Genomic DNA, 55,374 nt, shown 5'->3' with positions numbered 1-55,374 from the left:
CTTGCGGGAGAGGGCATCACCGCTGATAGATACAAACTCATTTGGGTGAGGGGTATCTCTCCGTGCACTCATCCGCATCTATATGCGCGGAGAGATACCCCTCATCCGGCGCTTCGCGCCACCTTCTCCCGCAAGGGGAGAAGGAAGAGGAGCCATCGGCAGCTTCTCGAGCTCTAGCCAAACCGACGCGGCCGCAGTCCGGCATGAAACCAGGTGATCATGGAATAGATGTCATAGACGGGCAGTCCAACTTCGGCCTGCAAAGCTGCCGCATAGGGCGGCATGTTGGTGCATTCCAGCACGATCGCGCCGACATCCGGGTTCCTGGCGACCAGCTCCTTGCCGGCCTCGACCACGTCACGTTCGGCTTGCGCGATGTCCATGTCGTCCTTCTCGGCCTTGATCAGGACGCGGAAGAATTCCTTGCCGCGCTCGGTGCCGACCAGCGGCGTATCGAGCGGCACGCCGGCACCTGCGAGATGGGCCGGCGTCAAGGTCGAACCGGATACCGTGACGAGGCCGACGCGCTTGCCCGGCGGCAAGGTCGCCTGCACCCACGGCACCTGCATCAGTGACGAGGTCGCGACGGGAACGCCGACCGCGGCTGCGATCTCTTTCTGGAACAGCGAGAGGAAGCCGCAATTGGTGGTGATGGCTTCGGCCCCGAGCCGCACCAGATCCTTTGCCGCATCGATGAAATCCGGGAGCAGACCGGCGGCGCCCTTCAACACCACCTTCTCCGGCGAGGCACCGCTCACCACGCGGTAGAGCACGGGAAATGGCCAGGTGGTGCCGTTGCCCATGTCGCCGGGAATGCGGGGAAAGCGCGCCTCCAGCATCAGGATGCCGAGCGGCGCTCCATAGATGGCCTTGCCGCCGCGGGCGATTCGGGAGGACGAGTTGGCTGGAGCGGTCATGATGCGGTCTCAGAGAAAACGATCGGGCGAAAACGGCGCGAGCGGAATTTCCGGCGACTTGCCGCTCAGAAGCTGGGCGACGAGACGACCAGTGCGCGCCGAGCCGACCAGGCCGATATGGCCGTGGCCGAAGGCATAGACGATGTCGCGCGAGGCCCGCGCGTAACCGATGCAGGGACGTCCGTCCGGCATGCTCGGCCGATGGCCGAACCAGGTCTTGATACGCGAAGCCGGAATGTCCGTCGGCAGTTTTGGGAACATGCTGAAGAGGTTGTTGCGCAAAATCTCGGCGCGCTTCCAGTTCGGCTCGGCCTCGAGGCCTGCGATCTCGACCGTGCCAGCGGCGCGCAAACCCTTGTCGGTCCAATTCACCACCATCTTCGCATCCGAGGCCATCATCGAGCTGCGCGGGCCCGTTTCCGGATTCTCGATCATGACGTGATAGCCGCGCTCGGTCTCCAGCGGCAGCGGATCGCCGACGGACGCCGTGAGCCGCTTTGAATGCGCACCGGCGGCAATCACCGCGGCATCGCACGCAATCTCGCCGGTCTCCGTGACGACGGCGACTAACTTGCCGTCGTTGAGTCTGAGGCCTGTCGCCTTGTTCCGCACAAGCTTGGCGCCGCTTGCCAGCGCATGTTGCGCGAGGGCCGCGACATAGGCTCCGGGGTCGCGGCAGCGCCCGGCCTCTTCCACCACCACGCCGAAAGTGTAGCGCGGATGCAAATCGGGCTCGCGCTGACGCATCTCGTCGGCCGAAAGCTCCAGCCATTCGACACCAACGCGTTTGCGCACGCGCCAGCCGAGATCATTGTCGAAATTGCCGCGCGACGGGAAGACATGCATCACGCCGTTACGCTCGATCAATTCAGGAACGCCCGCCTCCTCCGCGAGCTTCTTGTGCAGCAGTGGCGCGTCCTTCAGAAGGTCGCGTAGCGCAAATGCCGTCGTCTCGACCCGCGCCTCGGTCCAGCCCGAGAGCAGATATTTGATCAACCAGGGCAGCACCTTCGGCAGATAAGACCAGCGGATCGCGAGCGGTCCAAGCGGATCCATCAGATAGAAGGGCACCTTCTTCCAGACGCCGGGCTCGGCCGGCGGGATCACCGAATGCGAGGAGAGCCAGCCGGCATTACCGTAGCTCGCCGCCTGTTCGCCACCGGGCTCGCCCGGATCGATTAGCGTGACGCGATGGCCCTCGCGTAGCGCTTCGATGGCGCTGATCACGCCGACCGCGCCAGCACCGATGATGGCGACGTGGCGGCCCTCCGACATCGCTTAGGCCTTCACCGCAGGGGCAAAGTCCTTGCCGACCGACATCGCCCGCGGATCGATGATGCAGTGGAGGATCGACGGCTTGCCCGAGGCGAGCGCACGCTCGAACGCCGGCGCGAACTCTTCCGTGCGCTCGACGCGCTCGCCGTGGCCGCCGAACGCTTTCGCGTACATCGCGAAATCCGGGTTCTTGAGCTGGGTGCCGACCACGCGACCGGGATAGTCGCGCTCCTGGTGCATGCGAATGGTACCGTATTGCGCATTGTCGACGACGATAACGACGAGGGCTGCATCGTACTGCACGGCGGTCGCGAATTCCTGCCCGTTCATCAGGAAGCAGCCGTCGCCGGCGAACGCGATAACGGTGCGATCCGGATATTGCCGTTTCGCGAGCACCGCCGCCGGCACGCCATAGCCCATCGAGCCCGAGGTCGGCGCGAGCTGCGAGGCAAAGCTGTGGAAGCGATGATGGCGATGAATCCAGCCGGCGTAGTTGCCGGCACCGTTGCAGACGATGGCGTCCTTGGGCAGGCGATCGCGCAGCCAGGTCATGACTTGGCCATACTGGAACGTGCCCGGCAGCTCGCGCGCCTTGTCGGTCCAGGCGAGATAATCGGAATGCGCCTTGGCGGCCTCGCCCTTCCAGGCGACTGCGCCGGCGGACTTCAGCGTCTCGACCGCGGCCGCGAACGCGGCGGGCGTGGCTTGTATCGCGAGTGCCGGCTGATAGACGCGGCCGAGCTCTTCCGAACCCGGATGCACGTGGATCAGCTTCTGCTGCGGAGTCGGAATATCGAATAGCGTGTAGGACGAGGACGGCATCTCCGACATACGGCCGCCGATCAACAGAATGACGTCGGCGCCGTCGATGCGCGCCTTCAGGCCCGGGCTCGGGCCGATGCCGAGATCGCCGGCATAGTGCGAGTGATCGGCGTCGATCAGCGACGCGCGGCGGAACGAGGTCGCGACCGGCAGGTCGAACCGCTCGGCAAAGCGCGCGATGCTCCTGGTCGCCTCATCGGTCCAGCGCGAGCCGCCGAGAATGACGAGCGGCGCCTTGGCGCTGGCAAGCATGGCGCCAACGCGCTCGATATCGGCAGGCGCCGGCCAGCTCACCGCCGGCTCGATCCGCATGGCGTCCGCAACGGCAGCAGTCTCGGTCAGCATGTTCTCGGGCAACGAGATCACGACGGGACCGGGACGGCCCTGCATGGCGACGCGGAAGGCGCGCGCGACCAGTTCCGGAATCCGGTCGGGACGATCAATCTCGACCGCCCATTTCGCCATGGTGCCGAACACCGCCTTGTAGTCGAGCTCCTGGAACGCCTCGCGCTCGCGCATGCCGGTGTCGACCTGACCGACGAACAGGATCATCGGCGTGGAATCCTGCATCGCGATGTGGACGCCATGGCTGGCATTGGTGGCGCCGGGGCCGCGGGTGACGAAGCAGATTCCGGGGCGGCCGGTGAGCTTGCCATACGCCTCCGCCATCATTGCGGCCCCCCCTTCGGCGCGGCAGATCATGACGTCGATCGGGCTGTCGTGCAGCGCGTCGAGCGCCGCAAGGTAGCTCTCGCCCGGCACGCAGGTGACACGCTCGACGCCTTGCGCGACGAGCTGATCGATCAGGATCTGGCCCCCGGTGCGGGTGTTGCGAATGGTCATGACGGCTCCCTCAAGGCTTTGGCGATGCGTTTCGCAGCTTCGCGAAAAATTTTGTTCCGGGCTGGCGTAGGACAGCCGGAAACAAGGTGCAAGGCCGAAACCGCTGCCCGGCATTACGGCCTCGTCATGCCTCTCCGGCAAATAGCGGCGGCAGCCATGCCTCTCTCGGACGTCGACCGGGGAGCAGGCCCCCTTGCCATCATGCCCCTTTGCGCTGCCGCGCGCTCGCCAGCAGCACCAGCATGAACGAGGCCGCCGTCATCAGTGTCGAGATCGCGGCGATGGTCGGGTCGATCTCGTCGCGGAGCGCGGTGAACATGCGCTTGGTCAGCGGCTGATACTGGCCGCCGGAGATGAACAGCGCGACGATGGTCTCGTCCATCGCCGAGATGAAGGCGAAGATGCCGCCTGCAACCACGCTGGACTGGATCTGCGGCAAGGTCACCGCGAAGAAGCTGCGCAGGCGGTTCATGCCGAGGCTACGCGCCACCATTTCCTGCGCCGGATCGAAGCTTTGCAGGCCCGCCAGCACCGAGATGATGACGTATGGCAGGCCCAACATGACGTTTGCCAGCACCAGGCCCGGCAGTGTCGCGACCAAGCCGACTTTGGCATAGAGGAAGAAGATGCCCACCGCGGTGATGATGATGGGCACGACCAGCGGCAACAGCAGCATCATGTGGATCAGCCGCATGATGCGCAGCTTCGACTGGTTGATGGCGTAGGCGGCGGCGACGCCGAGCGGCGTCGCGATAACAACGGTCAGCAGCGCGACCGTCAGCGTCACCCGCGTCGCCTGCATCCAGGCCGTGCTGGAGAAATACTGCTGATACCAGCGCAGCGAGAACGACGGCGGCGGAAAGGTCAGAAAGCGCGCGCTGGAGAAGGAGATCGGCGCGATGATCAGCACCGGCAGGATCAGGTAGACCAGCACCAGCGCGCTGATCATATAGAGTGCGATCCGGGCGGGCGACAATCGCATCATTTCTGCCCCAATATGCGATCGAGCGAGATGAAGCGGCTGACGGCGAAAAAGATCGCGAGCACGCTGACGAGCAGCACGACGGCGACCGCGCTCGCAGCGCCGAACTGGTTGTAGAGCTCGACGTTGCGGCTCACCAGCATCGACACCATCACCGTGCGGCCGCCGCCGAGCAGTTCCGGCGTGATGTAGAAGCCGAGACAGAGCACGAACACCATGGTGCAGCCCGCGAGCACGCCCGGCAACGACAGCGGCAGAAAGACGCGGACGAAAGTGAGCGACGGGCTCGCCCCCAGGCTGGCGCCCGCCTGCATCAGATCGGACGGGATCTTCTGCATGGTGGCGTAGAGCGGCAGCACCATGAACGGCAACAGGATGTGTACCGTCGCAACCACCGTGCCGAAGGTGTTGTGCACCAGAGCAAGCGGTTCGCCTGTCACGTCGAGATAACGCAGCAACTGGTTGATCACGCCGGTGCGCTGGAGCAGCGCCAGCCAGGCATAGGCCCGCACCAGCACGCTGGTCCAGAATGGCAGCACGACCAGCGACAGGATGAGGATGCTCCACCCTTTCGGCACCGAATTGGCGAGATATGCCACGGGATAGCCAAGCAGCAGCGCGATTCCCGTGACCGCGAGGCTGATCTCGAAGGTCAGCGCAAAGCTTCGCCAGTAGATGTCTTCGGTAAAGACGCGGCGATAATTCTCCAGCGTGAAGCCGTTGTGGTAGATCGACTGCCAGGCGAGCCAGCCGACCGGCAGCACGATCAGAGCCAAGATCACCAGCAGCGCCGGCGACACCAATGCCAGCATCAGCGCATGCTCGCGGCGCTGATGCTTTTGCGATGGATCTGGCACGGATATCGTCAACGCAGCCTCGCTTCGCTTACTTCTGCATGAACGACGCCCAACGCTTCTCGGCGGCTTCGCCCGCCGGCGAGGACCACCAGGCGTAGGACATCAGCGCCTGCTTGGCCGCATTGGCCGGCTCGCTCGGCAATTGCGCGGCGCGCTCGGGCTTGATCACGTTGGCCTCGAACGCCTTTGGATTTCCCGGACCGTAGTCGATATGCAGCGGCAGATTGGCCTGGTGCACGGGATCGACGGCCTCGTTGAGAAACTTGACGGCCGTCTCGAGATTCGGCGCGCCCTTGAGGATGCAGAGCGAGGTGCTTTGCAAAACGCCCTGGTTGTAGGTGAAGGCGACCTTGGCGCCCTCCTTGGCGACCGCGCTGACGCGGCCGTTCCAGGCCATCTCCATGTCGACCTCGCCGTCATTGAGAAGCTGCGCCGACTGGGCGCCGGAGGTCCACCACACCGTGATATTCGGCTTGATTTCTTCCAGCTTCTTGAAGGCGCGGTCGACGTCGAGCGGATAGAGCTTGTCGGGCGCGACGCCGTCGGCCATCAGCGCCGCCTCGAGCGTCGCGAACGGGTGGTTGCGCAGTGCGCGACGGCCGTGAAATTTCTTCACGTCCCAGAAGTCGGCCCAGCTGTTCGGCGCCTCTTTCGGGAATGTCTTCTGGCTGTAGGACAGAACGCTGGAATAGAACTCGTAGGACACCGAGTACGGACTACGATAGCCCTCCGGCATCGCCGCGCCGTTCGGAATCTTCGAGAAGTCGAGCTTCTCGATCAGCCCCTGCTCGCCGCCACGCAGGCAGTTGCCGGTCGGAGTATCCACGACATCCCAGATCGGCTTGCCGCTGCCGACTTGCGTCTTGATCGCGGGCCAGGCGTCGGGAATGGAGTCCTGGTTGACGGTGATGCCGAGCTTCTTGGCGGAGGGATCGAGGATCGCCACCGTCTGCGCCTGCTGGTAGGCCCCGCCCTGCGAGACGAAGGTGATCTGTTCGGCGGCGGCGATGCCGGTTGTTGCAAACAATCCGAGCGATCCGCCCAACAAAGCGTAGCCAAATCGAAAATCTCGTTTCGTCGTCATCCTCGCCTCCTCTGTCACCAATTAAATTCACTGACCGATCGCATCGAGAAACTGGTACCAGCCGGCGACCATGCGCACGGCGGGCTCGCGCAACGGATAGAACGGGATAGCTTTCAATCGCCGCGCGTCGAGCAGTCCGACCTCTGGCGTCTCGCCGCGCACGAAGGCGGCGAGATAGCGGCCCATCAGGCTCGACATCGCCACGCCCGCGCCGTTGTAGCCCATCGAGAACAGCGTGCGGTCGTCGATGCGGCCGATATGCGGCACCGAGTCCAGCGTCATCGCGACCAGGCCCGACCATTTGTAGGCAAGCGGGATATCGGCAAGGTCGGGGAAGATACCCACCATCGCCTTGCGCAGCGCATCGAACGCGGCTGCGGAGTCCTGCTTGCCGAAGGCACCGCGGCCACCGAAGATCACGCGATTGTCGACCATCCGGAACCAGCGCATCATGCGCTTGGTCTCGGTGTAGGTGCGGCCCGCCGGCATCAGCTTGCCCGCCAGATTGCGCGGCAGCTTTTCGGTCGCGATCATGGCGCTGCGGAACGGGATCAGCGTGCGCTGCATGTTCGCGGTCGCGCCGGTGAGGTCGGAGTAGCTGTTGGTGGCGATGATCGCCTGCTTTGCCCGCACCGCGCCTTGCGGCGTTTCGGCGACGATGCCGCCGTTCTCGTGCCGGAGGCTTACGACCGGCGATTCCTGGTAAATCGGCACGCCGCGGCGCGCCACGCCTCCGGCGAGGCCGCGCAGATAGTTCAGCGGATGGATGCCGCCGGAGCCGGGATTGAGCACGCCGCCGACGAAAATGTCGGAGCCGGTCTCGTCGCGCACCTGCCCCTTGTCGAGGATGCGGACCTCGGCACTCCCCATCTCGCGCGTCATCCAGTTGGCTTCGTCTATCGCGGCCCGGAGCGTCGTCTCGTTGTGCGCCGCCTTGACCTGGCCGGAGCGCGTCAGATTTGCGCTGGTGATGTCATATTCGGCGACGAGCTCCTCGACGATGTCGATCGATTCATGCGCGATCTCGTACATGCGCTGCGCCACGGCGCGGCCGTGCACAGCGTCGATGTCGCGGAACGAGAGGCGGAATTTTGCGGTGATCACGCCGCCATTGCGGCCACTCGCGCCCCAGCCCGGGCGGTTGGCCTCGAGCACGATCGGCGACAAACCGCTTTTGGCGATGTGGTGTGCCGCCGACAGGCCGGTATAGCCCGCCCCGATGATCACCACATCCGCCTGCTGCTCGCCCGACAGGACCGGAAACTCGCGCGCCGGCTCCGCCGTGGCGGCCCACAGCGAATTGGCCGATGGCAGCGCGTTCCAGTCCCGTGTCATGCCGCCGCTCATGCCCTACGCCGCCGGTCCGATGGCCGCATCGGCAAGCGCTTTCAATGTCGGGAAATGGAAATCTGGCTTGGTCAGCGTCTCCACGGCCGGTGTACCGCCAAAGCCGGCCATGCCCTGACGGCGCTCGATCCAGCACACCTTGTAGCCGAGTTTCCGCGCGATCCCGATGTCGTGATACTGGCTCTGCGCGACGTGCAGGATATCGGACTGCTTGTAGCCGAAAGCGGACTGGCGGCCCTTGTTGTAGGCGAAGAACTCCGGATCTGGTTTCGCAACGCCAGTCTCGTCGGCGCACACGGTATCGTCGAAGGGATTGCCGAGCGCATGCGCGTAACAGGAGAGCGCGACGCGGTCGGCGTTGGTCATGGCGACCAGCCGAAATTTGGTGCGCAGGCGCTTCAAGGCCTCGACCGAGTCCGGGAACGGTCCCCAGCGCAGCACCGCGAGCTGGAAAACGTCGCAGGAGGCGTCATCGGCCTGCAGCCCGAGCTCCTTGGCGAGATAGCGATAGACATGGAACATCACCTCGCTCGAACGCTCATGGTGCTTGTCGCGGCCACGCTTATAGGATTCGAAGATCTTGTCGTCGCTGAGCTCGGCCGGCGATTTGCCCGAGATCCTGCGCACCGCGGAGAGCACGCCGGTCTCGAAATCGATCAAGGTGCCGACGACGTCGAAGGTGAGAACCTTGAAATTGCTGAACGAGGCTGCTGACGACATTTTTGGCTTCTTCTCTCGGTTGGACAAGACTTAGGTTCAGTCCCTCACCCTGGGCACGATGATGGTGTCCTCGGGATGAAGGGTCACGGTGAGACTGCCGCCGAGCGGCGGGATGCGGCTGTAGGCTTCGTGGTGGCTCGCCTGGCGCAGGCTGAGCACGATGCCATCGGCGAGCGCGAGGAAGATGCGCAGGCTCTCGCCCTGATAGACGATGTCGGTGACCGTTCCGGTGAGCCGATTGCAGGCGGTGTCCTGCGCGCCGTCGTCGATCAGCAGCTTTTCGCTGTGCACGGCGAGCATCAGCGAGTCTCCGTCAGGAATGGCGCGGGCGCTGCGCAGAAGGACATTGCCGAGTGCAACGCCGGAGGCATCGATGCGCCGCACCGGCAGCATCGTAGCTTCGCCAATGAAACTCGCGACGAAGGAATCAACGGGATGATCGTGCAGCCGCTCGGGCGCGTCGATCTGGATCAGCCTGCCGTCCTTCATCACGGCGACGCGGTCGCTCATGGTCAGCGCTTCGCGCTGATCGTGGGTGACGTAGATGATGGTGGCGCCGATGCGCCTGTGCAGCGTGCGCAGCTCGATCTGCATGGATTCGCGCAGCTGCTTGTCGAGCGCGGACAGCGGTTCGTCCATCAGGACCAGCCGCGGCTCGAAGATCATGGCGCGTGCGAGCGCCACGCGCTGGCGCTGGCCGCCGGAGAGTTGCGCGATGCCGCGCTCTTCGTAGCGGGCAAGGCCGACCATCGAAAGTGCCGCGCGTACCTTGTCCGGCCAGGCCGCCTTCGGCAGCCGTCGCGCGCGCAAGGGAAAGGCGACGTTCTCCCCGACGCTCATATGCGGGAACAGCGCGTAGTTCTGGAACACGACGCCGATGTCGCGCTTGTGCGGCGGCATCCAGGTGACGTCACGACCGCCGAACAGGATCGTTCCGCTCGATGGCAGGATGAAGCCGCCGAGGATGCCGAGCAACGTGGTCTTGCCGGAGCCGGAGGGGCCGAGCAGCGAGACGAATTCGCCGGCGGCGACATTGAGGGACACGTCGTCGAGAGCGCGAACGGCGCCATAGGCCTTGCTCGCGGATCTGATCTCGACGCTTTCCGCTCGTTTGTCCAACGATCGACCTCGCCATGTCCCTACAATGGCGTGCCTCACTGCGCGCCATAAGCCTGCTTTATAGACAGGAAATTTGAGTACTTACGGTGGAAGCGTGCACCGCACCACCTCTTCGCTCGCAAGCCCTGTCTTTAGGCTGTGATAGCGATGACACCAGACTTGGCAAAACTCGGCAATTGCCAAATTCTCACCTGGCTCATAACATGGTGTTATGCCCGAGCTGCGCCGGATGCTGCCCTCAAGTAACGCCCTGTTCGTCTTCGACGCAGCGGCGCGCAATGGCAGCTTCACGGCGGCTGCCGCAGAACTGAACGTCACCCAGCCTGCGGTGAGCCGGATGCTGGGCCAGTTCGAGGACCATCTCGGCGTGCGCCTGTTCGACCGCAAGGCGGGACGCGCGGTGCTCACCGAGGAAGGCGAACTCTTGTATCGCCGCGTGCTCGAAGGCTTTCGCAGCATTGAGAGCGGGTTGGTCGAGATCGAGCGACGCCGCAAGGGCACCGAGACGGTGACGCTGTCGGTCTCCTCCGCCTTCACAACGCATTGGCTGATGCCGCGGATCGACAAGCTGCAGCGGCAATTCCCGCAGGTCGATTTGCGCTTTCAACTGATCTCCGGCGCGCTGCGCGGACCGGTGGAAAATGTCGATCTCGGCATGCGCTTCCGCGATCGCGAGGAGCCGTCATCCGGCGGCACGCTGGTAATGAAGGAGGTCATGCTGCCGATGTGCAGCCCAGCCTATCTCGGCGAAACCGATCCCGCCGAGGGCAACACCATAATTCGGCTCGCCGAGACGCCGGGCGACTGGGCCGCGGATTACGCATCGCTTCTCACCGGGCGCCGCGGCGCGGCCAAGGCGCTGAGCTTCACGGACTATGCCGTCGTGATGCAGGCCGCCCTGCTCGGCCAGGGCATCGCGCTCGGTTGGCTGACGGTCGCCTCGCACTGGCTGTTGACCGGCGCGCTGGTGCCGGCCTCCGACACGCTCACCACCACACGCCGCATCTGCGAATTCCTGCCACCGCGCAACCGGCCGATGCGCCCCATCGCCGCCGAGATCCGCGACTGGATCATCGCGCAGATGCAAGGCGAGATTGCCGCGATCGACCGGCTCTATCCGAAGCTCGGCGCGATGGCCGCGTGCTACTGATGCTCGATCGCGCGGATTGCGCCGCGCAGCTCGGCGAGACCGCGGAGGCGGCCAATCGCGGTGTAGCCGGGATTGGTGCGCTTGGTGGCGGCGAGATCGTCCAGCATGCGGTGGCCGTGGTCGGGACGAAAGACGATTTGCTTGTCGGGCGAACGTCGCGCGTTCTCCTTCAGCAGCGCCTTCAGCACCGCGACCATGTCGACGTCACCGTCGAGATGATCGGACTCGTAGAAGGATAGGCCATCCCCCTCGCGCTTGGTCGCGCGCAGATGCGCAAAGGCAATACGCGGACCGAAGCGTTCGGCCATCGCGGGAAGATCGTTCTCGGCGCGCACGCCGAGCGACCCCGTGCACAGGCAGATACCATTCGCCTTTGACGGCACGGCATCGAACAACGCCTGATAGTCATCGGCGCTGGACGCGACGCGCGGCAGGCCGAACAACGGGCGCGGCGGGTCGTCCGGATGCAGTGTCAATGAGACCCCGAGCCGCTCGGCGACGGGTGTGACGCGGCCCAAAAACTCGGCGAGATGCTGCCGCAGGATTTTTGGCGTGACGTCGCGATAGGTTTCGAGCCGGTCGCGGAATTGCGGGATGGTCATGGGCTCGGTGGTCGAGCCCGGCAGCGCGCTGGCGATCACCATGACGAGGTAATCGATATCGGCCTGGCTCATCTGGTCGAACAGCTTTTTCGCGCGAGCCTGCTGCTCCGGCGAATACTCGGCGGTCGCGGCCGGCCGCTTCAGGATGTGCAGCTCGAACGCAGCAAAGCGATCCTGGTCGAAGCGCATGGCACGGGCGCCGTTCGGCAACTCCCATTCGAGATCGGTGCGGCACCAATCCACGACCGGCATGAAGTTGTAGCAGATGATCTTGATGCCGGAAGCGGCGACCGCCTCCATGCTGGCGATCCAGGTCTCGATCGAGCGCGTTGCCTTAGCCCCGAGACGCTTGACGTCGTCGGGGATCGGAATCGATTCCACCACCGACCAGGTCAGCTGCGAGCGGCCGGGCTGGCCGTTCTCGATGAAGTTCTTGCGCTCCTCGACAGCCTTGCGTGTCCAGGCTTCGCCAATCGGCACCTGATGCAGTGCCGAGACGATATCGCTCGCCCCGGCCTGCCTGACATCATCCAGCGACACGGGATCATCGGGCCCGTACCAGCGCCATCCCTCGAGCATCATAAGAATTCTCCCCGGATCAGTTCGCGGTCAGCACGACCTTGACGCTCTGCGAGCGGTCGAGGGCCAGCCGCAGCGCGTCCGGCGCGGTGGACAGCGGCCGCTCGGCGGTGACCAGAGACAGCACGTCGACGCTGCCGTCCGCAATCAGCTCCACCGCCGTCATGAACTCGAGCCCGAAGCGGAATGAGCCGCGCAGGTCGATCTCCTTGGCCATCACCGCATTGGCCGGTACCGGAATCTGGCCACCCGGCAAATTGCCGATCTGCACCACCACGCCGCCGCGCCTGACGATACCGATCGCACTGGCAAGGCCTGCAGCCGTGCCCGAGACTTCGAAAGCGACATCGTAGGGGCGCGACGCGGCCTGCGCCTTCAGGCCTTCCTCGCCGGCTGCGACATTCTCGACGTGTGAGGCGCCGAGCCGGGTCGCAAAGGCCAGCGGCGCCGGCGCGATGTCGGCCACTGTGATGTCTGTCATGCCGGCGCGGCGCGCGGCAAGCATGGTCAGAAGCCCGATCGGACCGGCACCGAAAATGATGCCGCGCTTGCCTTCGATGTTGCCGGCACGCGCCACCGCGTGCAGGCAGACCGCGAGCGGCTCCGCCAGCGCCGCGGCCTGATAGGACACATGATCGGGGATCTTCACGCACTGCGCCGGGATTGCGTCGAAGTAATTGGCAAAGCCTCCCTGCATGTGCGGCGTCTTCGAGGCCGAGCCCATGAAGTAGATATTTTCGCAGAGGTTTTGCCGGCCTTGGCGGCAGGCGACGCAGTGGCCGCACCAGCGCGACGGGTTGACGGCGACACGGTCGCCGACCTTCAGGTTCGCTGCGGAGCCCGCGATCTCCACGACCCCGCCGGAGATCTCGTGGCCGAGCACCAGCGGCGACTTCACCACGAAATCGCCGGTCCGGGCATGACGGAAATAATGCATGTCCGAGCCGCAGATGCCGCCGGCGCCGAAGCGGATGCGCACCATGCCTTCCGCGAGCTTGTCGAGCGGATGCTCGACCATGCGCAGATCTTCGGGGCCAAACAGGGTTGCGGCGAGAGCAGTTGAGGTCATTTGGAAAGTCCCATGTATTTCGGCAGCCAGAGGGTCAGTTCGGGAATGTAGGTGATCGCGAGCAGCGCGAGCATCAGCGGCACCAGCCAGGGCAGGATCGCCACCGTCGTGCGCTCGACCGAGAGCTTTGCGACGCGCGCGAGCACGAACAGCACCATGCCGAGCGGCGGATGCAACAGGCCGATCATCAGGTTCAGCGTCATGATCAGACCGAAATGGATCGGGTCGATGCCGAGCTTGAGCACGATCGGCAACAGGATCGGCACCAGAATGGTGATCGCCGCCGTGGTGTCGATAAAGCAGCCGACGAACAGGATCAGGACGTTGGCGAGCGCCAGGAACACCCATTTGTTGTGGGTGATGCTGAGCATCCAGTCCGACAGCATCTGGGCTGCCTGCGACACCGTGAGCAGCCAGGCGAAGATCGAGGCGGCCGTGACGATGAACAGAACCGACGCCGTGGTCTCGATGGTGTCGAAGGTCGCCTTCGCCACCGTCTTCATTGTCATGGTGCGGTAGCGCACGAGGCCGAGAAAGAGCGACCAGATCACGGCGGCGACCGCCGCTTCCGTCGGCGTGAACCAGCCGAGCGTCATGCCGCCGATCAGGATGACCGGCGCCATCAGCGCCATCACCGCGGAGAAGTCGAAGTACCAGTCCATCGCGAGCAGCACGACCAGACCAATCCCAACTGCCCAATTGGTGGAGAGACCGGCGACCGTCAGAAGCCAGACAGCCATCGGGAAGCTCAGTACGACGAGGATCTCGAGCCCCGCCGACCCCAATTGCGGCCAGGAGAACGGCGTATCGTTGCCCCATTTGTTCTTGTGCGCGAAATAGGTGACGGTAGCCATCATGAGCAGCGTCAGCACGACGCCTGGAATGACACCCCCCAGAAACAGCGCGCCGATCGAGACATTGGCCATCATGCCGTAGATCACGAAAGGCAGCGACGGCGGGATGATCGGCCCGAGCGTCGCCGACGCCGCGGTGACACCGACGGAGAATTCCGTCGAGTAGCCGTGGTCCTTCATCGCCTTAATCTCGATGGTGCCGAGACCGGCGGCATCCGCGATAGCGGTGCCGGACATGCCGGAGAAGATCACCGAGCCGATGATGTTGACATGGCCAAGGCCGCCCCGCATCCAGCCGACCAGCGCGACGGCGAACTTGTAGATGCGCCCGGTGACGCCGGCGATGTTCATGAGATTGCCGGCCAGGATGAAGAACGGCACGGCGAGCAGCGGAAAGCTCTCGACGCCGGCGATCATGCGCTGTGCCAGCGTGACGTCGGGAGTCACGCCGCTGACCAGGATGTAGAGCAGCGACGACGCCGCCATGGCAATCGCCACGGGTACGCCGAGCAGCATCAGGACGAGAAAGCCTCCAAGCAACAGCAACATGGGATTACCCTTCAAAACCGTCGTAGGCGCCGGGACGTTCGAGGATCGAATAGCCCTGTCGCAAATGTTGCACGGCCACCTGCAGAGAGCGCACGAACATCAGCACGAAGCCGAGCAGCACCGCGTAGTAGACGTAGTCCTTGGGAAGATTGATCGTGGTCATGGATTCGTCGCCGATGATCTGGATGTAGACCCAGACCAGCTTGATGGCGTAGCCGAAGAAGGCGATCCGGATCAGGTCGATCACCGTCGACAACGCCCGCGCCACGAGGTGCGGCAGATAGCGATAGAGCAGGTCAACCTGAATGTGCCGCGACAGCCGCACGCACATCGAGGAGCCGATGAAGACCACGCCGATCAGGCAGTAGGTCGCGATCTCCTCGGTCCAGGCGTAGCTGTCGTTGAGCACGTAGCGGGTAAAGAACTGGAGGAAGACGGCGAGCGCCATTACCCAGAAGATCGCCAGCGCGACCCAGTCCTCGAAAGCGTAGATGCCGAGATCGACCTTGGGTGCCGCCTCCTCCTCGAAGGTGTGGGCGATCTCGTCCGCGGTGATCTGCCGGTGCGTTTCGGCGGTGGACATGGGTGTGCTCCTCAAACTGATCACGTCGTTCCGGGATGGTGCGCTAGCACCAGACCCGGAACCTTCGAGATTCTCAGGTGCGCGATTGCGCACCGTAGTTCGGTCCTGCGGACCGCCCCGGGATGACGATACGTCGTTACTTCACCGCCTGAATGCGTTCCCAGTCGGCCTTGCGATAGCCAAACGTCTCGAACGCGACGTTCTTCAGCACGGTGTCGCGGAACTCGTTCTTGTCGACCTCGGTCACGGTCAGGCCCTTCTCCTTGAAGAAGGCGACCAGCTTGGCCTCGTTCTGCTTGATCTCCGCGGTCGCCTTGGCGGCGGCCTCCTGCGCGACGTCGGTGAAGATCTTCTTGTCCTCGTCGCTGAGCTTCTTCCAGAGCGCGCCGGCCACTACCGTGTTGAGATGGTCGACGATGTGGCCGGTCAGCACGATGTGCTTCTGCACCTCGTAGAACTTCTTGGCCTCGATCGTGGTCAGCGGGTTCTCCTGAGCCTCGACGGTGCCGTTCTGGAGCGCGAGATAGACTTCGGCGAACGCGATCGGCGCGGTGTTGGCGCCGCAGGCGCGCGGCATCGCCAGATAGGCGGGAACGTCGGGCACGCGCATCTTCAGGCCCTTGAGGTCGGCACAGGTCTTGATCGGCTTGTTCGACGAAGTCTGGCGCACCCCGTAATAGGTCACCGCGACGATGTGGTGGCCGCTCTTGTCCTCATAACCCTTGGTAAGCTCCTTGAAGATGTCGCTCTTGGTGTAGGCGAGCAGATGATCGGCATCGCGGAAGGTGTAGGGATAATAGGTAACGCCGATCGGCGGAAAGCTCTTCGCGGCGAAGCTTGAGCCGGAGATGATGATGTCGACCGAGCCGAGCGAGAGGCCCTGGTTAATGTCGGCTTCCTTGCCGAGCTGCGACGCCGGATAGACGTCGATCGCATAGCGCCCGTTGGTGCGCTTGCCGATCTCCTGCGCGGCCCAGACCGACGCGGTGTGGAAGGGCTCCGAGGTCTCGTAGACGTGGGCCCATTTCAGCTTGGTCTGCGCCATGCCGGCGCCAGTCGTAGCAATCATCGCCGCGGCCGAGACCGCCACCACCATTGTCATCTTTTTCAACACTGACTTTTCCTCCATTTTTCAAGTCTACTTCTTGTTCGCCCGCCTGAAGTGGACGCGGGCCGCCCAATCTCATCGCCGCCGCGCGCTGCCGCTTTTGGCCCGCTTCTTCAGCGCTCGCTCCGGTTTTGCCGGCGTTACCGGCGAGCCTGCCGATCGGCCGCGTGCCGAAGACGATCCTGCCGCGGTCTCGGCGCCAAAATTCTGCGCAAAGCGCTCCTGGGATCGTGCGAGATGATCGCGCATCGCATCGCGCGCGGCCTCGGGATCATGCGCCGTGATCGCGTCGCGCACCGCGCGATGCTCGTCGAGCGCAGTGCGCCACGTGCCCGGGCTCTCGAAATAATGCGCAAGCTGCGCGAAATAGGGATTGAGGCGCTGGTCGAACAACTCGCCGACCACGCGCACCAGAACGGCATTGCCGAGGCTTCCGGCGATCGCGACGTGGAAGGCGCGGTCATGGACCATCGAGGCTTCGCCGGGGTGTTCTACATTCTCCATCGCGACAAGGGACGCATCGATGCGGGCAACGTCGTCCTTCGTCGCCACGCGCGCGGCTTCTTCGGCAATGGCGCTTTCCAGGAACTCGCGGGCGCGCAGCAGCTCGAACGGGCCCTCGATGACGGAAGCAGGCGCGATCGCGGCAACGGCCGCGGGCTCGATCACATAAATGCCGGAGCCGACGCGGATACGGAGGCGGCCCTCGACTTCAAGCGCGATCAGGGCTTCACGCACCGTCGGCCTGGAAATCTTGAGTTGCTCGGCGAGCTCGCGTTCGGTCGGCAAGCGGCTGCCGACCGCGTACTCGCCGCTGTCGATCAGGTTTCGCAATTGATCGGCGACCTGGCGATAAAGCCGTCTCGCCTCCACAGCTTCCAGCGGCACGCTGGTCCTCCCGAAAAGGGTCACGCCGGCAGCTCTCGCTGCAGGCAGCCCGCCAATTTTGGAAAATTGGTCTTACCAATTGACCGCAGCATTGACCGAGGACGGGCGCCATGTCAAGCAGCGGCCAAACAAGGGGAGAGACGACCATGCGCCTTGATCCAACGCGCCTTGGCCGCGCCAATCTCGACCGGCTGCCACCACGTATCCGCCGCCCGGCCTACGATCGTTCGCGCGTCACGCCCGGCATCGTGCATCTCGGCCTTGGCGCGTTTCATCGCGCCCACCAGGCCGTCGTCATCGACGATTGCCTTGCGGCCGGCGCCACCTCGTGGGGCATCGTCGGCGCCAGCCTGCGCAGCCCTGACACACGCGACGCCCTCGCCCCGCAGGATCATCTCTATACGGTCGCCGTCCGTGCCGCCGAAGGCACCGAGCACCGCATCATCGGTTCGCTGCTCGACAGCGTGGTCGCGCGCGAGAGCCCGGCACGATTGGTCGAGCGAATGGCCGATCCCGCCATTCGCATCGTCTCCCTCACCGTCACCGAGAAAGGCTATTGCCACACGCCGCAGACCGGCGATCTCGACGAGCGGCATCCTGATGTCGTGCACGACCTCAACAATTTCGACGCACCGCGCTCGGCACCCGGCTTCATCATTGCAGCGCTGGCGCGCCGGCGGGCCCTGGGCGCCCCGCCCTTCACTGTGCTGAGCTGCGACAACCTCGCCGCCAATGGCCACACCGTGCAGCGGATCGTGACGCAATTCGCCGCGCTGCGCTCGAAGGATCTCGGCAAGTGGATCGCGGATACCGCGGCCTTCCCCTCGACCATGGTCGACCGCATAGTGCCGGAGACGACGGATGGTGACCGCGATGCGGTTTCATCGGCGCTCGGTTTGCGCGACGCATGGCCCGTCATGACCGAGCCGTTCACGCAATGGGTGGTCGAGGACCGTTTCACGGCAGGCCGGCCCGATCTTGCCGCTGCCGGCGTCGAGCTCGTCAACGACGTCAAGCCGTTCGAGCTGATGAAGCTGCGGCTGCTCAACGCCAGCCATTCGGCGCTGGCCTATCTCGGCTATCTCGCCGGCTACGAGACTATCGCCGACACCATGCAGGATCCGCATTTCGCACGCCTCGCCGCGCAGGTGATGGAAGAGGCCGCGGTGACGCTGACGATGCCCGGGGGCACCGATCTCGCCGCCTATCGCGCCTCGCTGCTCAAGCGCTTCGCCAATCCGGCACTGCGTCACCGCACCTGGCAGATCGCGATGGATGGCTCGCAAAAGCTACCGCAGCGCCTGCTCGGCGCGATCCAGGATCGTCTCGCCAGGAACCTGCCGATCGCGACGCATGCGCTCGCGGTGGCCGGCTGGATGCGCTACGTCACCGGCCGCGACGAGAAGGACCGCACCATCGACGTGCGTGATCCGCTCGCCGCCGAGTTCGCTGGCTTGGCGCGCGAGGCAGGTCCCGTCGCCGAACGATTGGCGCCCGCGCTGCTCGGCGTCGGAAAAGTGTTCGGGCCGCTGGGCGCGGAGCCGCGCCTGCGCGAGGCCGTGACCGTGGCGCTCGGCCGACTCTATAAGGATGGCGCGCGGCGTGCGGTGGAGACGCTTGTCTCAGCGTGACCACAAAACGGGCAGCAATGCTGCATTGCGGTCCAGATCGAACGGAAAGTCGACGGAAGTCGCGCTTGATTTTTCCCTGTCATTGCCCCACCCGAGAGGCATGGCAAAGGACAACAAGGTGATCGCCGCGAACGCAGCGTTCTACGCCGCCTTTTCGACCGGCGATTTCGACGAAATGGAGCGGATGTGGGCGGACGATGACACCATTTCCTGCATTCATCCCGGCTGGCCGGCCATCATCGGCCGGGCCACGGTGATCGGAAGCTGGCGCGACATCCTGCAGAGTCCGGAACGCCCGCAGATCGTCTGCGCGGAACCGCAGGCCATTGTCGATGGCGATAGCGCGCGCGTGCTCTGCATCGAGATCGTCGACGGCACGGCATTGGCCGCTGCCAACCATTTTCGGCGCGTCGGGGACGACTGGCGCCTGGTGCACCACCAGTCGAGTCCGATCGCGCAAATTGTCGAGCAAGCTGAGGACGATAGAGCGAGCCACCGCGTCCATTGAGGGCGCCCGGCCCGCAAGCACATTCTACTGTGCATGGGGTTGTTTTTCAGTTTTTTGTTCTGGCGCCTCACCCGAGCCCGGACAGATCATCCAGCACGACCCGCGCCTGGCTAAAATCGTCGTCCCGGAAGAACATGCTTCTGGTGATGAGCACGGGAATGTTCGCCCTTGAGGCTGCGATCAGGCCGTTGGCGGAATCCTCGATCGCGACGCAGTCGGACGCGTTGAGCTTCAGCCGCGCCAGGATTTCGAAATAGACGTCCGGCGCAGGCTTTTTATGCCGCACGTCATCCCCCGCGACGATCGCATCAAAATCCGCGGCCCAGCGCTTTCCGAAGGCTTGCGACAGCAGTGCATCGATATTGCCGTGCGACGTGGTCGTCGCGATCGCGAGCCGCTGGCCGCGCGCCTTGGCAGCAGCAAGCAGATCCGTCACCCCGGGCCGTAAGGGGCAGCAGCCGGTCTCGACCAGTTCGGCATAACGCGCAGTCTTAATGCGATGGAGTTCCGCGATGTCCACGTCCGACAATGGCGCCGCGATCGGCAGCCTTTCGTGGTGGGCGCGGATCCGTTCCTTGCCGCCGGTGACCCGCAGCAGGTCCTTGTAGACGGCCCGGTCCCACTTCCAGTCGAGGCCGTGGCGGGCGAAGGCATGGTTGAAAGCCTGCCGATGCAGCTCTTCTGTCTCGGCCAAGGTGCCGTCGACATCGAAGATCAGCGCGGCGGCGCGGCGGACCAGCTCAACCGCGTCAGACAGCATGATGGCGGGCGCTTCTGCCTGCATGTTCGATGCGTTCCTCCCGATGAGCGAGCATCGCCTGCACAGGCGGGCGGAACAAATCGCAATATCTTTTGCCGAACCCAAAAATCTCTTATGAGCGGAGGAGCGCTGCGGCGCGAACGGGAACTTCGACCTGCAAGGAAGACGTATGCGGCTCTTTATCCTTGGCCTCGGCTACAGTGCCCGGCACTTCGTCCGCCTATTCGGTGGCCGCTTCTCGCATATCGCCGGCACGGTGCGCGATCCCGTGCAGCGGGGCGATCTCGCCGGCATCGAGGTGCACGCCTTCTCCGGCGGCAGTCCGGCACGCGAGACGGTCGAACGTATCAGCGACGCCGACGTCCTTCTCATCTCGATCCCGCCCGGCAGCGCCGGCGATCCTGCCATCGCGACCTTCTCGGACGTGCTGGCAGCGGACCGCCACCTCAGGATCATCTATCTCTCCACCATCGGCGTATACGGTGACCATGCCGGCGGCTGGGTCGACGAGAGCACGCCGCCGAAGGCCGACCTCGACCGCACGCGCATGCGGCTCGCGGCGGAACAGGCATGGACGGACACGACCGGTGGCGATGCCGCGATCCTGCGGCTTGCGGGTATCTATGGCCCCGGCCGTAACGCGCTGGTGACGCTGCGCGCTGGAACGGTCCGGCGCATCATCAAGCCGGGACAGGTGTTCAACCGCATCCACGTCGACGACATCGCGAACGCGATCATAGCCGCGGTTCGTCACCCGAGCGGCGGCATCTGGAACGTCTGCGACGACGAGCCCGCACCACCGCAGGATGTGATTGCGTACGCGGCGAAGCTGATGAATGTTGCACCGCCGCCCGAAGAGGCGTTCGAGACCGCCGAGATGTCGGCGATGGCCCGCAGCTTCTATGCCAGCAGCGCTCGTGTTTCCAACGCGAAAATGAAGCGCGAGCTCGGCGTCACGCTTGCGTATCCGACCTACCGCCACGCCCTGGATACGTTGTGGCACGCGGGAGAGGGACGATAGCGTTCCGGCATTCCCGGCGTCCCAGACATGCCCTGCTCGCGCTTGACTTCGCTCCGGTACGGTCGTGATCTAACCACCGAGCGGGCCACTGCAAAACGAGCCCGCGCTTGGGAGGATCCAATGAAGACGATCGCCATGGTCGCGGCGGCTGCCGTCATCACACTCGGTGCAGCGCGCGCCGCGCCGCTGCCCGAAGCCAGCCCAGACGAGGCCGGCTTCTCGAAACAAGGCCTTGCACGGCTCGACAATTTCTTCGCGCGTGAGATCGCCGCCAAGCGCGTGCCCGGCGCCGTCGTGGCGGTGGCGCGGGACGGCAAGCTCGTGCACTACAAGGCCTATGGCATGCTCGATCCGGACAAGGGCACGCCGATGCCTGTTGACGCGATCTTCGCATTGGCCTCGATGACCAAGCCGATGGCGGCGGTCGCGGGCCTGACGTTGTTGGAACAGGGCAAGCTGCCGCTTCAGGCCAAGCTGTCCGACTACTATCCCGGCTTTGCCGACATGAAAGTCGGCCTTCAGCAGGGCGACGGTTCTTTGAAACTCGAACCGCAGGCGTCACCGATCTTCATTCACGACCTGTACCGCCATACGTCCGGATTGATGTATGGCGGCCGCCCGGCCTCATCGAGCCCGGTGGCGCGGCAATATCCCGACGGTGTCGCACCGGCGATCGAGGGCGACACCCAGGCCTTCATCGATCGGATGACAAAGCTGCCGCTGGCGCATCAGCCCTCGACGGAGTTCGAATACGGCTTCTCGATCGACGTGCTCGGCGCCGTCGTCGAGAAGGTGAGCGAGCAGAAGCTCGGCGACTATCTCGCCGCCAATGTCTGGCAGCCACTCGGCATGAAGGACGCGACCTTCCATCCGACCGACGCACAGCGCCCTCGCCTCGCCCGCCCGTTCGCCAACGATCCGCTGACCGGAAAGCCGCAACCCATCAAGCTTTTGGACACGCCGACAAAATTCGACTGCGGCGGCGCCTGCTCGTTCGCCACCGTCGGCGACTACATCCGCTTCGGACAGATGCTGCTAAACGGCGGCGAGCTCGATGGCCAGCGCATCCTCGGCCCCAAGACCGTGCATCACATGACGACCAATCATCTCGGCCCCGAGATCAAGAACAACGTGGCGAACATCGAACCGCATCGCGCCGGCTTCGGCTTTGGCCTCGCAGTAGCGGTCCGCACCAGCGAAGGATTGTCGTCGGTCCCCGGCAATCCCGGCGAGTTCACCTGGAACGGCGCCTACGGGACGCAGTTCTTCTGCGATCCCAAGGAGCGTCTTGTCGTTGTGGTCGGAACGGCGGCGCCGGGCGAGCTACGCAAATATTATCGCGAACAGGTCCAGGACATCGTCTATGGCGCGATGGTGAAGTGAGGTCGACGCCTTGAAATAGAAAGGGCGGCCACTCGGGCCGCCCTTTTAAAATCAGCGTCAGCTCAACACGCCATACTTCTTGAACCAGGCCTGGGCCTGCTTCCAGGCATCTTCTGCGGCGTCCTTGCGGTAGCTGCCGCGGTAGTCGGCATGGAAGCCGTGCGGCGCTTCCGGATAGATCTTGAACCCGGCCGGCTTCTTGTTTTGCTCGAGCGCGGCTTTCATCTGCTCGACCTGAGTGACGGGAATGCCGGTATCGGCGCCGCCATAGAGGCCGAGCACCGGTGCCTTCATCTCGGGCGCGAGCTGCATCGGGCTCTTCGGCCACAGCGGATTGGCGGGATCGACGACGGTGCCGTAGAATGCAACACCAGCCTTGAGGCCGCCGCTTTGAGCGGCATACTCCCAGACGGTGCGTCCGCCGCGGCAGAAGCCGACGATGCCGAGCTTCGCGGTGTCGCCGCCTTGCGATCCCGCCCACGCCACCGTCGCATCGAGATCGGACAGCAGCTCCGCGTCCGGCTTGGCATTGACGATCGGCAGCAGGTCCTTGATCTCGGAGATCTTGGTCAAATCGACGCCCTTGCGAAAGTAATAGTCCGGCGCGATCGCGAAGGCGCCGAGCTTGGCGAGGCGCCGCGTCACGTCCTTGATGTATTCGTGCAGGCCGAAAATCTCCATCGCCACGATGATCACCGGCGCCTTGGTGTTGCCGGCGGGGCGGGCGAAATATGCAGGCATCTCCTCGGAGCCGACTTTGATCTTGACGTCGCTGATCTGGAGGCCGCCGGTATCAGTGGTGATCGCCTCGGCGCGCACGGGCCCTGCCGCAAGCGTGTAGCCGGCCGCGACCGCCGCGGTCGCGCTCATGAATCCGCGGCGCGAGACCGGGGCGACCTTGGTCAGCCCGACGACGTCGGATGTCATGGTGGTTTCGATACTCATCGGTTCGTCCTTCCTGATGCGCGCCTGATCCTTCAGGCGGCGCATTCGCCAATAATTGCCGGCGAAACGCAAATCACCAGCCTGCGAGCGCACCGCTTTCAGGCCTTGTTTTCAGGTCTTGATCTGATGCTGTTTCACTGGCGAAGCCTTGCGCCATACGCGCCGCGATCACGATGACGGGCGCTGCAAGGCCGATCGATTGATAGGACGGTGTGAGCGCGATGGTCAGGATCGATAGCCCCATGAGTGCGAAGCTCAGCAGCATGGCAGGCCAATCCGGTCGGAATAGATCCCGAGCACGATTCCGCCGATCGGCCGCGTCACGAAGCCGGCGCCGAAGGTCGCCAGCGACGGCATCGGGCTGCCGTACTCGCTTCCCGTCGGGAAGAGGTATGGCCGATCTGGATGGCGAAGATGCTGTAGGTGGTGAAGTCGTAGAATTCGAGCATGTTGCCGACGGTGGCGGCCAATGCTGCGCGCTTGACGCTGAACGGCTTCACTTGCTCGATCACGGACGACACACTGGCATTTCCGGCTCGATCCTATTTCGATTTAACCGCTTGGCCGCCTTGCGGCGCAACATCCATTAACCGAAAATAGCGGTTCGCTCGTCCCCATTTGCGCTGCCACGAGTTGCGGCCCATCGGCCTGCTCGCGCAATCCAAAGCGGTTCACGCAACAAATGGGCTCCGCGATGGTCGCAGCGACACATTATGTTGCACGCACATCCCGCGCTAGCGGAATTTGCGCGTACACCGCGTCCATTTGACTGAAATTTTCAGAAGAGTTGAGCCGGGCGATTTACTCGAACTTTCTTCGTGACGCTCTAGTTCCACGGCCGAAGGTTCCGCCTCTCTCAGGGAGCTTCATTATCAGCCGCCCGGATTGCGCTACCAAAGCTCAATTGAATTAAGATTTACCGACCTGGAATCGAAATGAACTTGGCTCGCGAATCGATTGAACTGCTGGAACAGGTCGCCCGTATCCTGTGGTTCGAAGGCGCCAAGCACGGCTTGCGCGATCGCGAGTGGATGGCGCTGCGTTTCCTTTTTCGCGCCAACCGGTTTTCCCGGACGCCGTCGGCGCTCGCGAGTTACATCGGCACCACGCGTGGCACCGCCTCGTTCATCATCGGGGAGCTGGAGCGGCTCGGATATCTCGAGCGAAAGCGCTCGGCCCAGGACAAGCGGTCGGTGATGCTGAGCGTGACACAACAGGGCAGGAAGTTCCTGGTGCGCGACCCCGTCAATGTCCTCGTCGAGTCCATCGCCGTGCTCGAGGACGAGGCGAAAGTCAGCTTCCGCGACGCGCTCCGCCACGTGCTGGATCAGTCGGACGCAGCCGAACAGCGGCACCATACCGACGTCTGCAAGCGATGCATCTTCCTCCGCGAAGATCGCACCACCACGGACAGCAGGACGACGGCCGAGTTCAGCTGCCGCCTGTTTCGGGCGCCGATCGCGGAGGCGGAGGTCGATCTGCTATGTACCAGCTTCGAGCATCACCGCAAATAGAAGGCGGCCCTCGATCAGGGCGTTGCCTTGCGTGACGAATAGATGACGCCCCCGCTGGACTCGACCACCAGACGTCCGTTCTCGTTTCTGATCTCCTCGATGCGGCCAAGGCCGGGCACCTGCTGTCCCAGCACCGCCTCGATGACGCCGTTCGGGCCTTGCAGGATCGCAATCCCTTCGTAGGCCTGGCGGACCGACCAGCCCTTGACCGTCTTGCGCGGCGCCGAAATGCGCTCGGCCGGAGCTACCGATCCCGTGATCTCGGGCGTAGCGGCCGAGGCCATCATTGGCTGTGAAGCCACGGGCGCCGGAGCCTGGGCCTGCGCCTGGGCAAGCTTGTCGAGCTTCACCGTAGAGGACGAGCTCACCCGTTCGATGCGATCCAGATTTTCGCCAAAACGGCCAAAACGGTCATTGGTCGCCTTGCTCGATTGATCGACCGCGGTGCGCAGACCGTCGAGATTATCGGACACGCCCGACACCTGCCTGCGCAGTTGCGCCACCGTCTCGCGCAGATTCCTGATCTCAGTATTGGCGGCGACGTTGCTCTGGGCGGGCTGCGTGGTGAGATAGGCGATCACGCCGGTGCAGGCGCAGACGACCAGGACCGCAGCGACCGCCAATGTCGCGAGCGGCACGACCCATGTCGGACGCGGCGGCGGCGGCTTGGCCACGATCACGGCCGGCTTGATCACGGTGGGCGTAGGCTTGGGGATTGCCATCTTGTCGAGGCGCGCCTTGGCGCGAATACGCTTCAGGCCCTCGAGCGCCTCTTTCGCCAGAGTTTCATCGCTAGCTGCTGCCGACGCAGGCTTGGTATTCGCAGCAGGCTTGGTATTTGCAGTAGGCTTAGTATTTGCAAAAGGCTGGGTATTTGCAAAAGGCTTGGCGGTCGGCGCCGCATTGTCCCTGGGATCGCGCGCATCTGTAGCCGGCTTCGCCGTTACGGAAGCATCGGCGGTTGCGTTGGGACGAGCTTGTCCATCGGACAACATGCGAGAATGCTCCGTTCAGTTCGATCTGTCGAACGGTGACGTTATTTGCCGAAGCTTGCCTGAAACGTGCGGATCGAAAACTTTTCATCACGCGCGATGCGACGTCACATGAGTCAAAAGCGTCATGCACGTGGCGAGAGTGCGACTCGAAAGACACACCCTTGCCAAGATTTCGCCAAGCTGGAGTCGCCTCGCCATACATGAGTCGAATTGTCGCACGTGGAAACACGATGACGAGAGTCAATCCGGGGTTGAAAATCCCTCAATATGCATGATGCGCAGCATTACCCAAAATAGCTGTAATCATACGGGGATGCGGAACTTTAGAACCGCCAGGGTGCAAAACTAGTTCGAATTCCAAATCAACTGATGCGATTGAATATACAAAGAAACAACTCGAACTGAATCAACAGCATCAAGCACGTGTAGCAAACGCTTAGTTGCGCACGCTTGATCGGAAATCGGCAATTGTTACGGTCCTACTCAAGTGATTCTCGCCAGTTGGCGAGGAGATCGACACAGTGCAGTAGCGTTCGGATGCAATGAGCAACTTGGCGCAACTGTTCTAGGTCGCTTTCTCAATCCGCTCCGCGAGGTGATCCGCAAGACACCCGCCGAGCCTCACGCAGTAAGCGTTCAGTATCGAGTCGAAGTAGCAGGCCTGCGAGACGCAGGCACTGAATGCGTAGGGCTGCCCGCGAATATCGAAACCATAATAACGGTTCGCGGGAAGGAATATCGTCAAACAGCACAGTTGCCGAGCCGGGCATCACAACAACCAACCGGCCGTAACAAGTGCGAAACAGGGGCGACAAACTGATGTATATTATCGTTGATGATCGCGAGAGCGTCACGAACAGCTATGTCGGAGGGCTCGTTCGCGAAGGTGTATCGTCGATCGGCTTCTCCTCCGGAGAATTCTGGGACTGGCTGCAATCTGCGAGTGAACCGGATTTGGCCGCGGTGGACGCCTTCCTCCTCGGGGATTGCGACACCCGCGGAAGCCTGCCGCGGGCGATGCGCAAGCGCTCCTCGGCGCCGATCATCGCCATGAGCGGCCAGAAGATGCTCAAGAACACGCTGGAGCTGTTCGAATCGGGCGTCGATGACGTCGTCTACGTGCCGATTCACCTCCGGGAGATCCTCGCCCGAACGGCCGCAATTGCGCGCCGCCGGGTCGGGGAACTGCCGAGGCCCTGCGAGACCAGGATCCAGGTCTTCTTCAACGGACGTGACCCCGAGGTCGCCGGCCACGCCCTCACCCTGCCCCGCCGCGAACTGCGCATTCTCGAATATATGGTCAGCAACCACGGCAAGTGGGTCACCAAGACGCAGATATTCAACGCGGTCTACGGCATCTTCGAAGCGACATTCGACGAGAGCGTAATCGAGAGCCACGTCAGCAAGCTGCGCAAGAAACTCCGCGATCGCCTCGGCTTCGATGCGATCGTGGCCCGGCGCTACGTCGGATACCGGCTCGACATCCCGGCCGGCGAAACCATCGACGTGCCGATGCAGGAGCTCGATGAGGTCGGCATCCTGCTGAACAGGACGCATGCCGCTCCGGCGGCGTATCCGGCCGGAAACTGATCGGCAGGGCGCTGCCACGAAACCGACAACGGCCCCTGCGAACTTCCTTCGCAGAGGCCGTTGTAGTTTCAGCGACGTCAATGGCGAACAGAGGCGCGGCAGTACCGACGCTGCGGCACGCGTCCAAACTAGGTTCTAGAGCTTCGCTTCTGATTCGATCAGAACCGATAATGCCCTAGGGCTTCTGCTGGAATTCTTCCTTCGACACGTAATTGAAGTCCTCGACAAGGACGTCCTGGACGACTTCGGCCTGCATTCGCTCGTTGACACGCTGCTTGATGGCCGTCGTGAGGATGGAGAGGTCGTAACGGGCGAGTTTTCTGAAATCGAGGCGATCGTCCGCATAGATCCTGCGGAAGGCTTCATCGACGACGAACGGCTCGGGCGGCACGTTGAGCTGGTGCATGGTCCGCGCCTCCACGGTGTAGACGAAGCGCGCGACGATGTAGCCCTGCACGTTGCCACTCTCGACCATCGGCACGCTCAGCGCCCGCGTCTTCTGGTACTGCAGCCCCTCGAGATATTCGTCCTTTGCAGGCAGCAGGCTGCCATTTTCCTTCCAATAGGCCACGGCATAGCTCGTTCCCGCGGTGAGGATGCATACCCAGAGCCCGGCCAGCACGAGTCTGATCATTTTCCGTCCTGCGCTGCGCGGCCGGTATAGGTGCCGTCCGACTCGGCGTCCTTGATAGCCTTGACAATGATGGTCGCGACCTCGCGCACCGCATCGTAATGCATTTCGAGGATGGAACGGTTACGCTCGAGCTTCTCGCGCAGCCGCTGGATCTCCTCGGTGATCTCGACCTCGCCGCCGAGATGCATTCGTGCCCGCATCAGGCGGACGAATTCCAGCATGCTCCGGCTCTTCCGGGCGCTGAACTCGTCGAAGTCGATCTTCTTGCCCGTCGCGAGCGCGGCCGTCTCCTCTTCGACGATGCTTGCGAGCCGGCGAATCGCAGCCAGCAGGCCGCGCACCTCGTCCGATCTCGCCGCGTCCGCGCCGTCGTTCGCGACCTCGCCGCCGACATTCGACAGCAGCACGGGCAGCAGCGCATCGCCCGACACGGCTGCCGTCGTCATCGCCTCGGTGTCCACGGCCGGCTGTTCCATTACCATGGCCGCCGCGCCTTCTTGTGCCTGCATAGGAAATTCATCCTTCAACTTCTGTCATCCATTGCCGGATCGTCATCCGGCCTTGCCCGTAGCGTCCGGTCCCGCCGGATGCGCGGCAGCGAGCTGCTTGGCAATGCCAATGCCCTTGCCCTTTGCCAGCTGAGCACCAAGTTGCTCCGCCAGCATCGACTTCCAGACACCGCCGGCCGTGCCCTTGCCAAAGACCTCCTCCGACTCCTTCGGCAGCATCGTCTCGACGAAGGTCTGGAGGATGAAGGCTTCGAACTTGCGGTACACCTCGCCGGATGCCGGCGCTTTGATCACCTGCACCGGCGCCCCGTTCACCGCACCCGACTGCGGTTCCGAAATCTTCGTCGCGGATTGATCGGCAGCAGCCGCCTTGGCCTTCGCCTTGCCGACCTCCGTGTCCATCGTGGCGGCGAAATCCGTGTCCGATGATTTCAGCGCATCGAGCTTCGCGGCGGCCGCGCGCTGCGTCACGGGATCGGCTGCGTCGAGGACGTCGAGAACGAGGTCGGGCGTCGCTGTCACGATCATGTCTTGTTCCGGTTGGCTAGCCGTGGCGTCCACTCGCGCACGGTGAGGCTTGTTCCCGTCATCTCCTCGAGCGATCGCTTCTCGGCGTCGCGAAGCTTGTCCGCGAGCGCCGCCTTCGCGACCTGCTCGAACTGCTTCACACGGCGGCTCTCCGCGCGAACCTGGTCGAGCTGCTGCGAGGCCTGCGCCTGAATCGCGCGCGCGCCGAGGCTGGTTCTGGTCAGGCGCCGCGCGATCGATTCGCTCGATGATCCCGCCGGCGGCTTCCCCTCGTTGAGAGTTCCGACCAGCCATTCCTGCTCGTCCTGCAAGCTGCGCTCCTGCTGCCGCAGATGCGCGAGCTGCCATTCTGACAGCCGGAGCTGGAGCTTCACGAGCGAAACCATCCGGCCGAGCTTGTCCGCGCGCGACGTCATGACCGATCACTCCGCCAGCCAGGACGAGACGCCAAGCATGAATTGCGTCAAGAGCTCGTCGCTGGTGAGGTAGAGCAGCAGGAATCCGCCGAACAGCACGAAGGGCACCGAGATGAAATAGACAGGAATCGCCGGCGTCAGTTTGTTGATCAGCCCGACCGCCAGGTTGACGACGACCGAATAGACGATGAAAGGACTGGCGATCCGCAGCGTCAGCACGAATGCCTCCGACAACCGGCCCACGAGCTGGTCGAGCGGCATGCTGCCGCCGAGCCGGTCGCCGGGATGCCAGACGTCGTAGGAGTTCATCAGCCCGCGCAGGACCTGCCAGTGCTGGTCGGTCATGAAGAACAGCGTGGTGACGGCCGTCATGATCAGCGGCACCAGGGCCGGCGCCGGATCGGTGTCGCCCACCTGCGTCCCCGGGATGTTGCTCAGCCCGATCGCACTGGCCATCATGGTGGCCATGGTCTGGAGTGCGAGGAAGAACACGCGACCGCCGAGCCCGATGACGCTGCCGACCACGAGCTCGGAGCAGATCAGCAGCACGAGCGTCAGCGGCGCCGCGTTGTCCGTGAGAGGCTTCAGGACAGCAATCAGGATCGGCGTCAGCGCAAACGTCGTGACGAGCGCGACGAACAATCGGACCTGGGCCGGAACGTTGACGCTGGAATAGCCGGGCACCAGCATCAGGCAGGCACCGATGCGGCAGAACACGATGAACGTCACCAGCACGCTGTCGGTGAGGCCGCTGATCACGATATGGCTCCAAGCGCCCTGATCTCGGTGCTGCGCGCGACTTCGACATGCGACAGGATCGGCAGTGTCGGAAAGACCCGCTCCAGGATCATCCGGACGTAGGGACGCGCTTCCGGGGTCACCGCCAGCACCACGCTGGTGCCGTTCTCGGTGAACTTGCGGATCGCGGCGCTGGCTTCGGTCGCAAACTGCTCGATCAGGCGCGGGTCGGCGTCGAATTCGACGACGTCGCCCTTGGCGTCGCGCTTCAGGCTCTGGTGGAACGCGAGATCCCAACGGTTGCCGAGACGGACGACGTTGAGCACGCCATTGTCGGAGAGATCGCCGCAAATCTGCTGGGCAAGACGTGTACGCACATGTTCTGCCACCTGCTCGGAGCGCCGCACATGGGGCGCGATTTCGGCGATGGCTTCGAGGATCAGATGGAGGTTGCGGATCGACACGCGCTCGGCCAGCAGGATCTTCAGGATCGCCAGCAGCCCCGAATACGATATCTGCGACGGGCAGAGATCCTCGACCAGGCGCTTGTATTCGGGATCGAGCTGGTCGAGCAGGCCGCGCATGTCCTTGTAGGACAGCAGCTGGGCGAGGTTGGCCCTGATCACTTCGCTCAGATGCGTGAGCAGCACCGACAGATTGTCGACCGGCTTGCAGCCCTGACGCTTGACCTCGTCGGTGAACGCGTCCGTCACCCACAACGCCTTCATGCCGAAGGCCGGCTCGATCACCTCTTCGCCTGGCACGTCGGGCTTGCCGTCCTTGTCGACCAGCACCAGCACTTCGCCGAGCCGGAGCTCGCCCTGCGCGACGCGGGTGTCGTGGATCCGGATCTGGTATCCTTTGGGATCGATCGACAAATTGTCGGTGAGCTTGATCTCGGGAACCACGAAGCCGTACTGCTTGGCGAACTTCTTGCGGATCTTCGCCACGCGGTGCGCCAGCTCGTGGCGCGAGCCCAGCAGGTGGACCGAGAGGTGGCCGCCGAGCGCCAGCTCGATCTCCGCCGTCTTGAGCGATTCCTTGACGGATTCCTTGGCATCGACCTGGGCGCGTTCGTCGGCCTTGCGCGCATCTTCCTTCTGCTTCAGGGCTGCCTGCCGCCTCGGCAGCGAGTATCCGACGAAAGCCATGACGCCGCCGAGCAGCAGGAAGGGCGCCGTCGGCAGCCCCGGCATCAAGGCGAGCACGAACATCATCAGCGCGGCGGCCGACACCGCGCGCGGATAGCCGCCGAGCTGCCGCAACACCGCCTGCTCGGCCGAACCCCTGGTGCCGCCCTTCGAGACGAGCAGGCCCGCCGACAGCGACACGATCAGCGCCGGCATCTGCGTTACCAGACCGTCGCCCACGGAGAGCTTGGTGTAGACGTCGGCGGCCCGTGCCAGCGTCAACCCGTGATGCGTCACGCCGATGATGATACCGCCGAAAATGTTGATCGCGGTGATGATCAAACCGGCGACGGCGTCGCCGCGGACGAATTTCGAGGCACCGTCCATGGCGCCGAAAAACGCGCTCTCCTCTTCCAGCTCGCGGCGCCGGCGCTGGGCTTCCTTGTCGTCGATCAGGCCCGCGGACAGATCCGCGTCGATCGCCATCTGCTTGCCGGGGATGGCATCCAGAGTGAAACGGGCGCCGACTTCGGCGATACGCGTTGCGCCCTTGGTGATCACGACGAAGTTCACCGTGACCAGAATGGCGAAGATGATCAGGCCGATGACGAAATCACCACCCATGACGAACTTCGAGAAACCGGCAACGACATGGCCCGCAGCGTTTTCCCCCTCCCCACCGCGCGACAGGATGAGACGGGTCGTTGCGACGTTGAGCGCAAGCCGCAGGATTGTCGCGATCAGGAGCACGGTCGGGAATGCCGAGAAATCGAGCGGCCGCTGGATCCACAGCGCGACCATCAGGATCAGCGCCGACAGCGCGATCGAGAATGCGAGACCGAGATCGATCAGGATTGGCGGTATCGGCAGGAACAGGATCGTGAGCATGGCCACGATGCCGCCTGCGAAAAAGGCATCGGCGCCCAATCGTCGCGGGGTCGGCAGGCTAGCAGCTAACGTATCGGCCATGGGTCACCGGCAGAGGATCCGGCCCGTAATCTGCCGTGCAAAGCTTACGCGGGGGTGGTGGCAGGGTGGCAGAGTGACCAGGACAGTCCGGATCAGAAGCCGCGCTCGATGTGCGAATAGACCATCTCGGTGAAGGTGGAGAGATGGGCTCCGATGAAGGAGCCGGAGACGGCGACGACCACGAGAATGACGATGATCTTCGGAACGAAGGTCAGCGTCACCTCCTGGATCTGGGTCAACGCCTGGATCAGCGCGATGATAGTGCCGACCAGCATCGCGGCACCGACGGCAGGCCCGGAGGCAACGATGATGGTCCAGATCGCCGCCTGGACGATGTCGAGAGCATCCCGTTCGTTCATGACTGGCTGATCGTGAGACCGGGACCGATCGCGACTTTCGTACCGTTCTCGAGTGTCGCGACGGAGCCGTCGCTGTTGATGGAAACCGAAGCGACCTTGCCGCTGAAGCTCGCGCCGGTCGAGTCCGTGAAGCTCACGGTCTTTCCGATCAACCCATTGGCCTGCGACAGCGACTGCGAAGACAGCAGAGCGTCGAGCTTGTTATTGGTCTGCATTGCCTGCTCGACCGACGAAAGCTGCGCAAACTGGCTCATGTATTGGGAGGTATCCATCGGATTGGTCGGATCCTGATTCTTCATCTCCGCAATGAGGAGCCGAAGAAACGTGTTGTAGTCGACGCCGGTGCTCGACGTCGACGTCGTCGAACTGGACGACTTGCTGGTGCTATCGGTCGCGCTGGTGACGTTCATGTATCTCTCCGCTGTCAGGCAGCCTCGAATGGGGAATCGATCTTGGCGCCGGCCAGGATGGCCTGCTCCACCGGAAACAGTGCCCGGATCCGCTTGAGCGCCTCGAAGTAACGGCTGGCCCCGACCAGGTCGTCGACCGCGCCAAGCCCGACCAGCATCTCCTGGCTCTCGCACACGGCGAGCAGGGCCGCGTGATGCTGCCCGTAAAGAGCTGCAGCGTCCCGGACGTCGGTCGGATTCATCAGCATGAGCTGGACGATGAAATAGAGCTGCCGCAGCGCCGTGGTGGCGTCGGAGGCCTGCATGATCTGCCCTTCGAGCAGGAACATCACGTCGTTGACGAGCTCGACGGAGACCTTGCGGTCCACGCGCAGCACCGCGCCGTTGATGTAGACCCGTTCGCCCGCGCGCAAGGATATTTTCATCAAAGAGCGTCTCGGATCAGGCGGTTGATTTCGATGAGCTGCATCACGTCATTCGACCTTTCTTCGCGAAGGCGGTCGGCTTCCTTGACGACCCACAGGCCGATCGAGATGATGTCCGCGCGCAGCTTTTCCGGAAGCCCGTTTTCCGGATGCGCGAGATCCTCGATGAAGATCGTCCACAGCCGCCGCACATAGAGTAGGCTCTCGACCAGATCCTCGAGGCTGAAGCGGTCCTTCTGGATCCGCTCGAGCCGGTCGATGCCGAGGCTGAGCGCCTGCCGCTCGCGGCCCCGCGCCTCATAGCCGCTCTCGTCGACGACCGCTTCATAGGCTTCAAACGTCATCAGGACAACTCTGCGCAGGAGACCGAACAACAAGACAAGGGTTACGAACCTTACGAAGGAGCTGGACTCAGAGATAGTTGATGAGGCTGATCTTCTGGAGCTGCGAGGTGAGCGCAAGCGCCGTCTGGATCTGCGTCTGCAAGGTGTTGACCCGGACCGATGCTTCCGTCGGATCGACCTTCTCTATACCGACGATCTGATTGTTCAGAATATCCTGCTGCGTCTTGAGCTTGTCGGTTGCGGAGGTGATCCGTTGCTGGACCGTACCGATGTTGCCGCCGAGGGTCGCAAGGTCACTGATGGCGTTTCCGACAAGGCCGATGGCCTTGTCCACGACGACCTGGAACGTCGCTTGATCCAGGCTGGCGTTTCCGAGATCCGCCATCATGGTGTAGGCCTCGGCGAGCTTGCGGAAGCCTGGCTGATTGGCGCTGACGGAGGTATCAGCGATCTCGGTCGTGGAGATACGGCTTTGCATGACCTGGTCGGTCGCCGACGACCAATTGGTGTTCCAGGCCGGGCTCGCGAACTCCGCATCGAAGGTGGTGTCCAGGAAGGTCTGCATCTGAGCCGGGGTGATGCTGCTCACGCTGGGCGATGATTGCGAGAAGCCGAAGGTCGCAAGGAAGTCGGCGTCGACCTGGTTCTTGCTCGCGGAGCCCGCGGTGTAGGCCGTGATCGGCGTGTTCTGCGTGTTGATGCCCGAGAACAGAGACGAGCCGTTATAGGATACGTTCAGCGCGCCAATCAAATCCTGGAGGTTGGAGGACGCAGGCGGCAGGATGATCCGCCCGCCGCCGTCGGTACTGCGAGCCGCGATAAGGTCCTTGAGGAAGTCCGTTGCGGTCGAACCAAGCTGGGTGATCCGGCTCTGCGTTATGTCCAGGCGTCCCGAGACCAGCCCGTTGGTATCGACGAGTTGATCGGCGAAGCTCAGGTCCGCCCGCAGGCTGACGTCGCTTCCCGTCGTGGCGCCAAGCTCGAGGCCGACATCGGCGAAGCGGCCGGTGGTGGCTTCCTTCGAGGCCTTGGCCAGCGCGGCCTGATTGTTCGTGATCGAGGACCTCAACGACGAAGACAGCATCAAGGTCGAGATGTAGTTCGCGCTCATCATCACTTAATTTCCCACGGCGGCCAGCAGGCTCTGCAGCATTTCGTCGACGGTCGAGATGATCTTCGACGAAGCCGAATAGGTGCGTTCGACCTGAAGCATCAACGACATCTCGTCGTCCATGTTGACGCCGCTGACGTTCGACAGCGCCGCGGTGCTGCGGTCGAGCAGCGTTTTCTGGTAGGTGACGTTGGAGTCGGCGGTCTTGCGCTGGTTTTCGATCCAGCTCGTCGAGGACGACGCGAAATCGATCAAGCTGCCGTTCGGCTTTCCTTGCGCGGTTGCATCGAACGGCTGCGACGCATCCATGCCGCCGATGAGCTGCTGCAGCCGGGCCGAGTACCCGCCGTTGCCGGCAGTATTGTATTGGTATGCGACGTTGCCGCTGATCGCACCGTCGCGCAGCAGGTTAGGATTGCCACCCTGGGCCGGATCGACCGATGCAGCAACCGAAATCGTGCCAGCGAGTCCCACCGAGACGGTGGCGCTCGCCGGCATCGCCGGCGAACCGGGATAAGTGAAGAGACCGGGAACGTCGGGCAGCGCCGCGCCGGACTGATCACTCTCCTTGAAGGTATCGATCAGGCCGCGCGCGATTTCGTCGAGCTGACTCTGATAGGTGACTGTGTCCTGGTCACGCAGCTGAGCGAGGCCTGCGAGCTTGCCTGATTTCAGCGGCATCACAGAATTGGCGCCGGTCACCGGCACGCCGTCGACATAGACCGCATTGCCGGTGGTACCGGCCGTATAAGCGTTGGTCGGCGCGAAACTCACCGTGCGCGCCAACTTGTCGAACAGGACGGCGCCGCTGTCGGTATAGAGCGCCGCGTCTCCGTTGGGACGGGTCGACATTGTGACGCCGAGCTCCTGCGACAGCTGCGAGACGATGCTGTCGCGCTGGTCGAGGTAGTCGGTGATGTCGTCGCCGGAGATCGTCCCCTTCACGATTGCGGTGTTCACGGTCTGGAATTGGGAGAGCAACCGATTGATGTTTTGAACCGACGTATTCATGTCGGCATCCGCGCCCTCCCGGACAGACTGCACGGTCTGGGTGGCCTGGTTGAGCGTGGTCGCCATGTCCTTGGCCGACGCCACCGCCGCCTGCGCCAGCGTGGTGTTGTCCGGGGCGTTGGCATATTGCTGGAGCGCCTTCTTCAGCGCATTGAGTTGCGCCGTCGGCGACTGGTCGAGCTCCGGATCGTCCACCGTGGCAGCTGCGATCTTCTGGAGACCGTCAAGGATCGCGCTCTGCTTGGCCGACGACGAGGTCGCGGTCAGCACGTTGGTGTAGAGACCCGAGCTGGCGGCGCGCTGGATCGCCGCCACGTAGACACCGGCTCCCGGGAGGTTGTCCAGCACGGCAATCTTGCGCGAATAGCCGGTGGAGCTGGCACCGGCGATGTTGCGCGAGATGACCGACGACTGGATGCCCGACGCCATCAGCGAGGAGCGGGCGGATTCGAGAGCGGCGGTAAGGTTCATGATCTGCTCTTGCCGGGAACGAGCGCTGAAGAAATCAGCGCTTCAGGTTGACGACCACGTCCAGCAGATCGGCGCCGGTCTGGAATGATTTCGAGTTCGCGGTGAAACCTCGCTGCGCCTCGATCATCGAGGTCAACTCGTCCGCGAGGTCGACGTTGGAATCTTCCAGCGCACCCGACTGGATCGTACCGAGCCCGCCCTGGCCGGCGAGGCCGACCTGCACGTTTCCGGAATCCAGGTTCGGCGAGTAGACGTTGCCGACTTCGGGCGTCAAATGGTCGGGGCTCGGAACGGTCGCGAGCGCGATCTGAAAGCTCGGCAGCTCGGTGCCATTCTTCAGGACAGCCGTGACCACGCCCTTGTCGTCAATGTTCACCTTCTCGACCGCCGATGGAGCGTTGCCATCGACCGTCGCCTTGAAGTCGAAGCTGGAGGCGACCTGGGTCATGGCCGACAGGTCCATGTTGAAGGACGAGCCGCCGGGGATGGTCACGGTCAGCGATGTCGGGCTTGCGGCGGCGAGCTTGCCCTTGCCCACTGCGGTGACGTCGAAGGTGAAGGTGTTGAGACCACCCGCGAGCGCGGTACCTGTCGAGGAATCGTAGAGCTGGATCTGCCAGGTATTCGCGGCGGTCTTCGCGGCATAGACGTCGACGGTCACGGCGTTGCCGATGTTGTCGTAGGTGACGACCGAAGTCTTCGAGGTATAGGCACCGGGACCGGGCGGGCCCGCGATGATCGCAGCGCTCGGATCCAGATTGGCGGCGACACTTGCCTTGGTCGATGGCGCGGCCTGCAGCGCCAATTGGTTGACGTTGATGACCTGGAGACCACCGAAGCCATTGGCGGCGACGGTGGGCGTGGCGCCGTTCGCGATGTTGTAGCCCATCAGCTGGAAGCCGGCGGAGTTGACGAGATTGCCCGTGCTGTCGGGCACGAACGCGCCGGCGCGCGTCAGGAAATTGTTGCCGTTCGGATCCTGCACGACGAAGAAGCCGTTGCCCTGGACCGCGAGGTCCGTCGCCGAGGTCGTGAACTGGTAATTGCCCGCATCGCTGATGGCGTAGCGGACCGTGGTCTCGACCGCGCCGGAATCGTAATTGCCCGAACCGCTATTCAGGATCAGCGAGGAGAACTCGGTCGAAGCCCGCTTGTAGCCGGTGGTGTTGACGTTCGCGATGTTGTCCGAAACTGTCGACAGCTTGTTGGACTGCGCGTTCATCCCGGAAACGCCGGTGCGCATAACACCATACAGGCTCATGAATTGGGCTCCTTTGGTAGGTTGCAGTTACAATGGAGGCTGTTGCTTGCGCGAGGCTGATGATGGGGACCGATGCACAACTTGATGTCGGCCCTTCAGCTCGTTTTGGGCTGACAGAACGAGCGCGCCTTGTCGGTCCACGCGCCGAAGCCGCTGGAGACAAGATGCGCGACGATGTGACAGACGTAGCGTTTCTGCGCCGGCTGGTTGTTGGGGCCTGCATTGTAACGGGCGACTGCCATGGTCCAGCTGCCCTCGCGCTGCTTCAGCTCCTTCAGGAAGCGCGCGGCGTAGTCGACATTCACGGCGGGATCGAACATCGCCCGGACCGAGGCGAATTTGTCGCCGTGATAGTAGTGGTTGATCTGCATGCAGCCGAGGTCGATCAGCTTGATCCCCTTGGCTCGCATGGCTTCGAAGTTGGCGATCGCGTCGTTCATGTCCTTGGCGAACACGGTCTGTCCTTCGGCGCCGAGCGCATAAGGATGAAGCGCGCCGCGCCGCCCGGTCTCGGTCAGGCCGACCGCGTAGAGGATGCCGAGCGGAATTCCGTGCTGCTGGGACGCACGCGCCATCTCGCGCTCGCACGGGCGCGCGTTATCGGTCGCCGCGGCCGCGGTGCCGGCGTTACAGATAAACAGGGCCGCGACGAATTTGCGGCGCCACGTCCTGATCATGACGCGTCTCCTGGTTGGACTGGCGCTCCTGTCGAGCCTGCTTCGCGCCGCCGTCCGACTGTCCCGACGAATTGCTGGTGCCGTCGAACGTGCCCTGCGACTGCGACGAGGACTGTTGCTGGCCCGAGAGCTGCGGCTGCGACTGGCCGGAGCCGCTCTGGAATCCATCCAGCGAGCCGTGCTGGACGGGCGCAATTTCGGCGACGTAGCCCGCCGACTGCATCAAATCGCGGATCGAATCGCGCTGCTGGTCCAGCATCTGGCTCGTGTCCTTTCGTTCGGCGGCGAGGTGGACGGACACCTCGTTGCCGACGAGACGAAGGCGCACGGTGACATTGCCGAGCGCGGGAGGCTCGAGATTGATGGTCAGAATCTTGAGCGGCTGATCCGGCGCATTGGCTTGGGACGCTGCAAGATCTGGAGCTGCGGACGCCGTCGGTGCCGGAGCTTCCTTCAGCTCGGCGACGACAACGTTGGCAACCTGCTGCGGCGCGTTGAACTGCGCCGGGGGCAGATGGGTCTCCTGCTGGACCACGGTGACCTTGGTCGTCTCGGGCAATGCGTCCCGCGTCGAGGCCTTGGCGGCACGCTCGACATTGGCCGCGATGGCCTCGAAGCCGGGTGCCGTTTGCGTCGGCGATGGCTCACTGCCGTCCGCCGATGTCGCCTGGTCGGTAGCCGTCGCGTGCGAAGCCGCGGCCTGCGAGTGCGCGGCGGTCGGAGCCGCGGGAGATGGGGGCTCGGCTGTCGTCGCCTTCGCCGTGCCCATGCCCTGAACGTCGCGCTTCGTCGTGGAAGACCGCTCCTCACGCCCGGACGCATCCTTCTTGTCGCCGGCCGGTGCTTGCATCTGCGGCATCACGACCGGCTGCCCGGCGACGATCTCCTGTCCGATGATCCCGGCGATGCTCGATCGGCTCTGGACGTCGGCCTGCTCCATATCATCGAGGGGACCATGTTTGCCGGACGATTTGTCGATCTTTTTGTCGGAAGATTTCTCGGTGGGCTTCTCGCTGGATCCGGGCTCTTCGACCGACGCGGTCCGTTCGTGCACCGTCTCGTCCGTCGCCTTGTCCTTCCCGCTCTGATGCGCCAGGCGCGTCCGCAGCGTTCCGGCTTTCACGGCCGTGTCGCTGCCCTCGTCGTTGAGCGCGCGCTTCGCGAGGTTCGAGACGGTGTGCAGCAGATCGTTGAAGGACGACTCCGCCTGCGCTTTCGTCCCGGCGCCCTTCCCAGAGCGCGATGTGCCCCGCATGTTGAGGCTTTCGGCGAGACCCGAAAAGACCGGTCCGGAGGTTCCACTGAGCTTCGTCATGGACGGCGATCCCTGGTGAGGAGTGCGAGCTCACCGAGCTGCTTCTGTGCACGCGCGAGCGTTGCGGTGGACGACGCGAGATCGACACGCGCCGGCGTGACCGGGGGCTTGTCGGCTGCGGCGGCGGATCCGCCGGCGAACGGCTTGCGAACGTCGAGTGCGAGCTGCATCGTTGCATTGAGAAAGGGAATGTCGCGCTCCGGCAGCTTCGACCGCTCGAGCGCCTTCAACTCGGCGAGACCGCCGTCATATTCGTCGGTGAGCGCCCGCGCCACGCCGCGGAACAAATGCGCCCGCTCGCGCTCCGCCGAGGCATCGGCGCTGAGAGTCAGCGCGCGTTCGCCGGCGAGCCGGGTCACGACCAGCCCCCCGCGCACCATCGCGGTGCGCGCGATCACGAGATACAGCTTGAGGCGGCTCGCGCGGTCGATCTGCTCCAGGAGGGTGGAGATCCGCGCAAACCGACGCTCGTCGAGCGCGAGGCTCGATTGCGTCAGACCCGTGGAAAACCGCTGCCAGAAGTCCCCGGCATAGACTGACTTGTGATAGTGCCGGATGTAGGCCAGCGCCAGGAACTCGAACTTGTCGAAATCCTCTGCTTGCCCGACCAGCAGGATCTCGCGCCGCAGAGCGGCCTCCTCCACCAATGTGCCCGGCAGGAGCAGGCGCGCGTCATCCAGACGCTCGATGGCAAACGATGCTTCGGCGCGTGCGAACAGGGCGCCCTGGACCAGCGCGAGCTGCCCGCCCAGACCCGACGGAATCGTCCGCGGCTTGACATCCTTGAGCAGTTCGCGCGCTTCGTCCTGACGACCCTCGACATAGGCAAGCGCGCCGTCGAACAGCCGTCCGTCGACATTCAGCTTGTCGCGCGGCAGCTTGCGGATGATTTGCGGCGCGCCGCCGCTGAGCAGGTAGATGACGGCGGCCTGGCCGTTCTGCGGATTACTCCACACGGCCGGATCGGCCGCGAGAAGTTTTTCGCCGATCTGCCGGATCAATGCACCGTGGCTGCCGTGCGCCGCATTATCGCCGTTGGCGATGCCGTCTTGCACGGCCTGCAACGCCCGAACGAGCTCATACGGCTCGCTCGATGTCGGTGCCGCCTCGGCGAATGCGCCTGCCGCCGTGAACGACAGCAGCATCAGCAGCGCAGCGCGGAGAAGAGGCCTGATCAAGGACGCTTCTCCCGGACCATGATCTCGATCCGTCTGTTCTGCGCGGCCGCCGGATCGTTTTGAAGTTTCGGCCGCCGATCGGCATAGCCCTCGACATGCTCGATGCGCTGCGCATCGACGCCGGAGCGGACCAGCATGTAATAGGCCATCTGCGCACGCGCCGTCGACAGCCGCCAGTTGTCGTAGGTCTCCGAACGGTATGGCCGATTGTCGGTGTGGCCGCGGACGATGATCACGCCGGGACGCTTCGTCAGCAGCGGGCCGATCTTGTCGATCACACGGATGAGTTCGGGTCGCGGCTCAGCCGAGCCGACCGCGAACATGCCGAAGTTTGCATCGTCGGTCAGGCTGATCAGCAGGCCGTCCTCGACCTGGCGCACCTCGGCCACCGGTCCCGCGCCGGCCTTGACGTCCGACAGCGCATCCGCGATCGCCGACTGAAGCTGTCTGATCGCTAGCTGCTGGGCCTGAATCGCGTCGCGCTCGGATTCCTTGGTCGTGTCGTTGGGACGCGGCTGCGCGACGGCATTGGCTTGATTACCGGCCTGGGCACCCGGCTGCGCGCTCCCTTCGCGTGAAGACTGCGACGGCGCGGGCCCCGGCGGCAGTAAGGCCGACAGGCTTGCGGACGACGCATCGGCGTTCGGAGCCACGCTTCCGCCAGCATCGTCCTGCCTGGCTCGGCGTGCCTGCGTCTCGCCTTGGCCCGTGCCAGGCGCAGTGTCGCGCGCGGCCGCATTCGGCTTGGACTCGGGCTTGGGTTCGCCCTCGATGATGCGATCGGCGTCCTTCGCTGCCTGCGGCGCAAGCTTCCAATAGCCGGGATCGAACGGATCGCGGTAGGCGTCGCCTCCCTTGAGGCCGTCCTCCTCGGCGGACGTCAGAGCGCCGGCGCGCCGCTGGCCCGAGGCTTGGTTCGCGCTGCTGGCGATCTCGGCGAGCGTCGTATAGGGATCGCGGAACAGGACCTTCTCCTCGTAGAAGGGCGGCTTCTCGGCGGTCGGAGAGTCACCGCGACGTTCCTCGCTCGGTCCTCCCGGCTGACGCCTGCCGTCCTGGCCGTCGAACGACGACGGCTCCTTCTTGGAGAGATCCTTGAGCCCCTTCGGGGCAGGTGCGTTCTCCGCGAGCTTGATCGGATTGAAATAGCTCGCAACCACCTGCTTCTGGTCCTGGTTGAGTGCATTGATCAGCCACATCACCAGGAAGAACGCCATCATCGCGGTCATGAAGTCCGCATAGGCGATCTTCCAGACGCCGCCGTGCGGCTTCTCATCGTCGAAGGCGCTCCGCCGGCGGATGATGACGAGTTCTGACTTGACCTCATTCATGACGGACTACCGGCGCGCCTCTTTCAGGCGCTCGCTCCAGGCCGTGATCTGCGTCTCGATCACTGTCTGGTCGGCCACGACGCGAACCTCGAAAGTATCGGCGGCCTCATACTCGAAGCCCGTTCGCCGGGCCGTCCCGAGCTGCGTCTTCACCAGGTCGAGCAGTTCGCTCGGGCCCGTGACCTTGAACACCGGCACCGGCGAATTTCCGGTCAGCGCCGCAATCTGCTCGACCAGCGACCCGATCGCCTTGTCGCGGACCGCATCGGCCAGGAACGGCAGCAATATCCGCGCAACGGAGCTCGCGATGTTGGTCTCGATTTCGCGACACGCCGTCTCGAAACCGGTGACGACCGCCACCGCCTGCTGGTCGGACCACTTGGCCCGCTCTTCGCCGAGCCGGATTGCGCTGCGCACTCGTTCCTCGGCGATCCTGGACTCGCCCTCCGCGACGCCGGCCGCATGGCCGCGCCGAAAGGCATCGTCCAGGAGATTGACCGCCGGGGCTTCCGCCTTCGGCGCCGGAGGCGGCGACTGAAGCTGCGGGTGCGACTGCGGTTGCGAATGGGTCTGGGGCTGCGGCTGAGGCTGAGGCTGAGGCTCGCGCCGGGCTTCCTTCGGCCTCGTCAGCACGTCCTGGATTTTGGGTGGCGGTGGAGGTGGAGGCGATTTGACCCGCCCGTTCGCGTCGAACTGCGTCAGGAGCTTTCCGATTGCCGCGTTCATGCCGCCTCCTCGCGTCGCATCCAGTCTTTAAGGATCGCTGCCGCCTGCATCTGATCGAGACGGACGATCTGCTCCAACCGCTTCTGCGGCGTTCGCTGCATCTTGCCTTCGAGGTCTTCGACCAGGTTGAGCTCGGCCTCCTCGTTGTCCGCCAATGCAAGGGCGCCAGCGGCCGACTCGAGCTCGGCAGCTTCCGCCGCCTCGGTCTGCTCCTGCGCCGCACGATGGGTCAAAATGCCGTTGACCGCAGGACGAAGTCCGAACCACACCAGCATCGAAGCGACGGCCAGGATCGTCACTGCGTTGATGACGCTGCCGAGCTGCTTGTTGATCATCTCGACGAAGCTGATCGGCGGCACCGGTGCCAGTTCGCGAGAGCCTTCGATGAAATCGACGGCTGTCACCTGGATCTGGTCGCCGCGCGCCTTGTCCAGCCCGCCGGCCGTGGCTGCGAGTTGGCTGATCTCGGCGAGCTTGCTGTCGACGATGGCCTGGTTGCTCTTGTCCCCGAGGTCGGCAATGAGCCGCCCGCGGTTCACCAGCACGGCAATGAACAGCTTCTTCACCGAATAGCCGTCGCTCACCGTCGTCGTGGTCTTGGAAGAGACCTCGAAATTCGTGACGTCCTCGCGGCGGGTCTTGTCCTCGCTGGAATTCTTGGTGCCGCCGGCGTTCACCTGCTGGTCGGGAAGGTTCTGCTGCACCGTGGTCGGCTGCGAACGGTCCGCATTCTGCGACTTCTCGTTCTCGCGGACGTTCCTCACCGAACGTTCTGCGCGGCTCTCCGGATCGTAGACGGTCTCGTTGATCTGCCGCTTGTCGGTGGAGAGCTGCGATGCAACGCTCACTTCGAAATTGTCGAGGCCCAGATACGGCGTCAGCGCCTTGCGGATGTTCTCTTGCACCATCCCGCCGACCGTCTTCTGCAGGCTCGCCATCTTGGTCGGAGCAGCCGTCGCCTCATCCTCTTCGGCAAGCAGCATCGAACCGTCGGCGTCCAGCACCGTGACCTTGTCGCGACTCATGCCCGGAATGGCCGCCGCGACGAGATGACGGATCGACTGCGCCGTGCGTGCCTCGATTGCGCCGTCGGTGCGCAGCACGACCGATGCCGAAGGCGGCTGCTGCGTCGCGCGGAACGACCCCCGCACCGGCATCACGATATGCACCCGCGCCGCCTTCACGCCCTTCATCAACTGCACCGTGCGGGCGATTTCGCCTTCCAGCGCCCGGAGCTTGGTGACCTCCTGCATGAACGAGGTCAAACCGAGCGAGCCGATCTTGTCGAAGAGCTCGTAGCCGGAATTGGCGCTGGTCGGCAGCCCCTTCTCGGCGAGCAGCATCCGCGCTTGCATCGTCTGGCTCGGACGCACCGAGACCGCGTCGCCGGCTGTGTTGACGTCGAAGGTGATGTTCTGCTCGCGCAGCGCGGCACCCATACGCGTCACGTCTTCGCGGGAAAGGCCGGTATAGAGCGTTTCGAATTCAGGCCGGCTCAGATAATAGGCGCCGCCCACGACGGTGACGAGAACGGCGAAACCGATCAATCCCAAGGCCATCAGGCGTCGCGGCCCAAGCTCGAGCAGATTGTTGAGCAGTTGCTGTACCTGCGCACGACTGAGCAGCATGTGACCTCGTACCAATGCGAACGTAGAGGACACTCTGCTGCCAACCTTGTCTGAAGGTTGCGCGAGATCACGAATGTGTCGGTTCGCCGGCGAGGCGTTGCAATTTTACAAGAGACTGAGTGACGCGATCGCGCGCGTCGGCAACAAGCGGACGGCCGGTCGCATCGCGGTGCGATCGGCGACGGCGTGTTGCCTGGAAGGTGGCGTCAGGAGACCGATGTGGGCACTTCGTGTGCCGTCAGATCCGCCGTTCATGGCGGAGACCGTGCTCCCTGAGGAGCACGGTCGTTTTCGAAGCCGCCGCTTAGCGGAACAGCGACAGGATGCTCTGGCTGTTCTGGTTGGCGATCGAGAGCGCCTGAACGCCGAGCTGCTGCTGGGTCTGGAGCGCCTGAAGGCGGGTCGATTCCGCGTTCATGTCGGCGTCGACGAGCTGGCCGATACCGCGGTCCACCGAGTCCATCAGGGTCTTGACGAACTCCGTGTTGGTCGCGAGTCGGTTCTTGACGGCACCGAGATTGGCGGCGGCCGAGGCCACCGAGTTGATGCCGGCGGTGACCTGCGCGATGTAGCCATCGAGCGTGGTCTGGTCAGCTGCCGAGTCGGTCAACGCGGAGATGCTCATCGTGTTGATCGACGGAGAGGTCGAACCGGCCGTGTCCAGAATGCCGGTCTGCGTCGAGGTGTAGAGCGAGTAGTTCGCGGTCGTCACGGTGATGGAGCCGATGGTGGGCGTACCGCCGACACGCGAGTACGACGACACCAGGTTGAAGGTGGTCGGCGTGGTGGCGGTCGTGCTCAGCCAGTTGATGCCGTTGAAGGTCGCCGAGTTGGCCTTGAGCTTCATATCCTGCTGAATCTGGGTGATGTCAGCCTGGATCTTGGTGCGGTCGATACCGGCGGTCTTGGCTTCGACCAGCAGCGCCTGGAGCTTGGTCAGGCCGGAGTCCTTGTCACCGATAACCGAGGTCAGAGCGGTATATTCGGTGTCGACGGTCGCAGCCGACAGACCGAGCGAGTCGGAGACGGCGGAGAGCGCGGCATTGTCGGAGCGCATCGACGTTGCGATCGACCAGTAGGCAGCGTTGTCCGAAGCGGTCGAGACGCGCATACCGGTCGAGATCCGGTTCTGCGTGGTCGCGAGCTGCGAGCTAACGTTGCGAAGGGTCTGCAGCGCGGTCATTGCAGACGAGTTGGTGAGGAGGCTAGAACCCATTTTGATGTCCCTTTGGAGATTGAATTAGATTTGGGGACATACCGGACTTACACCGGTACGGCAGGGCGGCGTCATGCCTTTGGGCTGCGCAAAAGCGTCAAGGCCCAACCTGTCGTAACGGCGACGATAGCCCGCGAAGCTTGTGCGGGGCTTGTGGCTCTGTGTCTTTGCCAACAAGGCGGCCGAAATTGCGGCGCGCGATGTCACGCCAAAATGAAAGGGCCGCGCCTCGTGAGAAGCGCGGCCCTCCCCAAAATCGTTTGAGGCTTAGCGGAACAGCGACAGGATGCTCTGGCTGCTGTTGTTGGCGATCGAGAGCGCCTGCACGCCGAGCTGCTGCTGGACCTGGAGGGCCGACAGGCGGGTGGACTCCTGATTCATGTCGGCGTCGACGAGCTGACCGATACCGCGGTCCACGGAGTCCATCAGCGACTTCACGAAGTCCGTGTTGGTGGAGAGGCGGTTCTTGACGGCACCGAGATTGGCGGCGGCCGAGGCCACCGAATTGATGCCAGCGGTGACCTGCGCGATGTAGCCATCGAGCGTGGTCTGGTCAGCTGCCGAGTCGGTCAACGCGGAGATGCTCATCGTGTTGATCGACGGAGCGGTCGAACCGGCCGTATCCAGAATGCCGGTCTGCGTCGAGGTGTAGAGCGAATAGTTCGCGGTCGTCACGGTGATGGAGCCGATGGTGGGCGTACCGCCGACACGCGAGTACGACGACACGAGGCTGAAGGTCGTCGGCGTGGTGGCGGTCGTGCTCAGCCAATTGATCCCGTTGAAGGTCGCCGCAGTGGCTGTCGCCTTCATCTGCTGCTGGATCTGGGTGACGTCGGCCTGGATCTTGCTGCGGTCGATACCGGCGGTCTTGGCTTCGACCAGCAGGGACTGGAGCTTGGTCAGGCCGGAGTCCTTGTCGCCGATGACCGTGGTCAGAGCGGTATATTCGGTGTCGACGGTCGCAGCCGACAGACCAAGCGAGTCGGAGACGGCGGAGAGCGCGGCGTTATCAGCGCGCATCGAGGTCGCGATCGACCAGTACGCAGCGTTGTCCGAAGCGGTCGAGACGCGCTGGCCGGTGGAGATGCGGGTCTGCGTGGTGGAGAGCTGCGAGCTCACAGACCGCAGGGTCTGGAGAGCGGTCATGGCAGTCGAGTTCGTAAGCAGGCTTGACATTGCGAATGTCCCTTTATGTACGCGTTACATTTTCACGAGGGGACATACCGGGCTTTCACCGGTACGGAGGGGCGGCATCATGCCTTTGGACTGATGTGGGTGGGGTCCAACCCGCCGTGACGCATTGCTAACATGCCGAATCTTGCGCGCAGATTAAGATCGACTTGAATTGTGCTGTAAAATCAGATGGTTAACGTTACCTATTGCTAACCATAGGCCGGTACTTCTCGCTAACCATAACCATCCGGCCTGGCGCTCGTTGCCGTCAAGAGAACGACCGCACCAGCCCGGAGGCGAGCAGGTTCCAGCCGTCGATCAGCACGAAGAACAGCATCTTGAACGGCAGTGCGAGGATCGTCGGCGGCATCATCATCATGCCCATCGACATGGTCAGCGTCGCCACGATCATGTCGATGACGAGGAACGGCAGGATGATGAGAAAGCCGATCTCGAACGAACGCCTGAGCTCGGAAATCATGAAGGCCGGAATGATGACGCGCATGTCGACGCGCTTGTCATCGAACTTCCTGCGGAAGCTCTCCGCGGCCAGCGATTCGAACGTCTGCAGATCCTTGTCGCGAACATGGGCCAGCATGAATTCGCGGAACGGATCGGTGATCTTCAGATAGGCCTCTTCCTCCGAGATCTCGTTCTTCATTAGCGGCTGGATGCCGGTCTCCCAGGCGCGGTCGAAGGTCGGCGCCATCACGTAGAAGGTCATGAACAGCGCGAGGCTGATCAGCACCAGGTTGGCCGGCGTGGTCTGCAGGCCGAGTCCGGCGCGCAGGAACGACAGCGCCACCGCAAATCGCGTGAAGCTCGTCACCATGATGAGCAGTCCCGGCGCCACCGACAGCACCGTGATCACCGCCATCAGCTGGATGATGCGCCCGCTGGTCGAGCCGTTGCCCGGCGGCAGCAGCGAATTGAGGTCCGGAATCTGGGCCAGCGCCACTTCGGGCAGCACGACCAGGAGCAACGCAAGCAGCAGGACTCTCAGTTTCACTGAATCACCAACGTCTCAATGATCAATTCGCGGATCTTGCCCGAGGAGCGGATATTGGCGCGTTCGGTCAGGTCGTCGCGCAGATGCTGAAGCCCGCGAGATCCCTCGAACTGCGCAACCGTCGCCGAGCGCAGATAGGTGACGATGTCCTCGCTGATATGGGCCGCCAGGATGCCGGCATCCTCGTCGCTCATGCTGTCGGTCACCATGGAGGCTTCGATGCGGGCCCAGTTGTTGGCCGGCGCGCCGAGATTGGTCACGATCGGGGACAGCTTCCTGAGCCGCGCGCTGCCGGCGTAGCTGGAGGCAAGAGGTGGCGGCGTGGCGGTTTTCTTCGCATCCGCGACGCGCTCGGCGGCCGCAAACAGATGCAGGCCGGCAAGCGCGCCCGCGCCGATCGCGATCAGGGTCAGCACCAGGATGGCTGCAATCAGGCGCATGCCGTCCCCTGCCCCCGCGACCCGGCCCGACGGTCGCGCATCTCAGAACGGTGCCACGGCGTCATAGATCCGATGTCCCCATCCAGGCTGCTGCACGTCAGAGAGATTTCCGCGACCGCCATAGGCCACGCGCGCCTCGGCGATCTTGTCGTATGAGATCGTGTTGGTTCGCGAGATATCGCGTGGACGCACGATGCCGCCGACGTTGAGCACGCGCATCTCCGTGTTGACCTTGAATTCCTGCGAGCCGCTGATCATCATATTGCCGTTCGGCAACACGTCGGTGACGATGGCCGCGATCGACAGCTTGATATCCTCTGTGCGGTCGATCTGGCCGTTGCCCTTGATCTGGGTGTTGGTGTTGAGGTTGGCGCTCGTCGAGCCCTTGTCCTGCCATCCCGCAACGTCCATCAGCCAGTCGAGCCCGAACTTGATCTGCGAATCGCGCGAGCGGTCGGTCTTGTTGTCAAGCTTGGCCTTGTCTTGCATCGAGATGATGACTGTCACGACGTCGCCGGTCCGCCGGGCACGGGGATCGCGGTAGAGGTCGGTGCCGTCGTCCCAGGTCGAGCGATAGCTGACGGGCGAGCGCATGCGGGGCGTCACGGGAATCGGATCGGCCTGCGTCCTCAGGCCGCTCCCGACCGGCGACAATCGCGGGCCCGTCAGAACCTCGGCCGGATCAGTGACGCATCCGGCAAGCGATAACAGCGACAGGATGAGGATCAGATTCTTCATCTATTTGGTCTTTCCGTCATCCACGCGACGCATTCCGCCGAGCAGATCGGCGAGGTGCGCCGCGCGCCCCGTCTCCATCTCGTTGAAGATTGCGCTCGAGCTCCTCGGGCTGAGCTTTGCGAGCACGGCCGCAGCCGTCTCGTCCGCCATCCCGGCGATCTGGGTTGCGGCGGCATCCGGCTTCATGCGCGAGTAGATCTCGACGACGCTCGCTTCGGCCTTCTTCAGGAAGTCGTCGCGCAACGCCATCCACTTCTCATATTCGGCGCGCTTGGCCTCGACCTCGGCGATCCGCTCGCGGAGCTGGTTCTCGGCCTTCTCCAGCTCCTTGAGCTGCCAGGCCAGCCTTGCATCGACTGCGGGGTCGGCGACATTGCTGCAGAACAGGGCGACTTCGTTGTCCGCGGTTGCAGCGGCCGGGGGCGGCACCGGCTTCGGCGGCGCCGTGACGCTGCCGGGCTTGGCCGGTCGCGGCGCGGCTGTGGGTGCGGGCGCGGGCTTCTCGGAGGCCGGCACGGCACCCGTGGTCGCCGGTCCCGAATCTTCGGCTGCCCACGCCGTCGCCCGCATCGACGCATTGTCGCTCGGGATCGATGAGATCGGCTTCTGCGGGCCAGGCGCGCGGGCGCGCGCGAAGGACAGCAGGTTGAGCGGCTTCGACGGCTTGGCCTCATCCAGCGCCAGAACGGGCGAAGCGCTCGCGAGCGCGGAGGCCGCGACCAGGAGGAGGAGTTTGGCTTTATGATCCAGCTTCAACATCGGCCCGCGCGAGATTCTCGGTCGAGAGAGCATTGAGCGAGCAAGCTTGCACGGCGCTTACGCGTCATTGCACGATGACATCCGCCTGGAGGGCGCCGGCCGTCTTGATCGCCTGGAGGATCGCGATGATGCCGGATGGTTTCAGGCCGATCTGGTTCAGCCCGCGCACCAGGCGCTGCAGATCGACGCCGCTCAGGATCGCCACCTGCGATCCGGCTTCGTTGGCCTCGACCACTGTCTGGGGCACCACCACCGTTTGCCCCCGCGAGAACGGCGCCGGCTGCGACACCACGGGAAGCTCGGTGACGCGGACCGTCAGATTGCCATGCGTTACGGCAACGGTCGATATCCGTACGTCGCGTCCGATCACCACTGTGCCGGTACGCTCGTTGATCACCACCCGCGCCGGCGTGTCCGGCTCGACCGTCAGCTCGCCGATCTCGGCAAGGAAGCGGACAGGTCCGATGTGGCGCGGCTTCGACAGCACGATGGTGCGGTAGTCGCGCTCGAAGGCGATCTGGGCGCGGTAGCGTCCGCCCGCGTAGCGGTTGATGGCGTCGAGGATTCGCGTTGCGGTGACGAAGTCGGGATTCTTGAGCTCCAGCACGAGGTACTCCATTTCATGGAGACTACCCTGCACCTCGCGCTCAACCAGCGCGCCGTTCGGGATGCGGCCCGCGGTTGGCGTGCCCTGGCTGACGTTCTGGGCCTGGCCCCCGACGCTGTAACCGGCGACCGTGACCGCGCCTTGCGCCACTGCATAGACCGCACCGTCCGCCGCACGCAGCGACGTCATCACCAGGGTGCCGCCGAGCAGCGAGGTCGCATCGCCAAGCGACGACACGGTCACGTCCATGCGCTCGCCCGCACCGATCGAGGGCTGCAGGTCCGCGGTCACCATCACGGCTGCGACGTTGCGCGTGCGCAGCGTCGTCGGACGCGGCGGATTGTTGGTGCTGGTGGTCTCGTTCCGGACATTGATGCCCATGTTCTCGAGCATCGATTGCAGGGACTGCTCCGTGAACGGCGCATTGCGGAGCGTGTCGCCGGTGCCGTTCAGGCCGATGACGAGGCCGTAGCCGACGATCTGGTTTTCGCGCAATCCCTTGATGTCCGCGATGTCCTTGATGCGGACGGCGGCCTGGGCGCTGACGGCGGAAACGAGCAGGACGAGCGCAAGCAGGACTCTGGTCATGACCCGTCCACGACCTTGACCGTGCCGTCCGGCTGGACGACGCCCCTGATGATCACGCCCGTATCGGTGTTTCTTATCGGGATGAGCGCGCCGGGCGCGCCCGATTGCATCGCCGCGCCGTAGGTCACGATCGACAGGCCGCTGTCTTCGACCACGACCTTGACCATCGCGCCGCGGGCGACCGTCCAGGGATCCTCCACCGAGTTGGTCGGGATCGGCTGGCCGGGCAGCAGCAGGCGGCGCGCCATGCGACCGACCAGGACCTGGCGTCCTTCGATGAACATGGCGACGCCGAGCACGTTCCGCGCAAAGGCGCGCTCGGTGATCATGTCGTCCCGGATCAGCTCGCCGGCGCGGATCGAGACGGCTGGCACGGGGAGCCGCTTCTCCTCGGCCGCGGCGAGACGCGCCGAGACGAGAACCAGCAGCACGGCGGCCAACCCGCGCACCATCAAGCCCATCCTGTTCAACATGGATACACCGGAACTAGCGCATGCCCTTCGAGACCGTCTGGGCCATTTCATCCGAGGCCTGGATGACCTTGGCATTCATTTCGTAGGCGCGCTGGGCAGAGATCAACTCGGTGATTTCCTTGACCGGGTCGACGTTCGAGGCTTCGAGATATTGCTGGTTAATCTTGCCGTAGCCAGAATCGCCGGGCAGCCCGACGACCGGCGTGCCGGACGCCGTGGTCTCGCGATAGAGATTGCTGCCCAGCGGTTCGAGGCCAGCCTCGTTGGCGAAATTGGCGAGGTTGAGCTGGCCAATCTGCCGCGGGTTCACTTCGGTGTCCAGCTTGGCGAACATCTGTCCAGTCTGGTTGACCGTGACCTGAACCGTCCCCTGCGGCACCGTGATGGCCGGATCCAGCAGGTAGCCGTCGATCGTGACGAGCTGGCCGTTGGCATTGGTATTGAACGAACCCGCGCGGGTGTATTGCACCTCGTTGTTCGGGCCGAGCACCTGAAACCAGCCGCGGCCGTTGATCGCCATGTCGTAGGGATTGCCGGTCTGGGTGAGAGCACCCTGGATGTGCAGCTTGCGGATCGCCGCCGACTTGACGCCGAGGCCGAGATTGGCACCTTCCGGGATCGGCGAGGAGCCGCTGGTGTTCGCAACGCCTTGCATGCGGTCCATCTGGTAGAACAGATCGGTGAACTCGGCGCGTGCCCGCTTGTACGACGTCGAGTTGATGTTGGCGATGTTGTTCGCGATGACTTCGATGTTGGTCTGTTGGGCGTTCATGCCCGTGGCCGCGATGGCAAGCGATTTCACAGCGTCACTCCTTGATCAGATCGACATCCGAACGACTTCCTGGTAGGCCTGCACGACCTTGTCGCGAACTGCGACGGCCGTCTGCAAGGCCTGCTCGGCCGACATCAGCGCCTCCACGACGCGCCGCGTCGATTCCTTGCCCTGCATCGCCGAGATCGAGGCCGCCTCGCCCGCCTTCAGCGTCCCGATCGCGTCGGTCGTCACCTGCTTCATGACCGATTCGAATCCGACGTCGCCGCCGGACTGGATCGCGGGCGTCGCCGCCGGCGAGATGGCCTGCGTCTCGGTCGCGCGGCTCGCCGCCTGCGCAGTTGAGATCGCGGTGGATGATATTGCCTCAAGCATTGTCAGCTCCTCAGCAGGTCGATGGTCATGCCCAGCATCGACCTCACCTGTTTCACGACCTGGAGATTGGCTTCATAGGACCGGTTGACTTCCCGCATGTCGGCCATCTCGATCATCATGTTGACGTTCGGCAGCTTGACGTAGCCGGCCTTGTCGGCGGCGGGATGCCCCGGATCGTACTCCACGCGGTACGGCGTGGTGTCGACCCCGATTTCCTTGACCTTCGCCAGCTGCGCGCCCGACGCGCGGTCCATCGCGGCATCGAAGGTGATCGTCTTGCGTTGATACGGATCGGCGCCGGCGACGCGCCCCGTCGACGTCGCGTTGGCGAGGTTCTCCGAGACGATGCGCATGCGCGTCGACTGCGCTTCGAGCCCGGAGCTCGCGACCGTCAAGGAGGATTGCAGTGAGTCCAGCATGTCAGTTCACCTCAGGTCTTCGCGCTCGACAGAAGCATGCGGTGAAACGACCGCACGACTGCCGAGTTCATCGAGTAATCGCGACTGACGTCGCTGCCCTTGATCATTTCCTGCTCGAGACTGACGGAGTTGCCGGAGTGAACTACATCCCAGCTGTCCTTCTTCGCGGTCGCCCGCGTGTCGCTTTCGGCAGCGGAGAGCTGCAGGTGCGATGGCGCCGTCGTCGCGAGCCTCACCGGCGTGCCATCGAGCACCTTGTTGAAGGGCTCGACGTCGCGCGCCTTGAAGCCCGGCGTGTTGGCGTTGGCCACGTTGGTGGCGATCGTCGATTGGCGGAGCTCGAGGTATCGCGCCTGCGAGGATGCTAGTTCGAAGAGATAGAGCGGTCCCACGGCAGCACCATTCTGGTTCAGACGGTGTAACCTTAGGGTCGCAAGCTTTCGTCAGGCTGATGGAAGGGACGCCGTCCTCGGAATTCTACTGGACCTTCTCGGACCGCGGCGTCTGCTTGGACTGCAGGAAGTAGATGATCTCGGCGACCGGCCGGAAGAACTCCGCCGGAATCACCTGGTCGACCTGAACCGCCTCGTAGAGCGCGCGCGCCAGCGCCTTGTTCTCGATCACCGGAATCCGGTTCTGCTCGGCGACTTCGCGGATCTTCAGCGCAATTACGTCCATACCCTTCGCCACGACGATCGGCGCCGGATTTTCCTCGCGATTGTAGCGCAGCGCAATCGCGAAGTGGGTCGGGTTCGCGATCACCAGCGTCGCGCGCGATGCGGAAGCGATCATGCGCTGGCGCGAGCGGTCGCGCGCCAGCGAACGCAGGCGCGCCTTGATCAGCGGATCGCCTTCGGCCTGCTTGTGCTCGTCCTTGATCTCCTGCCGCGTCATGCGCAGCTCGCGCCGCCAGTGGAAGCGGGCCCAAGCGAGATCGACCGCGACCAGGACGATGGTCGCGATGCAGATCGCCGAAACGATTCGCATGGCGATGTTGAGAATCATCTCCGGCAGCGCGACCGGATCGGTGTACATCGCCTCGAACGCCTTCGCTTCCGACGAGCGCAGCACGAACACGACGACGATAGTAACCGCAGCGAGCTTGAACAGCGACTTCGCGAACTCGACGAGACCCTGCGATCCAAACAGCCGGCTCCAGCCGCTGAGCGGAGAGATTCGCGACAGATCCGGCGTGATACGCTGGAGCACCAGGCTGGGAGCATTTTGCAACAGCGAGGCTGCGAGCCCGAACGCCGCCAGGGTGACGACCAGCGGCGTCAGGAACCGCAGTGCCTGAAGGCCCACTACGGTGAGGAGATTGAGTGCGTCAGCCCCGGTGCTGAGAGGGAAGCCGTCGGGATCGTCGAGAAAGCCCGTCAGCATCGGCGTCAATTGCTGCACGCCCTGGCCGATCAGAAACATCTGGATCACCATCAGAGCCGCCATCGATGCGAAGATGGAAGCCTCCCGAGAGACCGGGATTTTGCCCTGTTCGAGCGCATCGCGGACTTTCTTCTCGGTCGGCTCTTCTGTCTTGCTCTCCTGATCGGTTGTTTCTGCCATGCCCGTTCAGCGGTCAGCGGAAGACCAGCTCATCCTCCTGCTCGGGGTTGAGCTCGATTTCGCCCTTTTCCGCGAGGTCGAGCGCGAGGTCGGTGATCACGCGCCGCGCCTCCAGCACGTCGCGCTGGTTCGACGGTTCGCCAATGGCGAGTTCGTGCTCGACGACCCGGCGGACGCGCGAGGCGACCGAGGACAGGATCATCTCGCGGAAGTGCTTGTCGGTGCCCTTCAGCGCGATGACGATGCGATCGGTCGGCACCTGGTCGAAGATCATGGTGCGCGCCTTCGGCGTCAGGTTAGTCACGTCGTCGAAGGTGAACAGCAGCTCCTTCAGTACTTCGGCCGACTTCGGCCGCTTCTCCGACAGGCTCTTGAG

At 63.9% G+C, this 55,374-nt stretch carries 58 protein-coding genes and 1 pseudogene (1 of these 59 cut by a window edge); 7 read left to right on the top strand and 52 right to left on the bottom strand.

From position 1 onward, the window contains the following. Window positions 1-173 precede the first annotated feature (173 nt). The 9 genes from ABIB66_RS25665 to ABIB66_RS25625 form a co-directional block, all read right to left on the bottom strand. Window positions 174-917: an aspartate/glutamate racemase family protein gene (locus tag ABIB66_RS25665; protein ID WP_275169336.1), complete on the bottom strand. Its 744-nt coding sequence runs from the start codon at window positions 915-917 to the stop codon at window positions 174-176. 9 nt (window positions 918-926) lie between these two features. Further along, window positions 927-2,192: an NAD(P)/FAD-dependent oxidoreductase gene (locus tag ABIB66_RS25660; RefSeq protein WP_354205019.1), complete on the bottom strand. Its 1,266-nt coding sequence runs from the start codon at window positions 2,190-2,192 to the stop codon at window positions 927-929. A 3-nt stretch (window positions 2,193-2,195) separates the two neighbouring features. Beyond that, entirely contained in the window at window positions 2,196-3,857 is a 1,662-nt protein-coding gene (locus ABIB66_RS25655; protein WP_275169338.1) for a thiamine pyrophosphate-binding protein, read from the bottom strand. A gap of 199 nt (window positions 3,858-4,056) precedes the next feature. Then, entirely contained in the window at window positions 4,057-4,842 is a 786-nt protein-coding gene (locus ABIB66_RS25650) for an ABC transporter permease (RefSeq protein ID WP_354205017.1), read from the bottom strand. Next, a complete protein-coding gene (locus tag ABIB66_RS25645) occupies window positions 4,839-5,651 on the bottom strand; it encodes an ABC transporter permease (RefSeq protein WP_354060884.1) in 813 nt (270 codons plus the stop codon). Before ABIB66_RS25645 ends, ABIB66_RS25650 begins: the two co-directional genes overlap by 4 nt. Before the next feature lie 73 nt (window positions 5,652-5,724). Next, window positions 5,725-6,780, bottom strand: a complete 1,056-nt coding sequence (locus ABIB66_RS25640) for an ABC transporter substrate-binding protein (RefSeq protein WP_354256051.1) — start codon at window positions 6,778-6,780, stop codon at window positions 5,725-5,727. A 27-nt stretch (window positions 6,781-6,807) separates the two neighbouring features. Beyond that, window positions 6,808-8,115: an NAD(P)/FAD-dependent oxidoreductase gene (locus tag ABIB66_RS25635; RefSeq protein ID WP_354060193.1), complete on the bottom strand. Its 1,308-nt coding sequence runs from the start codon at window positions 8,113-8,115 to the stop codon at window positions 6,808-6,810. A 15-nt stretch (window positions 8,116-8,130) separates the two neighbouring features. Continuing rightward, window positions 8,131-8,847 carry an HAD family hydrolase gene (locus tag ABIB66_RS25630; protein ID WP_018454007.1) on the bottom strand — a complete coding sequence of 239 codons (717 nt, stop codon included), beginning with the start codon at window positions 8,845-8,847 and terminating at the stop codon, window positions 8,131-8,133. A gap of 36 nt (window positions 8,848-8,883) precedes the next feature. Next, window positions 8,884-9,966 carry an ABC transporter ATP-binding protein gene (locus ABIB66_RS25625; RefSeq protein WP_354256048.1) on the bottom strand — a complete coding sequence of 361 codons (1,083 nt, stop codon included), beginning with the start codon at window positions 9,964-9,966 and terminating at the stop codon, window positions 8,884-8,886. A gap of 211 nt (window positions 9,967-10,177) precedes the next feature. Between ABIB66_RS25625 and ABIB66_RS25620 the strand changes: the two genes are divergently transcribed. Further along, entirely contained in the window at window positions 10,178-11,116 is a 939-nt protein-coding gene (locus tag ABIB66_RS25620; protein WP_354205012.1) for a LysR family transcriptional regulator, read from the top strand. Here ABIB66_RS25620 and uxuA read toward each other — a convergent pair. From uxuA to ABIB66_RS25590, 6 genes are all read right to left on the bottom strand, one after another. Further along, a complete protein-coding gene (uxuA, locus tag ABIB66_RS25615; RefSeq protein WP_354205010.1) occupies window positions 11,110-12,300 on the bottom strand; it encodes a mannonate dehydratase in 1,191 nt (396 codons plus the stop codon). The two genes, ABIB66_RS25620 and uxuA, sit on opposite strands and share 7 nt — an antisense overlap. A gap of 16 nt (window positions 12,301-12,316) precedes the next feature. Beyond that, window positions 12,317-13,366, bottom strand: coding sequence for an L-idonate 5-dehydrogenase (locus ABIB66_RS25610; protein ID WP_354060185.1), 1,050 nt, complete (start codon window positions 13,364-13,366; stop codon window positions 12,317-12,319). Then, window positions 13,363-14,769, bottom strand: coding sequence for a TRAP transporter large permease (locus ABIB66_RS25605; RefSeq protein ID WP_354060183.1), 1,407 nt, complete (start codon window positions 14,767-14,769; stop codon window positions 13,363-13,365). The genes ABIB66_RS25610 and ABIB66_RS25605 overlap by 4 nt, the downstream gene beginning before the upstream one ends. Window positions 14,770-14,773: 4 nt before the next feature. Further along, the gene (locus ABIB66_RS25600) at window positions 14,774-15,352 is read right to left on the bottom strand and encodes a TRAP transporter small permease (RefSeq protein ID WP_027570511.1); all 579 of its coding nucleotides are present in this window, start codon (window positions 15,350-15,352) and stop codon (window positions 14,774-14,776) included. A 136-nt stretch (window positions 15,353-15,488) separates the two neighbouring features. Further along, the gene (locus tag ABIB66_RS25595) at window positions 15,489-16,448 is read right to left on the bottom strand and encodes a sialic acid TRAP transporter substrate-binding protein SiaP (RefSeq protein WP_354205516.1); all 960 of its coding nucleotides are present in this window, start codon (window positions 16,446-16,448) and stop codon (window positions 15,489-15,491) included. An 87-nt stretch (window positions 16,449-16,535) separates the two neighbouring features. Then, the gene (locus ABIB66_RS25590) at window positions 16,536-17,348 is read right to left on the bottom strand and encodes a FadR/GntR family transcriptional regulator (RefSeq protein WP_354060180.1); all 813 of its coding nucleotides are present in this window, start codon (window positions 17,346-17,348) and stop codon (window positions 16,536-16,538) included. A 146-nt stretch (window positions 17,349-17,494) separates the two neighbouring features. Here ABIB66_RS25590 and ABIB66_RS25585 point away from each other — a divergent pair, with 146 nt between their 5' ends. Further along, window positions 17,495-18,979 (top strand): mannitol dehydrogenase family protein, encoded by a 1,485-nt coding sequence (locus ABIB66_RS25585; protein ID WP_354205006.1) that lies wholly within the window; start codon window positions 17,495-17,497, stop codon window positions 18,977-18,979. A 100-nt stretch (window positions 18,980-19,079) separates the two neighbouring features. Next, window positions 19,080-19,487, top strand: coding sequence for a nuclear transport factor 2 family protein (locus ABIB66_RS25580; RefSeq protein WP_275169691.1), 408 nt, complete (start codon window positions 19,080-19,082; stop codon window positions 19,485-19,487). Window positions 19,488-19,554: 67 nt separating this feature from the next. On the opposite strand, the gene ABIB66_RS25575 is transcribed toward ABIB66_RS25580, so the two are convergent. Beyond that, complete coding sequence (locus ABIB66_RS25575) at window positions 19,555-20,271, bottom strand: HAD family hydrolase (protein WP_354205513.1); 717 nt, start codon at window positions 20,269-20,271, stop codon at window positions 19,555-19,557. A gap of 145 nt (window positions 20,272-20,416) precedes the next feature. On the opposite strand from ABIB66_RS25575, the gene ABIB66_RS25570 reads away from it, so the two are divergent. Then, window positions 20,417-21,268 (top strand): SDR family oxidoreductase, encoded by an 852-nt coding sequence (locus ABIB66_RS25570; RefSeq protein ID WP_354256045.1) that lies wholly within the window; start codon window positions 20,417-20,419, stop codon window positions 21,266-21,268. A gap of 120 nt (window positions 21,269-21,388) precedes the next feature. Next, entirely contained in the window at window positions 21,389-22,651 is a 1,263-nt protein-coding gene (locus ABIB66_RS25565) for a serine hydrolase domain-containing protein (protein WP_354205002.1), read from the top strand. A gap of 57 nt (window positions 22,652-22,708) precedes the next feature. On the opposite strand, the gene ABIB66_RS25560 is transcribed toward ABIB66_RS25565, so the two are convergent. Both ABIB66_RS25560 and ABIB66_RS25555 read right to left on the bottom strand, forming a co-directional pair. Beyond that, complete coding sequence (locus ABIB66_RS25560; RefSeq protein WP_275169353.1) at window positions 22,709-23,596, bottom strand: dienelactone hydrolase family protein; 888 nt, start codon at window positions 23,594-23,596, stop codon at window positions 22,709-22,711. Window positions 23,597-23,735: 139 nt separating this feature from the next. After that, a pseudogene (locus tag ABIB66_RS25555) lies at window positions 23,736-24,108 on the bottom strand (MFS transporter); the annotation flags it as partial. Window positions 24,109-24,531: 423 nt separating this feature from the next. Here ABIB66_RS25555 and ABIB66_RS25550 point away from each other — a divergent pair. Then, entirely contained in the window at window positions 24,532-25,110 is a 579-nt protein-coding gene (locus ABIB66_RS25550) for a MarR family winged helix-turn-helix transcriptional regulator (protein WP_275169354.1), read from the top strand. A gap of 14 nt (window positions 25,111-25,124) precedes the next feature. Here the strand turns inward: ABIB66_RS25550 and ABIB66_RS25545 are convergent, their stop codons facing one another. Next, on the bottom strand, window positions 25,125-26,105 hold the full coding sequence (locus ABIB66_RS25545) for a hypothetical protein (protein WP_354256042.1): 981 nt from the start codon (window positions 26,103-26,105) through the stop codon (window positions 25,125-25,127). Window positions 26,106-26,924: 819 nt separating this feature from the next. On the opposite strand from ABIB66_RS25545, the gene ABIB66_RS25540 reads away from it, so the two are divergent. Next, window positions 26,925-27,695: a response regulator transcription factor gene (locus ABIB66_RS25540; protein ID WP_354256039.1), complete on the top strand. Its 771-nt coding sequence runs from the start codon at window positions 26,925-26,927 to the stop codon at window positions 27,693-27,695. Window positions 27,696-27,870: 175 nt separating this feature from the next. Here ABIB66_RS25540 and ABIB66_RS25535 read toward each other — a convergent pair whose 3' ends face one another. The 33 genes from ABIB66_RS25535 to ABIB66_RS25375 form a co-directional block, all read right to left on the bottom strand. Next, window positions 27,871-28,329 carry a hypothetical protein gene (locus ABIB66_RS25535; protein ID WP_007613914.1) on the bottom strand — a complete coding sequence of 153 codons (459 nt, stop codon included), beginning with the start codon at window positions 28,327-28,329 and terminating at the stop codon, window positions 27,871-27,873. After that, a complete protein-coding gene (locus tag ABIB66_RS25530; RefSeq protein ID WP_275169357.1) occupies window positions 28,326-28,838 on the bottom strand; it encodes a flagellar biosynthesis protein FlgN in 513 nt (170 codons plus the stop codon). Before ABIB66_RS25530 ends, ABIB66_RS25535 begins: the two co-directional genes overlap by 4 nt. A gap of 42 nt (window positions 28,839-28,880) precedes the next feature. Further along, on the bottom strand, window positions 28,881-29,366 hold the full coding sequence (locus tag ABIB66_RS25525) for a rod-binding protein (protein WP_275169358.1): 486 nt from the start codon (window positions 29,364-29,366) through the stop codon (window positions 28,881-28,883). Continuing rightward, complete coding sequence (locus ABIB66_RS25520; protein ID WP_275169359.1) at window positions 29,363-29,782, bottom strand: hypothetical protein; 420 nt, start codon at window positions 29,780-29,782, stop codon at window positions 29,363-29,365. The genes ABIB66_RS25525 and ABIB66_RS25520 overlap by 4 nt, the downstream gene beginning before the upstream one ends. A 6-nt stretch (window positions 29,783-29,788) precedes the next feature. Beyond that, window positions 29,789-30,541, bottom strand: coding sequence for a flagellar biosynthesis protein FliR (fliR, locus tag ABIB66_RS25515; protein ID WP_354256036.1), 753 nt, complete (start codon window positions 30,539-30,541; stop codon window positions 29,789-29,791). Next, window positions 30,538-32,619, bottom strand: a complete 2,082-nt coding sequence (gene flhA / locus ABIB66_RS25510) for a flagellar biosynthesis protein FlhA (protein WP_275169361.1) — start codon at window positions 32,617-32,619, stop codon at window positions 30,538-30,540. The genes fliR and flhA overlap by 4 nt, the downstream gene beginning before the upstream one ends. A 92-nt stretch (window positions 32,620-32,711) precedes the next feature. Further along, the gene (gene fliQ, locus ABIB66_RS25505) at window positions 32,712-32,978 is read right to left on the bottom strand and encodes a flagellar biosynthesis protein FliQ (RefSeq protein WP_018453982.1); all 267 of its coding nucleotides are present in this window, start codon (window positions 32,976-32,978) and stop codon (window positions 32,712-32,714) included. Further along, entirely contained in the window at window positions 32,975-33,388 is a 414-nt protein-coding gene (gene flgD, locus ABIB66_RS25500) for a flagellar hook assembly protein FlgD (protein WP_275169362.1), read from the bottom strand. The genes fliQ and flgD overlap by 4 nt, the downstream gene beginning before the upstream one ends. A gap of 14 nt (window positions 33,389-33,402) precedes the next feature. After that, window positions 33,403-33,813 (bottom strand): flagellar biosynthesis repressor FlbT, encoded by a 411-nt coding sequence (gene flbT, locus ABIB66_RS25495; RefSeq protein ID WP_275169363.1) that lies wholly within the window; start codon window positions 33,811-33,813, stop codon window positions 33,403-33,405. Then, the gene (flaF, locus tag ABIB66_RS25490; protein WP_275169364.1) at window positions 33,813-34,157 is read right to left on the bottom strand and encodes a flagellar biosynthesis regulator FlaF; all 345 of its coding nucleotides are present in this window, start codon (window positions 34,155-34,157) and stop codon (window positions 33,813-33,815) included. The genes flbT and flaF overlap by 1 nt, the downstream gene beginning before the upstream one ends. 67 nt (window positions 34,158-34,224) lie before the next feature. Beyond that, window positions 34,225-35,271, bottom strand: coding sequence for a flagellar hook-associated family protein (locus ABIB66_RS25485; RefSeq protein ID WP_275169365.1), 1,047 nt, complete (start codon window positions 35,269-35,271; stop codon window positions 34,225-34,227). 3 nt (window positions 35,272-35,274) lie between these two features. Continuing rightward, the gene (gene flgK / locus ABIB66_RS25480; RefSeq protein ID WP_354256032.1) at window positions 35,275-36,750 is read right to left on the bottom strand and encodes a flagellar hook-associated protein FlgK; all 1,476 of its coding nucleotides are present in this window, start codon (window positions 36,748-36,750) and stop codon (window positions 35,275-35,277) included. Window positions 36,751-36,784: 34 nt separating this feature from the next. Next, window positions 36,785-38,011, bottom strand: a complete 1,227-nt coding sequence (locus ABIB66_RS25475; protein WP_354256029.1) for a flagellar hook protein FlgE — start codon at window positions 38,009-38,011, stop codon at window positions 36,785-36,787. Between the two features lie 95 nt (window positions 38,012-38,106). Beyond that, on the bottom strand, window positions 38,107-38,688 hold the full coding sequence (locus ABIB66_RS25470) for a lytic transglycosylase domain-containing protein (RefSeq protein WP_354204993.1): 582 nt from the start codon (window positions 38,686-38,688) through the stop codon (window positions 38,107-38,109). Next, the gene (fliK, locus tag ABIB66_RS25465) at window positions 38,639-40,003 is read right to left on the bottom strand and encodes a flagellar hook-length control protein FliK (RefSeq protein WP_275169369.1); all 1,365 of its coding nucleotides are present in this window, start codon (window positions 40,001-40,003) and stop codon (window positions 38,639-38,641) included. Before fliK ends, ABIB66_RS25470 begins: the two co-directional genes overlap by 50 nt. Continuing rightward, window positions 40,000-41,181, bottom strand: coding sequence for a chemotaxis protein (locus ABIB66_RS25460; RefSeq protein ID WP_275169370.1), 1,182 nt, complete (start codon window positions 41,179-41,181; stop codon window positions 40,000-40,002). The genes fliK and ABIB66_RS25460 overlap by 4 nt, the downstream gene beginning before the upstream one ends. After that, the gene (locus ABIB66_RS25455; protein ID WP_275169371.1) at window positions 41,178-42,512 is read right to left on the bottom strand and encodes a MotB family protein; all 1,335 of its coding nucleotides are present in this window, start codon (window positions 42,510-42,512) and stop codon (window positions 41,178-41,180) included. The genes ABIB66_RS25460 and ABIB66_RS25455 overlap by 4 nt, the downstream gene beginning before the upstream one ends. Window positions 42,513-42,518: 6 nt before the next feature. Next, window positions 42,519-43,238: a hypothetical protein gene (locus tag ABIB66_RS25450; RefSeq protein ID WP_275169372.1), complete on the bottom strand. Its 720-nt coding sequence runs from the start codon at window positions 43,236-43,238 to the stop codon at window positions 42,519-42,521. Next, entirely contained in the window at window positions 43,235-44,866 is a 1,632-nt protein-coding gene (gene fliF / locus ABIB66_RS25445; RefSeq protein ID WP_275169373.1) for a flagellar basal-body MS-ring/collar protein FliF, read from the bottom strand. The genes ABIB66_RS25450 and fliF overlap by 4 nt, the downstream gene beginning before the upstream one ends. A gap of 304 nt (window positions 44,867-45,170) precedes the next feature. Continuing rightward, on the bottom strand, window positions 45,171-46,082 hold the full coding sequence (locus ABIB66_RS25440) for a flagellin N-terminal helical domain-containing protein (RefSeq protein WP_275169374.1): 912 nt from the start codon (window positions 46,080-46,082) through the stop codon (window positions 45,171-45,173). Between the two features lie 267 nt (window positions 46,083-46,349). After that, window positions 46,350-47,258 carry a flagellin N-terminal helical domain-containing protein gene (locus tag ABIB66_RS25435; RefSeq protein WP_275169375.1) on the bottom strand — a complete coding sequence of 303 codons (909 nt, stop codon included), beginning with the start codon at window positions 47,256-47,258 and terminating at the stop codon, window positions 46,350-46,352. Window positions 47,259-47,523: 265 nt separating this feature from the next. After that, a complete protein-coding gene (fliP, locus tag ABIB66_RS25430; protein ID WP_007595877.1) occupies window positions 47,524-48,264 on the bottom strand; it encodes a flagellar type III secretion system pore protein FliP in 741 nt (246 codons plus the stop codon). Continuing rightward, on the bottom strand, window positions 48,261-48,704 hold the full coding sequence (locus ABIB66_RS25425) for a flagellar basal body-associated FliL family protein (protein ID WP_275169376.1): 444 nt from the start codon (window positions 48,702-48,704) through the stop codon (window positions 48,261-48,263). Before ABIB66_RS25425 ends, fliP begins: the two co-directional genes overlap by 4 nt. Before the next feature lie 42 nt (window positions 48,705-48,746). Next, window positions 48,747-49,442, bottom strand: coding sequence for a flagellar basal body L-ring protein FlgH (flgH, locus tag ABIB66_RS25420; RefSeq protein ID WP_275169377.1), 696 nt, complete (start codon window positions 49,440-49,442; stop codon window positions 48,747-48,749). Beyond that, window positions 49,443-50,201: a MotE family protein gene (locus ABIB66_RS25415; RefSeq protein ID WP_275169378.1), complete on the bottom strand. Its 759-nt coding sequence runs from the start codon at window positions 50,199-50,201 to the stop codon at window positions 49,443-49,445. 64 nt (window positions 50,202-50,265) lie between these two features. After that, entirely contained in the window at window positions 50,266-51,396 is a 1,131-nt protein-coding gene (gene flgI, locus ABIB66_RS25410) for a flagellar basal body P-ring protein FlgI (RefSeq protein ID WP_275169379.1), read from the bottom strand. Next, window positions 51,393-51,869, bottom strand: a complete 477-nt coding sequence (gene flgA, locus ABIB66_RS25405; protein ID WP_275169380.1) for a flagellar basal body P-ring formation chaperone FlgA — start codon at window positions 51,867-51,869, stop codon at window positions 51,393-51,395. Before flgA ends, flgI begins: the two co-directional genes overlap by 4 nt. A gap of 13 nt (window positions 51,870-51,882) precedes the next feature. Next, window positions 51,883-52,671 carry a flagellar basal-body rod protein FlgG gene (gene flgG, locus ABIB66_RS25400; protein WP_007613959.1) on the bottom strand — a complete coding sequence of 263 codons (789 nt, stop codon included), beginning with the start codon at window positions 52,669-52,671 and terminating at the stop codon, window positions 51,883-51,885. 15 nt (window positions 52,672-52,686) lie between these two features. Then, entirely contained in the window at window positions 52,687-53,016 is a 330-nt protein-coding gene (gene fliE, locus ABIB66_RS25395) for a flagellar hook-basal body complex protein FliE (protein ID WP_219681287.1), read from the bottom strand. A gap of 2 nt (window positions 53,017-53,018) precedes the next feature. After that, complete coding sequence (gene flgC / locus ABIB66_RS25390; RefSeq protein ID WP_063995056.1) at window positions 53,019-53,435, bottom strand: flagellar basal body rod protein FlgC; 417 nt, start codon at window positions 53,433-53,435, stop codon at window positions 53,019-53,021. A gap of 11 nt (window positions 53,436-53,446) precedes the next feature. Next, the gene (gene flgB, locus ABIB66_RS25385; RefSeq protein WP_354204985.1) at window positions 53,447-53,827 is read right to left on the bottom strand and encodes a flagellar basal body rod protein FlgB; all 381 of its coding nucleotides are present in this window, start codon (window positions 53,825-53,827) and stop codon (window positions 53,447-53,449) included. Window positions 53,828-53,912: 85 nt separating this feature from the next. Beyond that, a complete protein-coding gene (gene flhB, locus ABIB66_RS25380) occupies window positions 53,913-54,998 on the bottom strand; it encodes a flagellar biosynthesis protein FlhB (protein WP_275169382.1) in 1,086 nt (361 codons plus the stop codon). 13 nt (window positions 54,999-55,011) lie between these two features. Continuing rightward, window positions 55,012-55,374, bottom strand: the end of a protein-coding gene (locus tag ABIB66_RS25375; protein ID WP_007595897.1) for a flagellar motor switch protein FliG. The gene runs 678 nt beyond the window's last position; 363 of the gene's 1,041 nt are visible here — the last part of the coding sequence; its start codon lies beyond the right edge, outside the window; it ends in the stop codon at window positions 55,012-55,014.

The organism is Bradyrhizobium sp. F1.13.3, from assembly GCF_040548265.1.
In the GTDB taxonomy this organism is placed as follows: Bacteria; Pseudomonadota; Alphaproteobacteria; order Rhizobiales; family Xanthobacteraceae; genus Bradyrhizobium.
Note: the sequence above shows the minus strand (reverse complement) of the source record. Positions and strands in the feature narration are given on the sequence as shown.

Bases quoted from the DNA above. Each gene is read 5' to 3' on its own strand.
- ABIB66_RS25665 (WP_275169336.1), bottom strand. From the start codon at position 917: ATGACCGCTCCAGCCAACTCGTCCTCCCGAATCGCCCGCGGCGGCAAG.
- ABIB66_RS25660 (WP_354205019.1), bottom strand. From the start codon at position 2,192: ATGTCGGAGGGCCGCCACGTCGCCATCATCGGTGCTGGCGCGGTCGGC.
- ABIB66_RS25655 (WP_275169338.1), bottom strand. From the start codon at position 3,857: ATGACCATTCGCAACACCCGCACCGGGGGCCAGATCCTGATCGATCAG.
- ABIB66_RS25650 (WP_354205017.1), bottom strand. From the start codon at position 4,842: ATGATGCGATTGTCGCCCGCCCGGATCGCACTCTATATGATCAGCGCG.
- ABIB66_RS25645 (WP_354060884.1), bottom strand. From the start codon at position 5,651: ATGCTGGCATTGGTGTCGCCGGCGCTGCTGGTGATCTTGGCTCTGATC.
- ABIB66_RS25640 (WP_354256051.1), bottom strand. From the start codon at position 6,780: ATGACGACGAAACGAGATTTTCGATTTGGCTACGCTTTGTTGGGCGGA.
- ABIB66_RS25635 (WP_354060193.1), bottom strand. From the start codon at position 8,115: ATGACACGGGACTGGAACGCGCTGCCATCGGCCAATTCGCTGTGGGCC.
- ABIB66_RS25630 (WP_018454007.1), bottom strand. From the start codon at position 8,847: ATGTCGTCAGCAGCCTCGTTCAGCAATTTCAAGGTTCTCACCTTCGAC.
- ABIB66_RS25620 (WP_354205012.1), top strand. From the start codon at position 10,178: ATGCCCGAGCTGCGCCGGATGCTGCCCTCAAGTAACGCCCTGTTCGTC.
- uxuA (WP_354205010.1), bottom strand. From the start codon at position 12,300: ATGATGCTCGAGGGATGGCGCTGGTACGGGCCCGATGATCCCGTGTCG.
- ABIB66_RS25610 (WP_354060185.1), bottom strand. From the start codon at position 13,366: ATGACCTCAACTGCTCTCGCCGCAACCCTGTTTGGCCCCGAAGATCTG.
- ABIB66_RS25605 (WP_354060183.1), bottom strand. From the start codon at position 14,769: ATGTTGCTGTTGCTTGGAGGCTTTCTCGTCCTGATGCTGCTCGGCGTA.
- ABIB66_RS25600 (WP_027570511.1), bottom strand. From the start codon at position 15,352: ATGTCCACCGCCGAAACGCACCGGCAGATCACCGCGGACGAGATCGCC.
- ABIB66_RS25595 (WP_354205516.1), bottom strand. From the start codon at position 16,448: ATGGTGGTGGCGGTCTCGGCCGCGGCGATGATTGCTACGACTGGCGCC.
- ABIB66_RS25585 (WP_354205006.1), top strand. From the start codon at position 17,495: ATGCGCCTTGATCCAACGCGCCTTGGCCGCGCCAATCTCGACCGGCTG.
- ABIB66_RS25580 (WP_275169691.1), top strand. From the start codon at position 19,080: ATGGCAAAGGACAACAAGGTGATCGCCGCGAACGCAGCGTTCTACGCC.
- ABIB66_RS25575 (WP_354205513.1), bottom strand. From the start codon at position 20,271: ATGCAGGCAGAAGCGCCCGCCATCATGCTGTCTGACGCGGTTGAGCTG.
- ABIB66_RS25570 (WP_354256045.1), top strand. From the start codon at position 20,417: ATGCGGCTCTTTATCCTTGGCCTCGGCTACAGTGCCCGGCACTTCGTC.
- ABIB66_RS25565 (WP_354205002.1), top strand. From the start codon at position 21,389: ATGAAGACGATCGCCATGGTCGCGGCGGCTGCCGTCATCACACTCGGT.
- ABIB66_RS25560 (WP_275169353.1), bottom strand. From the start codon at position 23,596: ATGAGTATCGAAACCACCATGACATCCGACGTCGTCGGGCTGACCAAG.
- ABIB66_RS25550 (WP_275169354.1), top strand. From the start codon at position 24,532: ATGAACTTGGCTCGCGAATCGATTGAACTGCTGGAACAGGTCGCCCGT.
- ABIB66_RS25545 (WP_354256042.1), bottom strand. From the start codon at position 26,105: ATGTTGTCCGATGGACAAGCTCGTCCCAACGCAACCGCCGATGCTTCC.
- ABIB66_RS25540 (WP_354256039.1), top strand. From the start codon at position 26,925: ATGTATATTATCGTTGATGATCGCGAGAGCGTCACGAACAGCTATGTC.
- ABIB66_RS25535 (WP_007613914.1), bottom strand. From the start codon at position 28,329: ATGATCAGACTCGTGCTGGCCGGGCTCTGGGTATGCATCCTCACCGCG.
- ABIB66_RS25530 (WP_275169357.1), bottom strand. From the start codon at position 28,838: ATGCAGGCACAAGAAGGCGCGGCGGCCATGGTAATGGAACAGCCGGCC.
- ABIB66_RS25525 (WP_275169358.1), bottom strand. From the start codon at position 29,366: ATGATCGTGACAGCGACGCCCGACCTCGTTCTCGACGTCCTCGACGCA.
- ABIB66_RS25520 (WP_275169359.1), bottom strand. From the start codon at position 29,782: ATGACGTCGCGCGCGGACAAGCTCGGCCGGATGGTTTCGCTCGTGAAG.
- flhA (WP_275169361.1), bottom strand. From the start codon at position 32,619: ATGGCCGATACGTTAGCTGCTAGCCTGCCGACCCCGCGACGATTGGGC.
- fliQ (WP_018453982.1), bottom strand. From the start codon at position 32,978: ATGAACGAACGGGATGCTCTCGACATCGTCCAGGCGGCGATCTGGACC.
- flgD (WP_275169362.1), bottom strand. From the start codon at position 33,388: ATGAACGTCACCAGCGCGACCGATAGCACCAGCAAGTCGTCCAGTTCG.
- flbT (WP_275169363.1), bottom strand. From the start codon at position 33,813: ATGAAAATATCCTTGCGCGCGGGCGAACGGGTCTACATCAACGGCGCG.
- flaF (WP_275169364.1), bottom strand. From the start codon at position 34,157: ATGACGTTTGAAGCCTATGAAGCGGTCGTCGACGAGAGCGGCTATGAG.
- ABIB66_RS25485 (WP_275169365.1), bottom strand. From the start codon at position 35,271: ATGATGAGCGCGAACTACATCTCGACCTTGATGCTGTCTTCGTCGTTG.
- flgK (WP_354256032.1), bottom strand. From the start codon at position 36,750: ATGAACCTTACCGCCGCTCTCGAATCCGCCCGCTCCTCGCTGATGGCG.
- ABIB66_RS25475 (WP_354256029.1), bottom strand. From the start codon at position 38,011: ATGAGCCTGTATGGTGTTATGCGCACCGGCGTTTCCGGGATGAACGCG.
- ABIB66_RS25470 (WP_354204993.1), bottom strand. From the start codon at position 38,688: ATGATCAGGACGTGGCGCCGCAAATTCGTCGCGGCCCTGTTTATCTGT.
- fliK (WP_275169369.1), bottom strand. From the start codon at position 40,003: ATGACGAAGCTCAGTGGAACCTCCGGACCGGTCTTTTCGGGTCTCGCC.
- ABIB66_RS25455 (WP_275169371.1), bottom strand. From the start codon at position 42,512: ATGAATGAGGTCAAGTCAGAACTCGTCATCATCCGCCGGCGGAGCGCC.
- ABIB66_RS25450 (WP_275169372.1), bottom strand. From the start codon at position 43,238: ATGAACGCGGCAATCGGAAAGCTCCTGACGCAGTTCGACGCGAACGGG.
- fliF (WP_275169373.1), bottom strand. From the start codon at position 44,866: ATGCTGCTCAGTCGTGCGCAGGTACAGCAACTGCTCAACAATCTGCTC.
- ABIB66_RS25440 (WP_275169374.1), bottom strand. From the start codon at position 46,082: ATGGGTTCTAGCCTCCTCACCAACTCGTCTGCAATGACCGCGCTGCAG.
- ABIB66_RS25435 (WP_275169375.1), bottom strand. From the start codon at position 47,258: ATGTCAAGCCTGCTTACGAACTCGACTGCCATGACCGCTCTCCAGACC.
- ABIB66_RS25425 (WP_275169376.1), bottom strand. From the start codon at position 48,704: ATGCGCCTGATTGCAGCCATCCTGGTGCTGACCCTGATCGCGATCGGC.
- flgH (WP_275169377.1), bottom strand. From the start codon at position 49,442: ATGAAGAATCTGATCCTCATCCTGTCGCTGTTATCGCTTGCCGGATGC.
- ABIB66_RS25415 (WP_275169378.1), bottom strand. From the start codon at position 50,201: ATGTTGAAGCTGGATCATAAAGCCAAACTCCTCCTCCTGGTCGCGGCC.
- flgI (WP_275169379.1), bottom strand. From the start codon at position 51,396: ATGACCAGAGTCCTGCTTGCGCTCGTCCTGCTCGTTTCCGCCGTCAGC.
- flgA (WP_275169380.1), bottom strand. From the start codon at position 51,869: ATGTTGAACAGGATGGGCTTGATGGTGCGCGGGTTGGCCGCCGTGCTG.
- fliE (WP_219681287.1), bottom strand. From the start codon at position 53,016: ATGCTTGAGGCAATATCATCCACCGCGATCTCAACTGCGCAGGCGGCG.
- flgC (WP_063995056.1), bottom strand. From the start codon at position 53,435: ATGCTGGACTCACTGCAATCCTCCTTGACGGTCGCGAGCTCCGGGCTC.
- flhB (WP_275169382.1), bottom strand. From the start codon at position 54,998: ATGGCAGAAACAACCGATCAGGAGAGCAAGACAGAAGAGCCGACCGAG.